The sequence below is a fragment of the Neorhizobium sp. R1-B genome (genome assembly GCF_004368875.1).
Taxonomy (GTDB): Bacteria; Pseudomonadota; Alphaproteobacteria; order Rhizobiales; family Rhizobiaceae; genus Neorhizobium; species Neorhizobium huautlense.
Genome location: NZ_SOEM01000006.1, coordinates 111,432 through 168,566, shown reverse-complemented (window position 1 = coordinate 168,566; position 57,135 = coordinate 111,432). Strand labels below are relative to the sequence as shown.

Genomic DNA, 57,135 nt, shown 5'->3' with positions numbered 1-57,135 from the left:
CGCTCATCTTGTTGCCATGCTGGCGACGAGATCGCTGAACCTTTCGCCCTGGATGCCGACATGCGCCCTGAGCAAGCTCCGGGCCTGCTCCACGTCTCCGGCGAAGATCGCCGCAACAATTGCGCTATGCTCTGAAAACGAGGTTGGCAGTCGGTTGCGCACCCGCAGCTGAAGCCGCCGGTAAGGGCGTAGCCGGCGGTGCAACTGCGTGCATTGCTCCTCCAGGAATTCGCTGCGGCTTGCCGCGTAGATCGCCTTGTGGAACTCCTCGTTGTCGTAATAATAGCCATCGCTGTCGCCGGCTCCGGCCGAAAGCTCGCAGCGCTTATGCGCAGCCGTGATTGCGGCACGGGACTCCTCGTTCAGCCGGCGGGCGGCCAGCGAGCCAGCCAGACCCTCCAGCTCCGCCATCACTTCGAACATTTCATAGATACGGTGAGGTCCTGGATCGATGACGACGGCGCCGCGTCTTGGACGGATATCCACGAGGCCAATTGCGTTGAGCTGCATCAGTGCCTCGCGCACTGGTGTCCGCGACACGCCAAACCGTTTGGCAAGCATCGTCTCGTCCAGCCGCTCTCCTGGCCCGAACTCATTGGAAAGGATAGCATTTTCGATTTCGTCCCGTAGCCAACGCCCAACATTTTCGGACATTCACTCCCCCTCCCATAATGCAAAATTCCATGCCTTGTATGCAAGATGCTTGACATTGCACACACATTACATCAATTTAAATACCACAACATCGATGAGACTGAAATTGGGAATGCTGACGGATGGACAGGCGTCCATTGCGGGCGGAGGAGCACAGCATGTCCGGGACCTCTCTCTTTAGTGATATGCTGCAGGGCATTACCGAGCGCGGCCGCAAACTTCTGTTTTCCGGACCGCGCGCGCCGGACGCGGTCGTCGAAGCCGATCTCGAGACCCTTTGCGAGATGCTGCTGTCCAGTCGTGGCGAAGCATCAGGCATGGCCATCGCCGCGGAGATTCTCGACCGCTGGAGCCGCTTCGACAGTATGGAAACTGAGCAGTTCCTGCAGATGCTTTCCGACAAGTTCGGGGCTGATACCGCTCAGCTCGACAAAGCCGTCGAGAGATATCGGAGCGACAAGAGCCCTTCGGCGATCTTTGCTCTCCACAATGCGGCCGAGCCGCGGCGGCAGGAGCTTCTGCGCCGTCTGAATCTGGCGCCGAACGGTACAGAGAAACTTGTCCGGATGCGTGAACAGCTCCTGAGGCTCAAAGACCGGCGGGAAGACCTGCGCGCCATCGATACGGATTTCGCTCATCTGTTCGGATCCTGGTTCAATCGCGGCTTCCTCACGCTAAACCCCATCGACTGGTCGACGCCGGCGCACATCCTGGAAAAAATCATCAAATACGAGGCAGTGCACGAGATCGGCAGCTGGGAAGAACTGCGACGCCGCCTTGCGCCCCCCGATCGGCGCTGCTTCGCTTTCTTCCATCCCCGGCTGGCGGATGAGCCGCTCGTCTTTGTTGAAGTCGCCCTTACCCGGTCCGTGCCGAGCACGATCGCAGACGTCTTGGACGAAGGACGGGAGCACATCCTTCCCAATGAAGCGACGACGGCTGTCTTTTATTCGATTTCCAACTGCCAGGACGGCCTTCGCGGAATATCGTTTGGCAACTTTCTCATCAAGCAGGTCGTCGAAGACCTGCGCAAAGACCTGCCCGGCCTCAAAAATTTCGTCACGCTGTCGCCCGTTCCCGGCCTCGCGTCGTGGATATCCAAAGCACGCAGCGACCAAGCCGATCCCTTGCTGACGGAAGAGGAGCGCAGGGTGCTGGCGCTGTTGGACGACCCGGCCTGGGCAAATGACGCCGGCACGGCAAGTGAGATCGAGCGCGTGCTGCTTCCGCTCGCCGCGCACTATTTTCTCGTCGAACGCACGCCGGAGGGCCGCCCGGTCGATCCGGTTGCCCGTTTCCACCTCGGCAACGGTGCTCGCCTTGAAAGGCTGAATTTCCTTGGCGATCGATCGGCGAAGGCGATGCGCCAGGCGCACGGACTGATGGTTAACTACCTCTACAAGCTCGAGGATATCGAGGCCAATCACGAAGCTCTTGCGCAACGCGGCGAAGTGACCGCATCACAAGCCGTCAAGAATATGCTCCGCCGGGAGCGGGAATACCGTCGCGGCGGCAGGAATGAGCAGACCCCGAGCGCCTTCGCACAAGGCGTGAATGCCAAGATCGGAGGAGGACGCATATGAGCAACCATCTATTCGACGCCATCCGGGCAGCCGCGCGGGGAGACTCGCCGTTTATCCTGACCAACGGTGGTCGGACCTGGACCTATGACGAGGCGCTCGCCCTTTCGGGCCGCATTGCCGGCGCAATCGATACGCTCGGCATTCGGCCGGGAGATCGGGTCGCCGTTCAGGTCGACAAAAGTACCGAAGCGCTGATCCTGTATCTCGCCTGCGTGCGCAGCGGCGCGATCTATCTGCCGCTCAACACAGCCTATACGCTGGCCGAACTCGACTATTTCTTCGGCGACGCCGAACCCAGGCTGGTTGTCGTTTCTTCGGTCATGCGCGAGAGCGTCGAGAAGATCGCCAAGCCTCACGGCGCGATCGTTGAAACCCTCAATGCCGACGGCACCGGCTCGCTTCTCGATCTTGCAAAGGAGGAACGCGACGACTTCGTCGACGCCTCGCGCACGGCCGACGATCTGGCGGCGATCCTCTATACCTCGGGAACGACAGGGCGGTCCAAGGGAGCAATGCTGACCCACGACAACCTGCTCTCAAATGCCCTCACCTTGCGCGATTGCTGGCGCGTCACCGCCGAAGACCGGTTGATCCATGCCTTGCCTATCTTCCATACGCATGGGCTGTTCGTCGCGACCAACGTCACGCTGCTCGCCGGCGCCTCAATGTTCCTGTTGCCGAAATTCGACCCGGACGAGATCCTCTCGCTGATGCCGAAAGCAACGATGATGATGGGCGTGCCGACATTTTACGTGCGCCTCCTACAGAACTCGCACCTCGACCGGGAGGCAGTCGCGAATATGCGGCTGTTCATTTCCGGCTCGGCTCCGCTGCTCGCCGAAACGCATATCGAGTTCAAGAACCGTACTGGTCATGCAATCCTTGAGCGCTATGGCATGACCGAAACCAACATGAACACTTCCAATCCCTATGATGGAAAACGGATTGCCGGAACCGTCGGCTTTCCCCTTCCCGGCGTGACGGTGCGGGTCACCGATCCGGCGACCGGTACCGTGCTTGCCCCGGAAGAAACCGGCATGATCGAAATCAAGGGGCCAAACGTTTTCAAAGGCTACTGGCGCATGCCCGAGAAAACCGCCGCGGAATTCACGTCCGACGGTTTCTTCATCAGCGGCGACCTCGGCAAGATCGACGGCCAAGGCTACGTCCACATCGTCGGCCGCAGCAAGGATCTGGTGATCTCAGGCGGATACAATATCTATCCCAAAGAGGTTGAAGGTGAGATCGACCAGCTCGAAGGAGTCGCCGAGAGTGCCGTGATCGGCGTTCCTCACCCTGATTTTGGTGAAGGCGTCACCGCCATCGTCGTCTGCAAGCCCAATGCGGCGCTGGATGAAAAGGCGATCCTCGGCGCGCTCCAGGACCGCCTCGCCCGATACAAGCAGCCGAAACGCATCATCTTCGCCGATGACCTGCCGCGCAACACGATGGGTAAGGTCCAGAAGAACGTCCTACGGCAGAAATACGCCGACCTTTACGCAACGACGTAATCCAACCCATGCGCTCTCCGGGAGGGAAGCGCCGGGTTTTGCAATCCTGAAAAGAACGTTAGCTGCCGACGCTGGAGGCGTCGCAGGGAGGGGAACTATGAGCATCGAAATCCTATCAATATTGCTCCTTGTGGCCATGTTTGTCATCGCGACGATCCAGCCGATCAACATGGGAGCGCTTGCGTTCGCCTGCACCTTTGTGCTTGGCTCCCTGATTATCGGCATGAAGACCAGCGACATTTTCGCGGGCTTTCCGAGCGATCTCTTCCTGACGCTGGTCGCCGTCACCTATCTCTTCGCCATCGCGCAGATCAACGGCACCATCGACTGGCTCGTCGAATGCGCCGTTCGCATGGTGCGCGGTCACGTCGCCTGGATTCCTTGGGTAATGTTCGTCGTTGCCGCCATCATCACCGGTTTCGGTGCGCTCGGGCCTGCGGCCGTGGCGATCCTCGCTCCCGTGGCGTTGAGCTTTGCCGTGCAGTACCGCATCCACCCGGTCATGATGGGGCTGATGGTCATCCATGGCGCCCAGGCCGGCGGCTTCTCGCCGATCAGTGTTTATGGCGGCATTACCAACCAGATCGTGGCCAAGGCCGGCCTGCCCTTTGCGCCGACGTCGCTGTTCCTCTCCAGCTTCTTTTTCAACCTTGCGATCGCGGTGCTCGTCTTCTTCGTCTTCGGCGGTGCGCGGATCATGAAACAGGCTGCGGGGCCTACCGGGCCTCTGCCTGAATTACACCCCGAAGGCGTATCGGCCGCCATCAGGGGTCATGGGGGCACGCCGGCAAAGCCGATCAGGGAGCATGCCTACGGGACGGCAGCCGACACCCTTCAGACATTGCGTCTAACTTCGGAAAAGGTCTTTACCCTGATCGGCCTGACGGCCCTCGGGATCGGTGCCCTGGTCTTCAAGTTCAATGTCGGACTGGTCGCAATCACGGTTGCCGTCGCGCTCGCTCTCATCTCGCCGAAAACCCAGAAGGCGGCGGTCGACAAGGTGAGCTGGTCGACCGTACTTCTGATCGCCGGCATCATCACTTACGTCGGCGTCCTGGAGAAAGCGGGAACCGTCAACTATGTCGCCAATGGCATATCCAGCCTCGGCATGCCGCTCCTGGTCGCGCTGCTGCTCTGCTTCACCGGAGCCATCGTCTCCGCCTTCGCCTCGTCGACTGCACTGCTCGGCGCCATCATCCCGCTTGCTGTTCCGTTCCTCCTGCAAGGCCATATCAGCGCCGTTGGCGTGGTCGCAGCGATCGCGATTTCGACGACTATCGTCGACACCAGTCCGTTTTCCACCAACGGCGCCCTTGTCGTTGCCAACGCACCGGACGAAACCCGCGAACAGGTATTGCGGCAATTGCTGATCTACAGCGCGCTGATCGCCATCATCGGGCCGGTGGTAGCGTGGCTGGTCTTCGTCGTGCCTGGCCTCGTCTGACGAAAGGCGGTTGCTCCACGCGGGACGGGTTTCTGCTTGGATTGTCTGCCAATTACCCGCAAGGGCCGCCGGAATTGCCGGCGGCTCGATCAATTGCATTCTTCCGTAACACGATGACCCGTCCAATGGGTCAAACAAACTTTTGGTGACCGGCGTTCCATGACGTGTCAGCCGTTGCAGATCGCATGGCTGTGCCGTATCGCCGCTTGCTTCTAGCCCTTAACGCCGGATGAGATCATGACCGCCTCGGTCACTCTTTTCTGGAATATCAGGTACGCGACTGCGACAGGCATGGCGCCCAGCAGCGCAACCGACATCAGGCGTGCATAGTACACACCGAATGCGTCGTTGACCTGCGTGATCCCGACAGGGATCGTCATCATGTTCTCCGTCGTTACCGCAAGGAACGGCCAGAGAAACTGGTTCCATGCCATGATGAAGGTGATGATTGCGAGCGCGGTCGTGATGCCCCAGTTGAGCGGCAGATAGATCTTGAAGAGGAGCGTGTAGTCTCCGCCTCCGTCGAGAACCACCGCCTCGCGCATTTCCTTCGGCACCGCATCGAAAAATTGCTTGTAGACGATGATCACCACCGGAACGATGAGTTGCGGCAGAATGATGCCGGCCCAGGTGTTGATAAGCCCCAGGTCGTTCATCAGGATAAATTGGGTCACCACCAGTGCTTGAGAAGGGACCATGAAACTCGCAAGCACAATACCGTAGAGGAGCCGGCGACCGGGGAAACGCAGTTGCGAGATCGCGTAGGCGCACATCATGCCCGTCACTATGACGGTCACGGTTATGATCATCGCCGTGGCGATGGAATTGAGGTACCAGTTGAGGATGTTCGAATTCCAGAGGATGTCGGCATAGGCGCCGAGATTGAACTCGTCCGGAATCACCCCCGCATCATTGGAAACCACCCGTTCCTCGGTGCGGATCGAGGTAATGAAGGCCCAGTAGAGCGGGAAGATCCAGAGGGCGGCGGCCAGGAAGGTACCCGTCGTAAGCACGGCGTTCTCGACCTTGCGAATGGTTTTCATCGGCGTCCTCCGGCCCGCAAAAGCTGAAACTGCAGCACGGAAAGAACTGCGATAACCACGAACAGAATAAGCGCGATAGCCGAGGCATAACCGCCATGATTGAGCTGGAAGGCCTCGCGATAGACCATCAGCAGCAGCACGTAAGAGGAATTGAACGGCCCGCCGCTGCTGAGAAGGTAGACCTGATCAAATATCTTGAGCTGCAGGATGAGTTGCAAAGTGAGGACCAGGGCGGTGACCGGCCAGAGCAGGGGCCATGTCACTCTGGCGAATAGCTGCCACCGCGTCGCGCCATCGAGTTGCGCCGCTTCATAATAATCCTTCGGGATATTTCGCAGGCCGGCAATGAACAGCAGGATGTTGAAGCCGTTCGTCCACCAGATCGTGACGAGCGCCACCATCGGCATGACCCAATAGGGATTTTTGAAGACGGGGACCGGCTTGCCGTAGAAGAACGATATCACAGGCTGCAGGACCCCGAACTGGAAATCAAGCATCCAGGTCCAGATCTGCGTCACGACAGAGACCGGAAGGATATAGGGCAGAAAGAAGACGGCAAGCGCGAGCGCCTGCAAGGGGCCGCGCAGGCGCGTGATCATGAGCGCGATGCTGAGCGCCAGTGCCGTCGTCGGAATGACTGTCAGCAGGATGAAGTAACCGTTGTTCCTCAGCGACGTGAAGAACAGCTTGTCGGTCAGCAGCCTTTTGAAATTATCGAGCCCGATCCATGTCCCGGATCCGATCAGCGGCGAATTGGTCAAGCTGAGCTCGACGAGGCGGATAGCAGGATAAAGAAACACCAGCACAAAGATAAACACAAAGGGTGCTACCAAAGAAGCTGCGACCGCCACCTCCCTGCGCCGGTTTGTGAGCATTGCCACGTCTGAACCCTCCTCAAAGAACAGAGGGCCGCGCCTCAAGGACGCAGCCGCTCTCATTCCCTTACTTCAGTGCATTTGCAAGGTCCGCCTTGACCTGCTCGGCGGCGGCCAGCGGTTCGGCATAACCGTGAATGGCCGGCGATATGACGTTAATCGCGGCGTCATAGGCTGGCGAAGCCACGCCCGCGATCGGTGAGCGCGGATCGTAAGATGCCGTGCCCGCCAGCGCCGAATAGGTGGCGTTCGGCTCCATCTTCTTGAACTGGTCGCTCTCTGCGACCGACTTGTAGGCCGGGATGTGACCTGCATCGGCCCAAGAGATGGCGTTCTTTTCCATCCAGCCAATGACGGTCATGACCGCCTTGCGCTTCTCAGGCGACATGCGGTTGTTCTTCGGAAGGGCAAAGGCGTGCGAGTCGGCCCAGGTCGTCTGGGTTCCCATCAGCTTCGGAACCTGCACCGCCCCCCATTCGAAGCCAAGCGTTCCCTTCTTTTTCAGGTCCACCATGGTCGGCACTTCCCACACGCCGTTCAGCATGAAGGCCGATTTGCCCGAGGTGAAAAGAGCAACCGAGGCCTCATAGGCAGCCTGTTCCGGTTGCCATCCGTTGCTACCCCATTTGGTCATTACTTCGATGGCTTTCGCTGCCTTTTGCAAGTTCTCGCCGGGCAAGACCTCGTTGCCAGCGATCAGCTCGCCTCCCTGCTGGCGCAGCAAGGTATAAAAGACGCGGTAGGTACCTCCGTCGTCACCGGTTGCGTAGGTGACCGGTGCCTCTGCCCCCTTTTCCTTGGCAGTGGCCAATGCTTCTTCGAAATCCTTGAGGCTCTCGATGCCCGTAAGCTTTCCGTTTGCATCGAGGAAGCGCGAACCTTCCAGATAGGTCTTATTGTAATAGAGAACGATCGAATGGATGTCGAAAGGCACCGCATAAAGCTTGCCGTCATCGCCGCTCGCTGCCTTTACCGACGCATCGAAAAAATCATCCTTGCTCAAGCCTGCGTTTTTGAGATCCTCGTCGGTGATCTCGTCCAACACGCTCTCCTCAAGACCCAATGGCATGCGCGACAGATGATATGTCATTATGTCGGGGCCTTGGTTTACGGCAACGGCTGTGCGGACCTTGGTGTAGTAGGGAATGCCCCACTCCAACGTGGTGCCGGTTATCTTGATATCAGGATGTTCTTGGTTGAAGCGGCTGATCAGCGCCTTCATCCGCACTCCGTCGCCGCCACTCAGGAAGTCCCACCAGGTGATGTTCTCCTGAGCGAAAGCCGGCATCGCCATCAACGCGATAGCGCCCGCCGCAAACAGTCTTCTGTATCGCATACCAGTCTCCTCCACCGTTCATGCCGCCCATCTCTTGATCGGCGGCGATTGAAACCAACTCAACGTCGACCCGTCAGCGCAGCCGAACTCCGTCATCCCCGAAAACAAGCACCTCCCCGGAATCAGCCGTCAGCGAGATGGTCTTGCCGTCCAGGCTTTCTCGCCGACCGCGGGTTTCCACGATGACCTCCTTGCCGCCAAGCACCCGTGCATGAAGATAAGACACACCCCCAAGGTCCTCCTCCATCTCGACTGTCGCCTTGAAGCCGTCGCTCGAAATACGAAGATGCTCCGGCCTAAGCCCGATTTTCACCTGAACCCCCTCGCCCACGTTGGCGCGCACGTTTGCCAACAATTCCGTGTCCAGGCCGGTCAAACCGATCCTCAGCATCTCACCCTGGCGCCCGGACACCCGACCATCGAGGAAGTTCATCGCCGGAGAGCCGATAAAGCCGCCGACGAACTGGTTGTCGGGATCGTCATAGAGATCGAGAGGCCTCCCGGCCTGCTGGAGCCTGCCGCCTTTTAATACGAAGATCCGGTCGGCCAGCGTCATCGCTTCCACCTGATCGTGAGTCACGTAGATCATGGTGGCGCCAATCTGCTTGTGCAGCCTGGCAAGTTCGATGCGCATCTGCACGCGCAGCTCCGCATCGAGGTTGGACAGCGGTTCGTCGAACAGGAAGACCTTCGGCTGGCGCACGATGGCGCGGCCAATGGCAACGCGCTGGCGCTGTCCTCCCGAGAGCTCCGATGGGCGTTTCTTAAGATGCTCATCAAGATGCAGGATGCGAGCGGCTTCGTGCACCATCTCTGCCACGCGAGCCTTCGGAGTCTTCTTGAGCCGCAATGAGAATGCCATATTCTCAAAGACTGTCAGATGGGGGTAAAGCGCGTAGGACTGAAAGACCATCGCGACCTCACGTCTGGCAGGCTCGACGTCGGTTACATCGCGCCCCTCGATCGAAATCGAGCCTCCGGACGTATCCTCCAGGCCCGCGATCATCCGAAGCAGAGTCGATTTTCCGCAGCCGGACGGGCCAACGAAAACCGCAAAATCTCCCGTCGGAATCTCCATGTTGACATCATGGACGACCCCGACAGTCCCGAAACTCTTGCTGACATTCCGTAAGGTAACTCCCATGGCTTCCCCCTCAGCCGACCTTCAGGCGCAGCACATGGTAGGAAAGCGCCGCAAGCGAGCCCTTCACCTTCCCATCCTCGATACCGACGCCTGAACCTTTTTTCGGCACGACGTGATCCGGCTTGTCGGGACCGTTGGTATCGTTGAGACCGTAACCCTCCATGACATGGTGTTCGACGAGCGTGAGGTTTCCAAATCCGGTGAGCCCGACATCGAGCTCGGCCTTCTCCGTGAGGTGACGGTTGACGATGAAAAGCGTAAGCAGGCCTTCGTCGCGATTATTTACGGCCGCGACGTCCAGATAGGCCACATCGTCCGCGACGCTGCAGTCGTAGGTCGGGCCATCGACCGCGACACGCAGTGCCTCGCCACGTCCGTAGATCGAAGCGAAGCGGTAGGGATGGTAGATCGTCTGGCGCCAGGCCGGCCCATTCTTTTCGGCACGGATGGGCGCGATAACATTGACGAGCTGGGCGATACAGGCAATGCGCACGCGGTCGGAGCGGCGGATGAACTCGTTCAACAGCCCGGCAACGAAGAGAGCGTCCTCGAAATTGTAGGTTTCTTCCAAGAGTGCCGGCGCTTCCGGCCAATCCCATGTCCGCCAACGATGGCTGTCCTCTTCGCGAATGTGATACCAGACGTTCCATTCGTCGAAGCAGATATGGACATCGTTCTTCGCGCGCTTCTTCGACTTCACATAATCGATCGTACCCGCGATCGTCTGGATGTAGCGGCCGGTCTCTTCGATCTTGCCGAAATAGTTAAGCGTATCCTTGCTGTTGTTGCCGAAATATTTGTGGAGCGAGATGTAGTCCACGTTCTCGTAGCATTCTTCGAGAACCTCGCGCTCCCATTCCGGATAGGTGGGCATGCCATCGTTCGAGCTGCCACACACGATTGCTTCGATCGAGCTGTCGAAGCTCTTGAAGGCTTTCGCCGTTTCATTGGCAAGCCGTCCGTATTCAACCGCCACCTTGTGGCCAACCTGCCAGGGACCATCCATCTCGTTTCCGAGGCACCACATTTTAACGTTGTGGCTATCGTTCTTGCCATGCGAACGACGCAGATCGCTCCAGGCTGTCCCGGAGGGGAAGTTGACGTATTCCAGGAAATTACGGGCATCGTCGAGGCCACGGGAACCAAGATTGACCGCCAGCATCATCTCGATGCCGGCCATCTGCGCCCAGTCGGCGAACTCGTTGATGCCGATCTGGTTTGTCTCTTTCGAGCGCCAGGCGAGGTCGAGCCGGACCGGGCGCTGCTCTCGCGGCCCGATGCCATCCTCCCATCGATAGGCCGACACGAAATTACCGCCGGGATAGCGTATTGCCGGGATATTTAGATCCCGTACGAACGCCAGTACGTCCTTGCGGAAGCCGCGCTCGTCCGCTTGGGGATGACCAGGCTCGTAGATACCACCGTAGATCGCACGACCCATATGCTCGATGAAAGCGGAGTAAAGCCGCTCATCGATGTCGCTGATCTTGAAATCCCGATGAACCGCTACCCGTACCTTCATGCCGACTGCTCCGTATCTGCAACCACGATATAGATCGTATTTTCAGATATAGTTTCGAGCCGGCACGGGAATGTCAATGGCAAGAATGTGCTGCACCGCAAAACGCAGCCGAGGAAGGCACTGCCTGGGTTACCCCGCGGTCTTCAAACGAAGAATGATGTCTTGATCGTAGTTCCCAAAACCCCGGCCAAAGATGTTGATTCCGCCGGGATGTTTCCCTTCCGCCTTAACCTCGACGCGCAGGCGAATGGACCGATGGTCGTCGAGGTCGAGGTCTTTGGCCTGCACATCGGAAATCTTGTGACCATCCACGAAAGTCCCACCCGGCCCGACGGTCCACGTCTTCAGCATCCCGTACTGCGACCCTTTCAGCTTCCACCAAGCCGGTGTATAGGTCCCGCGCCGGTCGCCGAAATCGCCAGGGGAGGTCCACACGCCAATCTCTCTGCCATTGATGGACAAGACGATGTCCGACGGCCAGTTTGCCAGCGTCCCAGGCACTTCGGAGCTCACCTCCATCACTATCTCGAGCCGCTCGATTCTGTCCCCGCGCAATTTGGCGTTGTTTGGAAACTGATATTCGACGAAGCCGCTGGTGAACCAGAGCAGGCTCGCCTTCATCCGCTCAGGATCCATAAAGGTTTCCGGCACGTCGAGAAGGCCCAGCACGCCTTCGACCGAGCAGATTCCGCATGGGCCGGTGACGTTGTTGTTGGTATAGAGACCGAGGGGCATCGACACCTCTATGACGTCTGAGGAGAGGGACTGCGTGGTCGGGTGAAAGGTGACGACGAGCTCGTCATAGACAGCGAAACAGATCTTCTGGTTCCCTTTGCGGGCTTTCTGCATTTCGGTCCGGATAAGCCCGGCTTTCTCCAGGACCTGAAGATGAGCGGAAACGGACGATTGCGGCAGGTCGGACACCTGCGCGAGATCGTTGACATTGATCCCCGGCCGTTTTGACAATTCCTTTAGAAGCTTCACTCGCGCCAGTGAGGAAATGCCTTTGATCGCGGCAAGATCTTTTTCAGGATCGATAACCAGAAAGTTGGAGCTCATTCGTCCGTCTCATCGTATTTGTCGGACTGTATCGGATTCCCCGATACTCTTCCAGAGCAAATACGGGTCTCGAACATGCGGAACGGTAGGCTCCAATGATCGCGGTCAAGACCAAAGATCGTACGGCCGTCTAATTCAACCGCACGGTTGCGGCGCTGCCGCTAAGGTGAAGGCCGAGGCGACCCGGGCGGCACAATTTCTTAGACAAATTTGGCTGAGCCCTTGGATTCGTTAAACTTAACGAAATGATATCATGTCAGGTTCCCTTCTCATCATTGTATTGGTGGGGGAAAATAACTGTCATGTTGCAGTCATCCAAGCTGGAAGGCGCCGGCCGGCGTTTGTCGATTAAGGCAAAGTTTGTCGGGCTGGTCGTTGGGGCAACGTTTGTTTCGTGCCTCGCGGTGGGTCTTCTGAGTTACCAGATCGGAAAGAGCGGCCTGATCGAAGCAAGCAAGATGAGGCTGGAGTCGGCAGCCGGGAACCAGTCCAAGCAACTGGCGGCCTACCAGGAACGAGTTTCGCAGTCGCTTGCAGACCTCGCCCAGAACACCGCTATCGGCCAGGCGGTCGAAACGATGTCGAACATCATCCCAAGCGAAGCCGACAGCATCCGCGCGGAGTTTCAGAAGCCCGGGATGTCCGTCAGTGACCGCGCTGGTTTCGATGGCGCCGCGCTGAAGCTGCTCTATGCCGTGCATCACAGCGCAATCCACGGCACCCTCGCCAGCGCCTGGAAGAATTCCCGGGTCAGCGATATCTACGTCATCGACAACAACGGCCAGGTCGTCTACTCGGTCACCAAAGGGTCTGAACTGCTTCAGCCGGCTTCGAACCTGCCGCAGATCAACGAGCTTCTGAAACAGATTCAAGCGGCATCTCCAGATGCTGTGCATGTTTCCGAATTCGTCCCTTACGAGCCTGATGGCAACAAGCCCTCCGTTCTCATCGGCAAGCAACTTGCCGTGGCGTCCTGGGGTAAGACAGTCACGAAGGGAAGCGTGATCTTCCGCATCTCCGCCGAACAGCTTACGGGTATCGTGACTCCCGACGATTTCGGAAAATCGATCGACGAGGCCGTCCTGCTTGACGGAAAAGGCGCCTTCCGCAGCGGTTCCTTCGCAAACGGGATCTCCCACGATACACCGGCTGAACTGGCAAAGGCGGCGGCGGGCCAGACAAGTGGCTCGGAGTTCGTTACCGCTGGGGATCGCCCGCTCTTCTTCGCCTATCAACCGGTGACGCTGTTCGGCAAGCCTCATCTGCTGGCAATAGGACAGGGAGAAGGTCAGGTGCTCGCCGCTGCAAGATCGCTTGCCATCTGGGCCGTTCTGGCAACCGTTGCCGTCCTCGTGGGGATGGGTGGCGCCGGCACCTACATTGCCGCGCGCCTGACACGACCGCTGACCGACCTCGCAAAGCTGATGAACCGTTTGAACGAGGGCGACAAAGCCATCGTCATTGCCTCCGCTAGCCGTGGCGACGAAATTGGTGTCATGGCCAGAGCGCTGGAATCCTTCCGTCAGGGAGCTCTCGACAAGGAGCGCATGGAGGAAGAAGCTCGTCGGAAGAATGAGGAGCTGAACGAAGAACGCCAGTATCGTGAGGCGGAAAAAGCCGCAAGCGCGCGTGAGATAGAAGAGGCTGTTTCGGCATTGGCAACCGGCCTTGCCGCACTCTCTCGCGGCAGGCTCGACCAGCGCATCGTCAAGCCTTTCGGTCAATCCCTCGACCATTTGCGGCACGACTTCAACAATTCCCTTGCCGGACTGGAAGCCACAATTGCCGCGATCGGCAATAGCGTCGATACTATTCGCACGGGATCGAGCGAGCTGAAGACGGCATCCGACGATTTGTCTCGGCGTACCGAAAGACAGGCCGCGGCCCTTGAGGAGGCGGCAGCGGCGCTTGGCGAGATGACCGGGGCGGTCAACGCTGCCCTCACTCGCTGCGAAACTGCAGTGGATGTAGCGGCCCACACCTTGCAGGGCGCCCAGACCTCAACCACCGTCGTCCGCAACGCCATTCAAGCCATGGAGCGCATCGAAAGCTCTTCGTCCAAGATCCGCCAGATCATCGACGTGATCGACCAGATTGCCTTTCAGACAAACCTTCTTGCCCTCAATGCAGGGGTCGAGGCCGCCCGCGCCGGCGAGGCGGGCAAAGGGTTTGCCGTTGTGGCACAGGAAGTCCGGGAACTTGCGCAGAAGTCGGCAACGGCGGCGCGCGACATCGGCGCATTGATCACTTCATCTGCCGCCGACGTGGAGAATGGGGTTGCCCTGGTGCTCAAGACCGGTGAGAGCCTGGAACTGATCCAGGACAACGTTCAATCGATCAACGAGCACATCGGAGCGATCGTCGGCTCTTCGCGCGATCAGTCCGCTCGCCTCGGCGAGATCAGTTCCGCAGTCAACGGATTGGATCAGGTGACGCAGCAGAATGCCGCCATGGTCGAAGAAACCTCCGCCTCGGCTCATTCGCTGGCCGCAGAAGCTGAAGTGCTGAACGAGCAAATCAGCCATTTCAGTGTCAGTAGCGAAACCGCCGGGTCCAGCCGGTACGCCGCCTGACGCTTTTGCGGTATGGACCAGGGAACCCGCCTTTCGATATCTTCGATAGGCGGGGGTTCGACGCCGCTTTGCATTTCGGCCTTCCCGCAGATTAAACCCGGGCAGATTGTTTCGGGGCCGGCGGAGACGCAGGCGCGGCGGGGGCTTATTGTCCGTTGCGGAGCGCGGGAGGCACCATGAACCCGCCCCTCGGCTTCGCCAAGGATATACGCACAGAACAAGCTCACCATTAAATATTGTGCACCGCAGCAACCATTCCCATATGGAAGGCGTTGTTGATTGTCGCTGCCGTCCCGGCACGGATTGTCAGGAGGCATTTATGCGATCGTTATCGGATACATTGGAACGGCTTGCGCGTTTTCGAGCACACAAAACCGAACCCCCGGGTCAACCGGGCCGGCTTCAGGACCTGCGGGATTTCGGATCGAATCCCGGGAGGCTTACAGGTAAAGTTCATGTGCCCTCCAATCGCGCCGAGCACCCTGCCCTCGTCGTCGTCCTGCACGGATGCACGCAAACCGCATCTGGCTACGATCATAGCGCCGGATGGTCGGCGCTTGCTGATCAGCATGGCTTCATCGTGCTTCTTCCAGAACAGACCCGTGAGAACAACGGCAACCTCTGCTTCAACTGGTTTGTGCCAGGCGACATCCGCCGCGATCAGGGAGAGGCCCGCTCGATCCGTCAAATGATCGATGCCGTGGTGTCGAAATACACGGTCGATCCGTCGCGGATCTTCATCACCGGTTTGTCCGCAGGCGGTGCAATGGCCAACGTCATGTTGTCCACGTATCCGGAGGTGTTCGCCGCCGGCGCGGTCATCGCGGGTTTGCCCTACGGTGTCGCATCAACGGTGCCGGCGGCCTTCGACCGAATGCGAGGGCACGGCCTCCCCGAAATTAAGACCTTGCAATCGAAATTGAAGGCAGCATCTCCGCATAATGGTCCCTGGCCCGTAGTGTCTGTTTGGCACGGCAGCCAGGACAATACCGTTGCGGAGATCAACGCCCGCGCGATCGTCGACCAATGGCGCGGCGTCCACGGTGTCGGCCCCCGGCCGGACTTTCATGAACCGATCGGTGCCCATTCTAAGGCAGTCTGGAAAAACCCGGAGGGACGCGAGGTCATCGAATATTTCAGCATTACCGGAATGGGTCACGGAACGCCTATCGACGCCTCCTCGGAGCTCGAAAACGCTGCGCCCTACATGTTGGATATCGGCATTTCCTCCACTTTTTGCTCGGCAAAGCGATGGGGACTGCTTCGCGACGATTTCGAACCCGCGCGGCGCGCAAGCGGCCCCGCGCCCAACCGCGAGGCTCCCTTCGCACAAGAAACGAGGGCAGCGGACGGCATCCAGCAAGTCATTGAGGATGCGCTTCGCAAGGCCGGGCTGATGCGCTAGAGGACCATATGTCCGGCGCCAGATATCGGCGCGCGTCCGCGTTCCTGGGCACCAGCCGCGTCGTCAGATATCGAAGTTGGTCGGCAACACGACAACATCGCGGATTGTCACATTTCGCGGCCGCGTCAACATAAAGATGATGGCGTCGGCCACCTCGGTGGGCTCGATCAGACTGCCAGATTCTTTAGCCTTCCTGAGATTTTCCTCCGGCCAGTCGGCAAGCAGCGCGCTGATCACGGGTCCGGGCGAGACCGAGCCGACGCGGATGCCTTTCTTGTTGACCTGACGCCGCACGGTCTGAACAAAGCAGGTCATGGCCCATTTCGAAGCCGAATAGACAGGCTCCCAAGGGACTGGGTAGTGACCGGCGACCGAACTCGTCACGATAATGTCGCCCGAGCCGCGGGCGATCATATGCGGCAGGACGTCATGGACATTCTTCATCACTGCATTGACGTTGAGGTTGAGCATACGGTCGATCGTCGTAGTGTCCGCCTCGATCAGATCGCCGCCGATATAGGTGCCGGCATTGGCATGGAAAATATCCAGTTGCCCGGTCAGCTTCTCGATGGAGGGCATAAGGGTCGCGCAACTGGCGGGATCGAGAAGGTCGATCTCCAGAGGTATCGCGGCGCTGCCGAGTTCAGCGCAGACTGCGTCCAAAGCCTTCCGGTCGCGATCAACGAGCACTACACGTGCCCCCTCCGCTATCATCGCCCGCGTGCTTGCCAGTCCTATGCCGGAAGCAGCGCCCGTAACCGCCGCGACCTTGCCGTCCAAATGCTTGCCCATATTCGTCTCCTCCTATCGATAAAAATCGAGATCTCGTAGCAACCTGGCCTCACCGCCGGCCCCATTGTTCCGCAACGTCCAGGCATTCCCGCCAGCCGACGACCCCGTCGGTTGTTCCAGCGCTTCTCAACGAACACGCGGCTGCGGCGTGACCGAGCTGCAGGCAGTCCTCGATCGCCCAATCCTCGTGCAGCCCGTACATAAAGCCAGCAGCAAAAGCATCCCCGGCCCCGTTGGGACCGACAATTGCGTCTTGCGGCACCTTTACAGAGGGAACGAATACCCTCTCTCCCGACCGCAGGACCGTAATCGCGCCGTCGGGGAAATGGATTGTAACCAGCCGCATCGCACCTTGTTGCAGCATGGCCGCCGATGCGGCGGCGCAAGCATTCACATCCGTCCTGCCGTCTCTACTCGTTGCCATCTGCGCCAGCGCCCCAATTTCACTGTCATTGACGATCAGCGTGTCGAGATGCGGCAGGCAGGGCAGGATCAGGCCGCGTAGCCGTTCCGGCGTGACCGTGCAGAGTTCGAGATTGGTTTCGAGGCCCGCGGTGCGGGCAGCTTTGAGCACGGTGACCCATCCGTTGGCGTCGTCCTGCCATATCGAATCCATCCGCGGGTGAATGCCGGGAAGGCCGAGATGCATGTAACGGGCCGAAGTCGTCGAGAAGTCGAAATGCTCAGGACTCAGGAGCGTAGAAACGCCGAGGTCGGAAATATGCGTGCGCAAGCCGCTTACCTGCGAAATGAAGGCCTCGGTTGTATGAGTGGGAGCTTGGTCGCTGACATGCATCTGTCGATGGTCGAGACCCGCTCGCTCGGCTTCAGCGATGAGCTTTCGCCCGGCTTCGTCGCTGCCCACCAGTCCGATGGTTTCGACCGGGATCGATGGGTCGAGCCTCTTGATGTCGATCGCAAGATTACAGGCCGGGCCGCCGCCGCGTTCCTCCAACCCCCAGGCGATACCAACGCTGTCCTCGCGGGGCCATGCGTCGATCCTGCGGTTTCGGTCCAGACACCAGGTACCGCCAGCGATGAAGCCACGCCTGCTCGTTCCGGCCATTGCTATCCTCCAGTGCCGGCGTCAATTCATAAGGACTTTTTCCGTGATGACCATGTCGTCGGAAAGCGTCCGCATCGGTGTCTGTCCGACGGCCTGCAAGGCCCCATGATAAGCCCTCACCGCCTCCTCTGGCCCAAGATCGCCATCAGCCACGGCGCGCATGAATTCCACCATGGCAAGTGGGTCTTCAGCGAGATTGATCTTGCGACCAAAGAGAGCCACGCGGGCACCATATTTCTCCGCCTGATGAATGAGTTCGAACGTGTCGCGCGCAGTTCCTGCGCCGCCGCCCAGCACGCCGACGATCAGGCTCGGGTCGTAGGACGCGAGTTCCTCCAGCGCCTTCGGCCCGTTGAACGGGATCTTCAGGAATTGCGGCCGCTGGGCCCGTGTTAGCCCGGCGAGCGCCCGGCAGATGCAGTCATTTACGAAATGGGGCTGGAGGTCAGGCGGAATACCGGTGTCGACATTCGGATTGAAGACTTCGAGGAAGTAATTGAAGCCGTTGTCGTCGGCGTCCTCCACAAAATCCAGGAAAGCAAGCAGGGAATTATAATCGGCATCGAGGTCGTTGTTGAAGGTGATCGAATAGAGGCCGAGATCGGTATGGCGCCGGTTGATCGACAGCGACGCAGTGCGATAGGGCCGTGACGGCTGAGCGGCATAGCTCGCGCCGCGCCCAACCCAGATATCCGTCGCATCGTTGGCGCGGATGGCCGGCTTGACGCTGCTTCCGGCGAATGCGCCGCTTTCCGTCAACAGTTCGAGATTGGAAGCGGAGGTCAACATGATATCAACGATGTCCTGGGCGATCACGGCCTTGATCTGCCCGAGGAATTCCGCCCGCGTCCGGAAGCGCGTGTAGGAGCAGTCCTTCTCGAGCTTGGGGCCGCACGAGGGGATGCTCGGCCCCATATCGCCATCCTTCGCATCCGCGATAATGAAATCCGTTCGCCTGTAGTTGCCGGCTCTTATTCTGGCAATTTTTGCATCAAACCGTGTCATGCGATGATCCTTGAGAAGATCCGAGGCCACCAGACTGGCGGCAGGAGAGTTTAAGAATAACCGTCACGCAATCATGTAACCGCCGTCCACCGGCATCGACAGGCCGTTGACCATTGCTGCCTCGTCGGAGAGCAGGAAAAGAATAACCTCGGCAATGTCGTCGGGATCTGCGAACCGGCCGACGGGAATGCGGTTGAGCATACCGGCTGCCTTTTCTGGATCGCTCCAGGCCTTCACGGCCATGGGCGTGAGGGTCACAGTCGGATGCACGCCGTTGACGCGAATGCCTTTTGGCGCAAGTTCCTTCGCCATCACCCTGGTCAGCCCGTCGAGGCCCGACTTGGACGCGCAATATGCGGCGTGGTCGGGAATACCGACGAAAGCCGCGACACTGGATACGTTGACGATCGCGCCCTTTCGACCGTTTCTCACCATGTCACGAGCATATTCCTGCGAAACGATCATCGGAGCACGCGTGTTCACCGCATGGAGCAGGTCGAAGTTTTCGACCGTGACGTCCAGGAAAGGTTGCAGCTCGGTCGTACCGGCACAGTTCACCAGGAGATCAGCCGGCAAAGATTGAAGGGCTGCAGCGCGCGTTGCGTCAGGATCGGCGAGATCGACGGCGATCGGAATACATCCGATTTCACTCTTCAGTTCCTCAAGGTCGGCCGCCGAGCGCGACAAAGCCGTCACCTTGGCACCGCGCCGCGCCAGCATCACGGCGGTCGCCCTTCCGATGCCCTTGCCGGCCCCGGTCACCACCACGTGTTTGCCTGAAAAATCCATGGAAAGAACCCTCCCTACCAGCAGGTGAAGCCTGCATCCGCCTTGACGGTCGCGCCTGTGATAAGGCTCGATGCGTCGCAGGCGAGAAAATGCACGACCGATGCGATTTCATGCGGCTGACCCAACCGGCCCATTGGTGTGTCGCGGATCCAGACATCCGTCCATGAACTGTCCACAGCGGTTTTCGTCATTTCCGTCTCGATATAGGTCGGTGCCACGGCGTTGACCCGCACGCCGCGTGAGGCCCATTCGGCCGCGAGCGAGGCCGTCAGATGATGCACGGCGGCCTTCGACGCGTTGTAGTAGGTCTGAAGCTGAGGCCGATTGACGATATACCCAGACATCGAACCGATATTGACGATCGAGCCGCGCCCGGCCTTGAGCATGTAGCGCCCGAAGGCGCGGTTGCACCAGAAGACGCCGTTGTAGTTGACGTCGTTGACATTGAGCCAAAGCTCATCCGACGTCTCTTCTGCGGCGGTACCCGTGCGGGCAATTCCCGCATTGGCGACCAGCGCGTCGATGCGGCCATGCTTTGCGAAGATATCGGCCGCGGCTTTATCGACTGCTGCGGAATCGGTGACATCAAGGACTAAAGCGTCAACCTCGATACCCTTGCTGCTCAAGGCTTGCCTGCCCGATTCCGCAACCGCAGGGTCACGATCAATGATGGTGACGCGGCTGCCCGCCTCGGCAAGCGCTTCGGCGCAGGCAAGGCCGATGCCGCGTCCGCCGCCGGTCACCACAGCGAGCTGGCCATCCATCCGGAATTTCTCGAGAAACATGTCTTGCTCCGTGGCCGTGCAGAACTAGAGGCGCCGACCGCTCTTGGCATCGAACAGATGGACGCGGCCCGGATCGATCCGAAGCGAGATCGCCTCGCCGGGCGCCACCGAGATCCGGTCGCGAACAGCCGCCATAATGGCGTCGCCACCCAGATGCGCGAAGATCTGGGTTTCCGAGCCTGTAGGTTCGAGAACCGAGATCGTTGCCGTCAACCCATCGGGCCGCACGTCGATATGTTCGGGACGGATGCCGTATATCACGGCGTCACCATGGTTCTGCGTACCGGCCGGTACGGGCAGCATGGTGCCCGTGTCGCTGACGAAATTCAGCTGGCCGGTTTCCATCGACAATCTGCCAGAGATGAAGTTCATCGACGGCGATCCGATAAATCCTGCCACGAAGACATTCGCAGGCCGATCGTAGAGATCGAGCGGCGCGCCGATCTGCTCCACCCGCCCGTCGCGCATCACGACGATCTTGTCGGCCATGGTCATGGCCTCGATCTGGTCATGCGTTACATAGATTGTGGTGGTCTTCAGCCGCTGGTGCAGTTCCTTGATTTCGACCCGCATGGTGACGCGCAACTTTGCGTCGAGATTGGAGAGCGGCTCGTCGAACAGGAAGACCTGCGGATCGCGGACGATCGCGCGGCCCATGGCGACCCGCTGACGCTGCCCGCCCGAAAGCTGCTTGGGATAGCGATCCAGCAGCTTGCCGAGATCGAGGATATCGGCCGCTTTGCGGACCTTCGCTTCGATCTCGCTCCTTGGCGCACCCTTGAGCTTGAGGGGGAAGCCCATATTGTCGGCAACCGTTTTATGCGGATAAAGCGCGTAGTTCTGAAATACCATGGCAATGTCGCGGTCCTTGGGCAGGACGTCGTTGACCACACGCCCGCCGATCGCAACCGTGCCGCCGGAGATGGTCTCGAGCCCGGCGATCATCCGCAGCAGGGTGGACTTGCCGCACCCGGACGGCCCTACCAACACGACGAACTCGCCGTCTGCGATGTCTATGCCGACGCCGTGGATGACCGGCAGCGCACCATATTTCTTTGTAACGTCCTTGACTGTGACGTGAGCCATTGGAATCCCCCTATTGCGGCAGCGCGATCTGCATCTTGACCTCACCCTTGGGGGCGGAAGCCGCGATCTCGAAAGCCCGGACGCTTTCGTCGAAATCGAACGTACGGGTGATGAGCGGCTTCACATCGATCGCACCGGAGGAGAGCATCGCGACACAGCGCGGAAAGACATGGGCGTAACGGAAGACATGCTCCACGCGTGCCTCGCGCACCATGGCCTTGCCGATATCGTAGTTGACCGGATGGACCTGGGAACCGATGAAGACCACCCGTCCGCCGGGAGCAAGCGGGTCGAACACACCTTCGGCGGCCTTGGGATGGCCGGAGCATTCGAACACGATCTCGACGCCCCAGCCGTCGGTGGCGGCAAGTATTTCCTTGGTTAGGTCCTGCTTAGCGACGCTGATTGGCGTGATCGGCCCAAGCTTTGCCGCGAGTTCCAGCTTGGCATCGTCAATGTCGCTCACGAACACCCGAGCGCAACCTGCGGCAACAGCCGACAAGGCGGTTACCAGGCCGATCGGGCCGGCACCGATCACCAGCGCTATGTCGCCGGGCTTGACTTGCGCCTTGGTGGCAGCATGCACCCCCACTGCCAGCGGCTCGACCATTGCTGCTTCGGCAAATGACACATTGTCGGGCAGCTTGAAGGTGAAGTCGGCTGGATGGACGACAGTCGGTCTGAGCACGCCGTGGATCGGCGGCGTGGCCCAGAAACGGACGGCCGGATCGATATTGTAGAGCCCCATGCGGGTTGCGCGGCTGTTGGGATCTGGGATCCCGGGCTCCATGCAGACCCGGTCGCCCACCTTTAGTGAGGTTACATCGGCACCGGCCTCGATCACGGTACCCGACGCCTCGTGGCCAAGGATCATCGGCGCTTTCACCTGGAACACGCCGGTACCGCCATGCGTATAATAATGCACGTCCGATCCGCAGATGCCTACGGTGTGGAGCTTTATCCGCACGTCGCGCGGGCCCAGTGTCTCGTCGCGCTCGATCGGGAAATCGCGCAGCGACAGCTTCATCTTCTCTTCTAATACCAGCGCTTTCATTGTCTCTGTCCTATTTCCAAACAAGCCTCAGCCGCGCCATACGATCAGGACCGCGAGCGCGATGGCGAGAACATGGCAGACCATCAAGGGAATCGATTGTTCGAGGAACCGCATCCAGAAAAGTTCGAGTGCGACGAACAGGTAGATCCCGACGAAGACACGGTCGAACCAGTTGGTGGTGATCGGCAGGAAGCCGGTTCGCGTGGGGGGCGCCGCCTCCGGTTCGGCATCGATCTGTCCAGGATCGAATGGCTCTTGCATGGCGTTACTCCTTGACCGCGCCGAAGGTGAGACCAGCCACGATATGACGCTGGACCACAGCGAAGATGATCAATGCGGGAATGAGAGTGATCACCGCGATCGCCGCCATCGCCCCCCATTCGGTCCCCGTTGTCGTCACGTATTCCGAAAGCCCTGTCGTGATCGTTCGCGCGTTGAAACTGGTCAGCGTCGCGGCGAGCAGGAACTCGTTCCAGGCAAAGACCCAGGTGAGGATCAGCGTCACCGCAAGACCCGGCCGGGCAAGCGGAAAGATCACCTCGTAGATCACCTGCCAGGTGGAGGCACCGTCGACGGTCGCTGCCTCGTCGAGTTCCTTGGGAATTCCGTCGATGGTCGGCCGCAAGGTCCAGATCGCAAACGGCAGGTTGAAAGTGCAATAAAGCAGGATCATGCCGATCTTGGTGTCATAAAGTTTCCAGTCGCCAAAGGTGAAGACCTGGGTGAACAGGAGATAGAACGGCAGCAGGAACACGGCGGCAGGAGCCATGCGGTTCGTGATCGTCCAGAAGAAGATATTTTCCTTGCCGGCAAGCTCGAAGCGGGACAGCGCATAGCAAGCCAGGAAAGCCAGCGCAGTGACCAGGAGCGCATTCGTGGTGGAGATGATCAGCGAGTTGATCATGTAGCCACGCAGCGTCTCATTGTTGATGACGTTGACGTAATTCTTCCAGTAGATCGCATCCAGGATCACGCTCGGTGTCGTGAAGAGATCCACGGCTGGCTTCACTGAAACGACGAAGAGCCAATAGATCGGGAAAAGCGTCAACAAGCTCAGGAAAAACCAGAGCGCCAGGTAGAGGAGCGGATTGCCGCTTCGCATCAGAATGTCCTCTTGCGTTCGCGTCGAGCCACAAGGGCGACATAGAGCAGCCAGCACATCACGAGGGTGAGGTAGAGTACGATTACCGAGATCGCGGCGCCATAGCCGTAGTCGGTCTTCGGAAAGACGATCTTCCAGATATGCAGCCCCACATAGCGGGTCGCAGCGCCTGGACCGCCCGAGGTCAGCATCCAGACTTCATCGACGGTGCGCAACGCATCCATCAGGCGAATGAAGACGGTTGCAAGAATTGCCGGACGGATCATCGGCAGCGTGACGTGCCAGAAGATCTGGCGGCGGTTGGCCCCGTCGATCTGCGCCTGTTCGAACGGCTCTTTTGGAAGGGCAAGAAGCGCTGCAAGCAAAGTCAGCGTCACCAGCGGAGTCCAGTGCCAGATGTCCATGATGACTGTCAGCGCGAAGGCGGCAGTGGCATCGCGGCCGATGTTGAGATCATAGCCGAACCAGCTTTTCAGAAGATAGGGAATGATACCGATGCTGGGGGTCGTCATCAGCCGCCAGACCGAGCCGACAACAATCGGCGCGACAATCAGCGGCAACGTGTGGATCGTTCGGAAAAAGCCGCGTCCAGGAAACTCCTTCATGAAGAGCTGCGCCAGCAGATAGCCCAGTGCGACTTCGCTGATTACCGCGAAGAAGGCGAACTTCATCGTGAAGGCGATGGAGGTCAGGAACTCGGCATCGAAGACGAGACGGCGGAAGTTATTGGCGCCGTTATAGATCATGTCAGGACTGGCGCCGAATGGGTTCCATTGATGGAACGACACGTAGAGCACATAGATGAACGGGATTATGCCGAAGATGCCGAGAATTGCGATCGTCGGGGCAAGCATCAGCCAGCCGACAGTATTTGAACGCATGAATTCGTGCTCCCGAAGATAGCCCTGCAGGTCAACGGCCTGCAATGTCAGACACTGCACCCGGATGGCGGTCTTGGGAGATGCCACCCGGGCGCAGGCTCTTGTCGGTCTTATTTGCGATAGCCGAGGTTCTTCAGCTCTGCTTCGGCCGCCGCCGCCATCTGGTCGAGGCCTTCGTCAGGACCCACTTCCCCGAGCAGGATTTTATAAAAGATCGGCGCCGTGGCCTCACGCACCTGCGCATGGAAGGGGAAGGGCGGAGCACCGGCGAACAGCTTCCCCTGATCCTTGAGCATGGTGTAGTAGCCGTTCAGCTTCTTATCCATGGCAACGACCTTGGGGTCGTCATAGGTTGCCGTATTGGTGATCCGAGGTGCTGCGACTGCCCAGTCTGGCTGGACCGAATCCTCGCCGATAAACTGCAGGAAGAGTAGTGCCGCCTGCTTGTTCTTGGAGGTGACCGGCAGGCCGAAGGCGCCGCCGTCATAATAGCCGAGATACCCTTTGCCAGCCTCGACCTCCTTAAGAACATCAGGCTCCGTGGGCGGCAGCGCAACACCGACTTTACCGACGACCTTGGACTTTTCGGCATCCGACGCGATCCAGGCGGCGTTCTCGCCATAAACGAGGCCCTGTGCGACGCGGCCAGCGGCAAATGTCGTACCGACCTCCGTCCAGGTCGAAGCGGCGGATTCAGGCGGAGCGATATCGCGCAGATGCAGCCAGTATTTCATGGCGGCCTTTGCCTTGTCGCTGTTCATCTGGCCGCCATTGGCAACTGACGCGGCGTAGTTGTTTTTAGCGTCGATACCCCAGTTGTAGAGGCCGTATGTGGGAGCGATCGACTCGAAGAATTCGTACCAGGATGCCGGATGACCGGTATGCGCCTGGGCCGTTGTCCCCCAGAGCTCCATCCCGTTGTCCTTGCCGTGTTTCGTGAAGAAATTAGCAATCTGCGTATATTCCTGATGAGTCTTGGCCGGAGCCAGTTCCTTGCCGGTTTCCTTCTTGAAGGCTTCCTTGATCTTCGGATCGCTGAAGAGATCCGTACGGTAGAGATAGACCTTGATGAAGGCTTCCATCGGAATGCCGAAAAGATCGCCTGAGGCGTTCTTGAAGTAATTGGCGAAGGTCGTGAAATGCGTTTCGTCGAATTCCGGCGCCTTCAGCGAAGGGTCGTCCTTCAGCGATTTCGAGATGTCAACGAGGAAGTTGCGAGCCAGGTAGGCATAGATAATGTCCTGCTCGATATAGACCATGTCATAGATGCCGGTCTTGGCTTCCATGTCCTTGATAGCCTTGTCATACATCTGGTCCCATGAGGTCGTCTCGATCTGGACCTTGATGCCGGTCTTCTTCTCGAATTCCGGCGCCAGCACGTCCTTGATATAGTTGGACGGCGGCGTGCTTTCGGTTACGCCGCGCAGGACGACGCCTTTGTATTTCGCACCAGCATCCGACCAAAAATCGGCTCGTGCGGGCATTACGCCGGCAAGAAGACTGAGCGTAAGCGCGGCAATTCCAATTCCACTCTTCTTGATCATAGTTCCTCCTCCTTGTGCCTTTGCACCGCTTGCGGCAGCTGACCGGCAAGCATGTTCCCACGCCCGACATGTGTCGGTTCCTCCCGAATTCCGGCAGCGCGGCTCCTCCCGGCTTCCGGATACGGTTCGCCTTTTTAGGATTGCGACCCTTGGATTGCTTCCAGGCCTCGCTCCAATTGGCGTGAGGGGAGCTTAGTGCTGGTTTTTTTGCCCCGCCACGCGTGGTTTGGCGGCGACCTATACTTTTTCGCCGACCGCCATGCCGGCGGAATATGCGCGGATATCACGAAAGGGGTCGCTTCTCGCCTTCGTGCCGATCTTGTGGGCATTGCGACGGTAATCGGTGGGCGTACGTCCACAGATCTTGAAAAACTGCCTGTTGAAATTCGCGATATTGTTGAACCCCACCTCGAAGCAAATTTCGGTGATGGGACGATAGGTCTGGGTGAGCAGTGAGCAGGCGGCATAGATGCGCGCAAGGATCACGTACCGCGCGAAGGTATGACCGGTGTGGCGCTTGAAAAAGCGCGAGAAGGCCTGCGGTTCCAGACCACAGATCTTCGCGACCGAAGCCAAATTTATATCGTCACTGTAATGCTCCAGCACATAACGCATGGCGACATCCAGCTCCTGCGGCAGTTCCATCTCGGACGAAGTTGGCGCAAGCCGGGACAACCTGCGACGCTCGGCTGGATCGCGCGAAAGTGCGATCATCAGCTGCAGGAAAAGCAATACACGCTCGGCACCGTGAGCAGAGCCCATCTGCGCCAGCAGCCTCTGGCCTGCGAGTGCCGTCGCCCCGAAAAACTGCACGCCATAGACGGCGTCCTCATAAAGCGGCTTTATCGTTCCAAGCTCGGGGCAAAATGTGGCGACGCGATCGGCCCATTCGGGGGTGAATTGGATCAGCATGTCTCGGTTGCGGATCAGTTTGCCGGGTTCGATATCGCTGACCCAGTTGTGCGGCACATTCGGTCCAGTCAGCACCAGGCAGCCTGGCTCGAACTCACCGATATAATCACCCACCATCATCATGCCGGACGTTGTGCGCGTAAGATGCAATTCGTATTCGGGATGATAGTGCCATTTCGCCCGGAAGAAGGGATAATCATGCATATTCCAGCGAAAGGATTCTGCCGGCGGGCAGATGATCATTTCGAAATCGGGTACGATCCGCAAATCGGCTTTCATGGAAAATAACCTCCTCCCGACCGACAGGCCTCGGCCATTATGCCGGCATGCGCACCAAAAGAGCTGGTTCGTCGTTCGGCTCTCTTAGCCAATCGCAACTGAAGCAAGTGAGCACCGAGATCACCTTGAGCATCCGCCTTTTGGGCGCCGTTCTCCGCCTTATATGTTGCCGGAAGGAACAAATTAGTTCATTTGGTAAAGCTGTCAATGCTAATCTCGTTTTCCAATGTTTTCCGTGGCTGTTGACTGAATAGCGGTGAATTTGCCTATCGAAAAAGGCATCTGCTCACTTCATCATCAAATACTCATCCTCAACATGACGGGAATCTGCTTGACAGGGTTAGAAGATGTCTTATTTGTTGTGTAATGCAACATAATACTTTCAGGGGGAAAGATGGGCCGGCTAGGTATTCATTCCTTCGTGTGGACGGGGGGACAAACCCAGTCCATGCTTGAGGACGCGATGGAGAAATCCGCCTCCTGCGGCTACAATCTCATTGAATTTGCCTATCTGCGACCGGAGAAATTCGATCTAGACGCCCTCGCCAAGCGAGCGGCTGCGCTGAAACTTGATATCGCTGTCACCATGGGTCTTCCGTTCAGCCACGACGTGTCGAGCGATGATGCCCAGGTGGTGCGGGCTGGCGAAGACATGCTAGCGGACGCGGTTCGCGCCGTGCGCGACATAGGCGGGAGCAAGCTCGGCGGCATCCTTTACTCCGCCCACGCAAAATACGCCCGGCTGCCAACAAAAAAGGGATGGGACAGCAGCGTCTCGGCCATTGCCAAGACGGCTGACCTTGCCCAATCCGCGGGGATTGAGCTTGTTCTCGAAGTCGTGAACCGTTTCGAGACCAATCTACTCAACACCACCGCCCAGGGCCTCGCCTTCATTGAGCAGGTAGGGTCCGAGCATGTGCGGCTACACCTCGACACGTTCCACATGAACATCGAAGAGGCCAACCCGGCAGCCGCTATTCGGCTCGCGGGCGACAAAATCGGCTATTTTCACATTGGCGAGAGCAATCGCGGTTATCTCGGCGACGGGGTCATCAATTTTGATCTGATCTTCGACGCGTTGCTCGACATCGACTACCAGCGCGACATCACGTTCGAATCCTTCTCAGGCGCTGTCGTCGATGAAGGTTTGTCGCTGGCCTGCGCGATTTGGCGCGACACCTGGACCGAAAACATGCCGCTCGCGCAGCATGCAAAACAATTCATCGACCTCAAGATGGACGAGGCGAGACGCAGGCGCGCCACCGTAGCGCGGCCGTGACGGCAAAGAGAGGCAAGGAGAACTGCCCGTGAATGAAGTGGGTCCAATCGCGCCTCCAAGCGGGATCCGCCAGCGCAATGAACTCGCGGCGATGCGGGCGCTTTATCGTCATGGCCGCCTGAGCCGGGCAGAACTTGCACGCATTTTGGGCCTCAATCGCTCCTCGTCCGGCCATATCGTCGCCGGGCTGACCGTTGAAGGCCTCGTTCGCGAAGTGGGAGCCGCTGAGCAGGCACCGACTTCTCACGCAGGCCGGCCAGGAATCATGCTCGAACTCACACCGGACGCTGCCTTTTTTCTCGGCATAGAGATAGGTGTTGAACACATCAGCGTAGTTGAAATCGATCTCGCCTGTCGCATCGTCAACAATCGCATGGAACTGTTCGACGGGCCCTCTGTGGATGTCGAAACTGCGGTATCGCGTGCGGTCTCGCTTGCCTTCGACACATTGCCGCCCAGCCACCGCAGCCGCTGCGAAGGGCTGGGGGTCGCCGTGCCGGCGCAAATGGATCGCAAAGGGCTGATCAACATAGCCCCCCTACTTGGATGGCGAAACATACAGCTCGCCGATCTCGCGCGTGCAGCCGTGCCGGCGCAAATGCCCGTCATGGTCGAGAATGACGCGAATGCCTTCGCAATCGGCGCTAGCTACGGTGCTCGGGAGGTCCATTCAGGGGTTACGCTCTATCTCGTCATGGAGAGCGGCGTGGGCGGCGGAATAGTCGTTGATGGGACCTTGTTTCGAGGCGCGCAGGGGCTTGCCGGCGAGATCGGGCATCTGCGCGTCAATGGTTCGGATGCCCCCGACCGCAGCCTTGAAAGCGTCCTCGGGCTGGAATGTATCCTTCGTGCCTATCGCGCTATCTCAACCCAACCGGACCCGAACCTTGCGACTTTTCTGGCGGATGTGCGCGACCGAGTTCCAGGCGCCGTCGCTATTGCAGAAGAGTGGGCCCGCGCTTTGGCTTACGGCCTGATCCAGGCCGGCAGGATCATCGATGCCGACAGGGTCGTGCTGGGCGGTTCGGTTGCCGCACTTTATCCGCTGATGGCCGCGCGTGTTCTGCATCACATTCGCTCCATGCAGGAGGAAAGCTTTCCGCTGCCCATGATCCAGACAAACAAGGATGAGACGGTCGGGCCTGCTTTCGGCGCTGCATGCATGCTTCACCAGCGCTATCTGTCAGCCGATGGCGCGCGCCTTGCCGAGGACGCTGCATGACAGGGATCGCGCTCGCCCCCGACGCACTCGGGCCAACGATTACGATCGGCGAAATCCTTGTCGAGATCATGGCTGTAGACCGTGGCACCGGCTTCCTCGAACCGACTGCGCTCGTTGGCCCCTATCCTAGCGGAGCGCCTGCGATTTTCATCGATCAGTGCGCCAGGATCGGAGGTTCGGCCGGAATCATTGCCTGCGTGGGCGACGACGATTTCGGCCGGGTTAATGTCACTCGGCTGCGCTCAGACGGGGCAGACATCTCGGCGATCTCAATCAATCCGGACTTTCCCACCGGTAGCGCCTTCGTGCGATATCGGAATGACGGCTCGCGCGATTTCGTCTTCAACATCGCAAAATCCGCCGCCGCCAAGATCGATCTTACGTCTGCGGCGCGCGCACTCATTGACCGGTCGGGCCACCTGCATGTCATGGGGACCGCTCTCGCGATACCTGGCGCCGCTGAGATCATCGAGCATGCGGTCACGGTGATCAAGGGGCGCGGCGGCAGTATCTCCTTCGATCCCAATGTCCGCAAGGAGTTGCTGGGCGACACCGAAACGCGCACGCGCTTCGCGGGGCTGGTGGATATCGCCGACCTGATCCTCCCGTCCGGAGAAGAGCTGTTCGTCGCGGCTGGTGGCGAGGATGAAGGCGAGGCGATCCGCGCGCTCTTCGGCCGCAATGCCGGCGAGGTGGCACTCAAGCGTGGCGCAGACGGCTCCACTGTCTTCACGCGGGAAGGCCAACGCATCGATTGCCCCGGTTTCGTTGTCGAGGAAATCGACCCCACCGGCGCCGGAGACTGCTTTGGCGGCGCCTATGTGGCGTGCCGCCGGCTCGGCATGCCGATCGAACAGGCACTCATCTATGCCAACGCTGCCGGCGCCCGCAATGTCACGGTCATGGGACCGATGGAAGGAGCCGGGACCCTTGCTGAGCTCGACGCCTTCATCGCCGTTACGCCGGGACGCAGATCATGATGTCCGTTCTTCACAACCTGGCGCGCAGCCGACGCGCTGGCGGGCCTGCGGGCATCACGTCCGTGTGCTCGGCCCATCCCATCGTAATCCGCGCTGCCCTTCGACATGCCATTCGACGTGAAGCTCCGGTCCTGATCGAGGCGACCTGCAACCAGGTGAACCAGTTCGGAGGATATACGGGCTTGAAGCCCCGTGACTTTGTCGCACTGGTGGAACAGATCGCCAGCGACGAGGGGCTGCCACGAGAAAAGGTCATCCTCGGAGGCGATCATCTCGGTCCGAATCCCTGGCGCGGAGAACCTGCCGAAGTTGCGATGGCGAAGGCGGAAGACATGATCGCCGCCTATGTCGAAGCCGGTTTCCGCAAGCTCCATCTCGACACGTCCATGGGTTGTGCGGGCGAACCGGCAGCGCTCGACGACGCCTTGACGGCCGAGCGTGCGGTAAGACTGGCGGCTGTGGCGGAACGGCGCGCGGTCTTTGCGGGCGGCACGGCGCCGGTCTATGTCATCGGCACCGAAGTGCCGCCACCGGGCGGAGCCCATCACCTGATCACGGCGCTCGAACCTACCGGCGTCGACGCCGCGCGAAGGACGATTGCATTGCATCGGCTGCAGTTTGAGGAAGCGGGCCTGGGCGAGGCTTTCCGCCGCGTGCTGGCGCTCGTGGTTCAGCCCGGGGTCGAATTCGGCAATGAAAATATCATTGTCTACGACCGGACGAAGGCGCGGCCGCTTTCCGAGCTGCTCGCCGAGGAACCTGCGCTTGTCTACGAGGCGCATTCGACTGACTACCAGGGCGCGGAGGCACTTCGCCAGCTCGTCGAGGACGGATTCGCCATCCTTAAAGTGGGGCCTGAATTGACCTTCGCACTGCGCGAGGCTCTCTACGGGCTCGACCTCATTGCCAGCGATTGCGTCCCCGGCTATCCGCACAGAAACCTCATGGCGGTCATTGAGGCCCTGATGAGGGAGGATCCCCGCCACTGGAGAGGTCATTATCACGGCTCGGAGGCCGAGCAGCACATCCTCCGTCACTACTCTTATTCCGATCGCATTCGCTACTACTGGAACCACGCTGCGGCGGAAGCAGCCGTCTCGCAGCTCACGGAAGCGCTGGACAAAAGGATCATCCCGGCCCCTCTTTTCCGACAGCATCTGCCTCATTTGGTGAGGTATGCCGGAGGCCCCCTCGACCCGCGGCAATTGCTGATTGACGCCGTGCAGGCCGTGCTCGACCAATATCAAAGCGCCCACGAGCGCAATCGATAGCTGCGCACGGCCAATGCGTGACAACCACTCGTCGCTCAATGGTAACTTTCAGGCCGGGAAGCTTCGACCTTTCCGAGCGTGGCCTCACGAAGGTGTGCAAACGCCATCACATTCCTGTACCTGGTCGTGGATATTGGGCGAAGATTGAAGCGGGACAACCAGCGACGAAGACACCGTTGTGGAAGATCGATCATCCTTCGCTGGAATCGGTTCACATCGGAAGCAAACACATTTCCGCCCCCAACTGCAGGGGACCTATCGCCGCCGTCCGAAACTGTCGAACTTATTTTCTTCGGACCGATCGCCATTCTCATTCGATAGACCGATGTCGAAGGCGTCACGAACCACCGCCTCCACTGACTTTACCTCCTCGTCGGTCATCTTTTCGAACTCACGGCCGCGCCGCTTCTTGGAAAGCGTACCATCGTTCTGACGGATAAAGTTAACGAGGCTAGAGATCATCGCGTCCGGCATCTCAAGGAAATCCTGAATGCGTCCCTTCGCCTCGTCGAAGCGCACGAGGTGATCGATCTCATTTGGCAGGTCGTGCCGGATCGTCTGTACGACGCAAGCATAGAGAAATTCCGTCAACTCCGTGAAGTCCCCGAACCTATAGAGATCGGCGGTTTCGTTGACTACACGCACGTTTTTCTCCGCTGTCGGCACCCATTCGATAAAGGGTAGTAACCGTCCAGTGTAGCCGCGCAGGCGCGCACCGTACTCCTCCTGGCGCTCGAGAAGCACGCTAGAAACTGGAAAGATCATGCCGGCAGGCGTGTATCCGCGCTCGGACAGAACAAGGTGTATGAGATATCTGTGCAGGCGACCGTTTCCGTCTTCGAAGGGATGGACGAATACGAAGGCGAAGGCCATAACCGAGGCTTGAAGTACGGCGTCAACCCCACTCTCCGCCATCCTGCTTCCTCCGGCTATGATCCCTCCGAGAAGATCGTTAATGTCTTCGTGCCGAGCTGAAACGAATTCTGGGAGGGGGTCGTCGTTCCAGTCGCGGTCGCCAATAAAGCCGCCGGCGTCTCGCAGCCCGCGCTTTATGAATCGGTTCTCCTCGATGACGAGGTGCTGGAGGCGCACGAGTTCGTCCACGGTGATTGGCCGCTTTCCAGCTTGGGCGACGGCCCTCATCCACCGCTCAAGGCGGCTTCGCGGCGGGCGCTCGCCTTCGATCTGATAGGATGCCTGGCTGTCCGATAGAAGGAGGAATCTTGCCGCACGGGCGATGATCCCTTTTCCGATCTTTCCGATGAGTTCTCTGGCTTCCGCATCCCAGCGGTGGGTGACCGTTTCGACAAGGTATTCGGTGCGCCTTAAAACGGGGCAGAATGCAGGGGTTCCGAGAAGATTGTCCCGCACGCGGTGACGGGGCGAATTCACAGGGGTCGATGTAAAGTAGCTGGCGGTGTCAAGCGCTTCAACATAGTTTCCCCGTTCCGCGTCCGGAATATCAAGGCGTGTACCGGTCAGCCATTCATAGAAGAACCAGATTCGGCGAGTCGCGCTGCTTGTCGGCTCGGCTTCGATCAGCGCCGCGATCTCATTTGCCGGGACGATGTGAAACAGCTTTTTCAGGACCAACAGGTCGATCGTCTCGTGCCTCAGTGCGAAAGACAGATGTCCAAACAAGCTGTCCTTTGGAGTGAAGCGCTTGTCGAAGATCGTCCAATCCTCATGTGCTCTCCTGGAGCCATATATGAAGCTCTTCGCGACGCATGAGGGAAGACGAACAGGGGCTGCGATCCCGTATTTCTGGACGAGAGCGGCATACCCAACAGGCGCCGTATCCGATGGCACGATTCGTTCCTGGAAAACCGCCGGATTTGCAGGATTGGCTGTCATGCCCTCTCCTTTGTTATCGAAAAGCGAACCGCGCCATCGAAAGATAGTTAAAGTGAAGAGTGCGATCGAAAAATGCTTACATCGAAGCGTCATCGAAAAACAATCAAATCTTGTCGAGAATATCGAAAATTCATTATATCCGCTATAAATTACATCGAAAACGAGTTTAGTCATCGAAAAACGATTAAAAAAATGAGGAAATATAGGAAATACGATTAGCATCCTTCAAGAAGCGGCGGCGCCCATTAAGGTTGTCGCTTGCATCCACTTATTTACTGGACTGCACTCACGAGATCGGACCGCGTCAGGAGCCCTTTTCCGCTACCTGGCACTTCCCACGCTTTTGAAGGGCGTGCTGCAAAAGTACACGCTCGGGACTCTTAGTTGCCCAAAGCCAGATTTCTTTCCCCCATTTCCGACTCGATCATCTCAGCAAAGAATTCCCAAACAACGACCTGATCGTCCCTACCCGGACGCCAAATCTTCTCGGTCTTTTCGAGCAAAGTGATCGGTGAAACATCCTCATATGCAGCCCACCGTGCAGCTAGGTAGCCACGCATCTCGTCATGTCGAAACTCATAGGTCTTACCCTCGGTGGTTCGTACAACACGGACATCCCTTTCGTGCAACCCATCGAGCAAATCCTCGTCGAGATCGACCCCCGGTATGAAGTGCCGTTTGCCTTCTACCACAAGCTCCCATGTCTTTCGGCAAAGCGCGTTGACAGGATATCCCACCAAGAATGCGCTGAGGGGCTGGTACCGCGAGTACTTGCAGCATCTCGACCTGCGTATTCAGCCGGTAGCGCGAGCGCCAAAATATTCCGAGGCTCAGAGGCAGGCGGCACTTGAGCACTTTCGCACCCATGATCGTTGCATCTCTGCGACGATGATGGCGCTTGGCTATCCCGGACGAGGGACCCTGACCGCATGGGTCCGCGAGGCCTTTCCGGAGACGCGAACATCGATGGTGGGGCGATCGTGGCATCCTGGAAATTCCGAGGCGGTGCGGCAAGCTGTGGGTCATCGGACTATGCAATGGAGATGACAGCGCTCAACAGGTCGCTGACCGGCTGGGCGTCTCAAGGCCGACATCATACAGCTGGAAGGACCAGCTTCTCGGTCATGAGGCCCCATCATCCATGAAACGCTGCAAAGCCAACTCCAAGATGCCTGAACGTGAGGAGCTCGAGCGACAGCTTGAAGCCCTCCAGCGCTGCACCACCGAAAACGGCAGTTCCGGCGGCCCGGTCTACTCCACCGAGGCGCGCCTGTTCGGCCTCCACCACCTGGGGGTCAGCCCCATGCGCCTTGAACCTGGCAATTTCGCTGTCGATATGAGTTCGATCCTGGACGAGATCAGATCCAAAGGCGACAGCCACGACAACGACCGCTACAAGGCCCCTACAACGAATTGGTCGGCGCGGGCCAGGAGCCTTAAAGAAGATGAACCTCGGACGGGCGGCCCTTATCAATAAGGCTTATCCCGTTCGCAAAGGGACACACCAGTAATAGCGTGAGTGGTCCAGCCCAATGTCCCGGCTAAAAGTGCTAATGCAACTACTAGGTAAGCACGGGAAATGACCGTTCTCAGATCATGGGAGATCGAGCGATTTGTCGCTCGCATATTCTGAGTCAGTTTTCAACGTCGCTGCTAACCGAAGAATTACCGCTCCGGGCCGCTTCCGGGCCGAGAGGCGTCTGCCGCTGAGCGCCAACAGCGGTCATTGATATTTGCGGTCGCATCGTACCCGAGCATGGAGAGCTTCCGCCGACGAGCTTTGAGTACCTACTGCGCGACCGAAACCGTCTCACGAACCTGCCTGACAGCATTGAAGACCTCTCCGGGCATGCCGAACCCTGGAGCGCCATAGAGTAAACACAGCTCTTCCCTGTGACGGTCGGGGTCGAGCAGGACCTCCGCCAAATGATCGAAGCGTCGCAGTTCCTCGGTGCTGATATCCGCGTCTGGGGATGGCATCGCCCCCCAGTCGTCCCACGGCAGCATCTCGACCTTGTTCAGGCTGGCGAGGTCACGGATCATATTTGAGGCGATGAACCAGAAGCCGCCTTCATCGAAGATGCCAAAGCGATTGGGGTCGTCCTCGCCACGCCGGCAGAGTTGCCAGGCCTGGGCGGCCAGCAGGAACTGACCCGACGGCAAGTCGAGAGTGTCGAAGACCAGCCCCAGTTCTGCACGCTGAAAGTCATCGATCTGAAAATCGACCATCCGCCAGCGATCACCATTCCAGACCTCCACCACCCAGTGGTCGATCGCCTTGTCGGGAGCGAAATAAGTGCCGAAACCGCACCGCGACCTGGCCGCACGGCCGTTCGCTCGCAAGGCCGACACCGCGAGCAGCGAGAAATGGCTGCAGACACCAACCGCGCGACCCGCAGCAGGACGTGGTGAATTGCCCCCCGCAAGGAGGCCGTCCAGCACGGCGTCCACCGATCTCCTTTGCGAGAGTTCACGGCGCTCCGGAGTCAGCTCTTCGCCATATCTCGACGCCCAGTGTTCGTGAAGCATTCTTCCCTGAATCCAGGCGGCTAGGTCGGCGATGTCCGTTGGAGCGCCTGCCAGCCCGACCTTATTCTTCTTTGCCGTGGAATGCGGGCCCGGCTCTCGGAAGTAGTCGAGCGTAACCATGTCCATGAGTATCCTCCAAGGCCGGATGATCCAGCGAGGGCGCATTGGTGTCAAGCGCACGGCGAACGCCCGCTTCGGGCCGAAGGGCTGTTGGTTTCCACGCAGAACTGAACCGGCTCAGTTCCGCGTGGAAACCAACAACACGCCACATGGCACGCCTATAGAGCGATGCGATAGGGGTGATGCCATGTCATGCTGTGTCCCCATCGATACATCCATTTCGCCGCATACCCAAGGCCCCGGCGCGCGGGACGAGGCATGGGCGGCTAGCCGCGATGCGGGCGGAGGATCAAGGGAGATCGTGCTGTCCGTGCCGGACATGGGCTGCGCGGCATGCATCGCTAAAATCGAAAAGGCTCTGCGCGCCCTACCTGGTGTCGAAGCCGCACGCGTCAACCTTACGGAGCGACGCGCGGTGGTGCGCTGGCGCGGCGAGAGGGAGGGAATGCCAGATTTCGTAGAGGAGCTCTCAGCGATCGGATATTCATCCCACCTCGCTTCATGGGAGGATGATCGGTCAGACGGACGGCTTTCGGAGCTAGTGCGCGCTCTCGCGGTGGCCGGATTCTCCGCGATGAACATCATGGTGCTGTCGGTCTCTGTCTGGTCCGGTGCCGATCCCGGTACGCGCCAGGCCTTCCACCTGCTCTCCGCTGCACTCGCCCTTCCGGTCATCATCTACTCCGGCCGCATATTCTACAGGTCGGCCTGGTCGGCGGTCATTCGCGGACGGACAAACATGGACCTGCCGATCAGCGTCGGCGTGCTGCTGTCTTTCGCGCTCAGCCTCTACGACACCTTCAATGCGGAAGAAGCCGTGTATTTTGAAGAGAGCACATCGCTGATCTTCTTTCTGCTGGCGGGCAGAGCCCTCGATCATCTCATGAGCCGGGCGCGTTCCGCGGTCGAAGTATTGGCGAAGCGCGCTCCGCGTCGCGCGTTTGTCCTTCTCCCGGACGGATCGTCGGAATATGTGCCGCTTTCCGAGATAGAACCCGGCATGCAGATGATCGTCGCGGCCGGAGACCGCGTACCAGTCGACGGGACCGTCATCAGCGGCACTTCCGCAATCGACTATTCCCTCCTGTCCGGTGAAAGCTGCTGGTTGGATGTAGCCGCTGGCGCACAATTGCGATCTGGCGTGATCAATCTTCAGAATCCCCTTGTCGTCGAGGCAACTGCCACATCCCACACCTCCTTTCTCTCGGTAATCTCTCGCATGATGGAGGCGGCCGAGGGCGGCAGGGCCGGATATCGACGGCAAGCGGATCGCGCGGCGCGCCTTTATGTGCCTGTAGTTCACGGGCTCGCGCTGCTGTCGTTGCTTGGATGGCTATATTTCGGCGGCGACCTCCATCGCTCCATCTCCGTAGCGGTGGCGGTGCTCATCATTACCTGCCCCTGCGGATTGGGTCTCGCGGTGCCGATCGTGCAGGTGATGGCCGCCCGCCGCCTCTTCGAGCGTGGTATCATTGTCCGTGACGGCTCCGCTCTCGAGCGGCTGAAGGAGGTAGACGTCATCGTCTTCGATAAGACAGGCACGTTGACAATCGGCGAGCCGCGCATCGTCAACGCCGCTGAGATCGCCTCGGATTATCTTGCGATAGCCAAGGATATGGCGCGACATTCCCGGCATCCCGCGTCGGTCGCGATCGCTCGTGTTCCGGGCGTGGCTGCCATTCAGCATCTGGGTGCGATCGAGGAAGTCCACGGCTTCGGCCTGGAGGCACGCGCCGGAGAAAATGTCTATCGGTTGGGACGCCCCCGTTGGGCAGTGGCATCCGATGAGGTGCAGGGTTCTTCGGGCACGGTGTTGGCACGGTACGGGGAATTGTTGGCAGACTTCTTCTTGAAGACCCGCTACGTCCAGACGCAAAGGAAGTGATTTCGGAGCTGAAACATCGCGGCTTCGACGTCCGGATTCTCTCTGGCGACAGCGCTGCCGCGACCGCCTTCGTGGCGAGACAATTGGAAATCTCGAAGTTCTCCGGCGACGTGCTTCCGGCGGAAAAGGTTGAAGCGATCGCCGCCATCAAGGCACAAGGCTGCAAAGTCCTGATGGTCGGGGACGGTTTGAACGATGCGCCGGCCTTCGCGGCAGGGCATGCATCGATGGCCCCGGCGACCGCATCCGATATCGGAAAGCGTGCCGCTGATTTCGTCTTCCTCGGTCACGGCCTCTCGGCGGTTCTTCAGGCTATCGACGTTTCGACGCGTGCTGACAGGCTCGTGCGTGAGAACTTTGCCATCGCTATCGCCTGCAACGCGGTCAGCATCCCGGTGGCTGTCCTCGGCCTCGCAACGCCACTTATCGCGGCTATCGCCATGTCGTTGTCGTCCGTTACCGTTGTGGCAAACGCGCTACGCCTAAGAGTGTTCGTCGACGGACAGACGCATGAACTCGGCACGTCCCTGGTAAAATCGGCAGCAGTAGGTTCGCGATGAGCTATCTGATTATCCTCGTCCCCGTGGCGCTGGCGATGGGCATCGTTGCCCTCGGCGCGTTCCTCTGGTCCCTTGGACGTGGCCAGTATGACGACCTTGAGGGCGCAGCCGCGAGAATACTGCTGGACGATGAAGACAATTGATCAGGAACAGCTCAAAAGCCGAAGCGTTGAGGTTTGGAGTGGGCTTCTGTTAAAAATGAGGAAAAACATGGAGAAGACAGATGGTTCTACGGATCACACTCCTGGCCTGAGCCCCGCGAATCGGGGTCTTAGACGCGCGCTTGTTCTCGACCCTTCCGAACTGGTTCATGCCCTCGGGTTCATCGGGGGAATGCTGGGGGCGGTGATCGGAATGGTGGCGGCTATCGTAGTGTCGTGGTCCGGCGGCCTCCTTTCCATAATACTCGGAGGCGTCATCGGATTGCTGGCTGGCGGCTCCATTGGCATTGTGGCCGGGGGAACAGTCGCTAGCGTGATAGGAGTACTTCGGGGAGTCACGCCGGAGAAGCTTAGACGCTGAACTCGCGCCCACTACCTCGATAACACGTCTGCCATGGTACTCATCTGCCTGTCGCGAATACCTCACTTAGCTGCCGAATTCGTCGGAAATCTCGCTATCAGAAGGCGCGTTGGTAATCGCATTTAAGCGAAGACGCAGGTTCGCGCGCCCGCTGACCTTCCTCCTCGAGGACTCCCGACTGCGAATATCACCGATGAATGACTGGAAACGACGAATCGGTCGATTCTGGATAAGCAATTCGACGACATGCCCACAAAGACGAGGAAGCCATTGACTGCGAACTCGGTCGAACTCGTTTCGATGTCATGATTGCGCGGACTACAGTTTGCTCTGGATCAAACGGCGGCAAAATAAAAGAGTCCTGGAACGGTGGATCAGCAGGTGTTGATAGCAGGGTCGAGACGGCCGAAGCAGGCAGGCGCTATCCCTTTCATGGCGCTCTCACCCGACAGGTGAAGTTCCAGTAAGATCGTGAGCGGCGAACGTTCCGCCGTGAAATTTCGCCGAGACTGGATCCTCGGTATCAGGAAGCCTCAGGACTTCTTCCGCATAACGCTCCGCGTTATCTTGGGGGCGATAGCCTAGTTCCAGCGCCCGTGCATTATCCCAGAGCGACCGATCGTTTGCTGAGACGCCATAGACAATTTCGTGGCCTCGGATGTCCGCTTCCAATGCAACTATGGACAGATGCTGCATGTCTCGATGGCTGATCCACGTCGACAGCGTGCGCCTATCATAGGGTCGCTCCGCACAGGTCCCGATCCTAACGCTGATGCATGTTAACCCGAACTTATCAGCGAACATCTGCGCGGCGGCTTCACCAAATGCCTTGCTGAGGCCATAACCGCAATCCGGCCGCACCGGAACCTGATGATTGATCTTCCGTTCGCGGAGATAGTAGCCCACCGCGTGATGACTACTGGCAAAGACGATGCGCTTAACAGCGTTGCGGCGCGCGGCATCGAACAGCGCATAGGTTGCGGCAATGTTGAGCGGCAGGATGTCATCCCAGTCGCCAATGCGGGAAATGCCGGCCAGATGCACCACCGCGTCAACGCCTTTCATAGCCTTTGCGATCGCATCCGCGTCGGTGAGGTCCGCCTGCACCGCTTCCTCGTTTGCGGCGAGGCCCGGCATCGGCAAGCGGTCCAGAAGCCTGACGTTGGGATAGCGGGAAGCCAGCGCTGGCCGCAACACCGTTCCGATCCGGCCCGCGGCGCCGGTCAGGAGCACATGATTGATGCTCATTTCAATCTCCGAGCCTGACATCCAGCGCGTCCCGCAGGGCGTCTCCGACGAAATTCAGCGCAAGCACGGTCAGGAAGATGGCAAGGCCGGGGAAAACCCCCATCCACCAGGCATCCCAGTATTGCATCGACGTGGAAAGCATCGATCCCCAGGTCGGTGCCGGCGGCTGCACGCCCAATCCCAGAAAGGACAAGGCGCTTTCGGTGATGAGCGCCGCCGAGGATTTGAGCGAGGCATAGACGAGAACATTGCCCCTGACGCTCGGCCAGACATGCCGGCGCAATATCCTCGCGTCTCCCATGCCGATCGCCCGGGCGGCCTGCACGAATTCGCTTTCGCGCACCGTCAGGACCTGGCCGCGCACCAGCCGCGCGAAACCAGGCGCATTGACGATCGCAATGGCGATAATGGCGTTGAACAGATCCGGACCGAGAACCGCGATGATGGCAAGCGCCAGAATGATCATCGGAAAGGCGAGCAGCCCGTCCATGACGCGCATCACCACATCGTCGTACCAGCCGCCGAAATATCCGGCGGAAAGGCCGATCACGATGCCGACCGCAAGAGACGCGGCAATAGACAGCACCATGACCTGGAGAGACGTCGTCGAGCCGTAGATGATCCGGGAAAGGATATCGCGGCCGAGTTCGTCCGTCCCGAACCAGTAGCTCGCATCGGGCGGCAAAAGGATGGCTTCGTAGTCGATAGCGGTCGGATCGAACGGGCTGATGACGGGCGCGGCCATGGCGCAGACCGCCAGCAGGCCGAGGACAAGCAGACCGAACCGGCCAAGCCTATGCCGCCAGACCTTTGCCAGCGTCTGGAGCGCGCCGCGTGTCCGCATAGCCGGAGCCGCGGGTTGGACGGTTATGGACGTGCTTGCCAAGGTCACAGGCTCACCCTTCTGTCGAGGAGGAAATACAGGATGTCGATCAGGATATTGACGAGCAATACGCCGACCACGACGGTCAGGATGGCGCCCTGGACGACCGTGAAGTCACGCTCGAAGATCGCATCGACGATCATGCGGCCGAGGCCCGGAAGCGAGAAGACGGTCTCGGTGACGACGGCGCCGCCGATCAGCGTGCCGAGCTGCAGGCCGACCACGGTCACCACCGGCACCATGGCGTTGCGCAGCGCGTGCCCGGCGATCACCCGGAATTCGCCGGCGCCCTTGGCGCGCGCCGTCCGGATGAAGTCCTGGGACAGGATGCCGAGCATGGCCGCGCGCGTCTGGCGCATGACCAGGGCCGCCTGCGCCGTGCCGATGGTGATCGTCGGCATGATCATCAGCTTGAGGCTGGTCAGCGGGTCGACCCAGATCGGCACGTAGCCGGACGGGGGCAGCCAGCGAAGCGTGATCGAAAAGAACATGATCAGCAGGATACCGATCCAGAAATAGGGAACGGCCATGCCCGACATGGCGACGACGCTGACGGTGGAATCGATCCATCTGCCGCGATACAGCGCTGCGATCGTCCCGAGCGGCACGCCGATGATCAGCGACAGGGCCATCGCTCCCAATGCCAGCTGCAGCGTGACCGGAACCCGATCCGCCAGCATTTCGACCACCGGCTGGCGCGTCTTGATCGAGCGCCCCAGATCTCCCGTGGCGGCGCGACCGAGCCAGTTCACGAACTGGACCGGGATCGGCTGATCGAGCCCCAGCCGTTCGCGCACCGCCTGGCGCTCCTCCACTGTCGCCCCTTCGCCAAGGATGCTGATCGCCGGATCGCCGGGGAGCATCAATGTCGTGGAAAACACCACGACGCTCATGACCAGCAGGACCGGAATTAGCTGCAGAAACCGGCGAATAAGAAAGCTTATCATCTCGCTTCACTCCTCCCGAATTGGCCGGGCCTCTTACCTGCCGTCCTTCGATTGCGCCGCGCCCTCCGCCTGCAGCGCCGCAATGATCGCCGGCTCCGTCGCGAAAAAATGCTGCTGCATCGCCTTCACCGCCCGCTCCGGATCGTGCGCCTCCATCGCTTCCAGAATTGCCACGTGCCGCCGGAAGGTTTCGTTCGGGTCACGCACATGACGCTGGGAATGAAGGGCTCGCATGCTGGCTTCGATCGGGCCGGACAGCGCCTCGAAAAGATTGACGATCAGGACGTTGCGGCTCGCGCGCACCAGGAGCATGTGGAATGCCGCGTTTGTCGGGATCCAGACTTCGGAATTGGTGCGGTTCTCGTCCAGGATGCGGACGATGCGGCGCAGCTCGTCCAGCTCCTCGTCGGTGATGAGGCTTGCGGCAAGGCCGGCCGTATGGGTCTCGATCGCGCGGCGCAGGTCAATGACATCGCGCAACCGGTCGGCCGAAACCCGCACGGCAAACTCGAAATATTGCGCCAGGGGCCGGGAGCTCTGGCTGCGCACCACCGTCGGCTTACCGTGACGAATCTCGACGACACCCATATCAGCAAGGCGCTGGAGCGCCTCGCGGAGCACCGGCTTGCTGACGGCAAACCGCCGCGCGAGCTCCACTTCGGACGGCAAGGCATCTCCGGGCTTCACGCTGCCGGAGGAAATAAGATCGGTCATCTGGTCGATGAGCACGTCCGCCAGGCGGGCGCGTCCCACCGTTTCGATACGCAGGTCCTGCATCAATGTCCTCTTCTCAACTACTCATCTGATGAGTTGACGTCATGTTAGTACTTGATGTAGGAGTCGAGGGCAAGAGGAAAGCGCCGGTCAAACGGTTTTCGGCGCCAAGGGGAGGAAATGATGAGAAAACAGCTTGTATTTTCAGCACTTGCGCTAATGGCGACGGTACCGATGGGAGTGGCTGCCACGGCGAAGGAGCCGCGCGTGGGCGGCACCATAACCCAGGCCGTCGACCTGGAACCGGTGACGCTGGATCCCGCCTTCGGCAATGCGCCCGGCAAGGACCGCGCCTTTTTTACCATGATACTCGAGAACCTCTTCGTTCAGGATCCAAAGGGCAATCTCGTCCCGCAGCTCGCGAAATCCTGGGAAATCGCGCCTGACGAGAAGTCCATCACTTTCAAACTGCGTGAAGACGTGACCTTCCACGACGGCACGCCCTTCAACGCGGAGGCGGTGAAGTTCAATTTCGACCGTCTGGTCGATCCGGTCGTCAAACCGCGCGCCAGGCAGTTCGTGACTGATCTCAAATCGACCGACGTCATCGATGCGCTGACTGTCAGGGTCAACTTCACCAACCCCTCCGGTGCGGTCATTTCCGGTCTTGCCAACGATGCCGGCATGATCTCCTCGCCGACCGCGGTGAAGAAGCTCGGAGAGGACTATGGACGCAATCCGGTCGGCACCGGGCCGTTCCGCTTCACGGGCTGGACCGGCGGCAACCGCATCGAGGTCGCCAAATTCGAAAAATACTGGGGCAAGGACGAAGCGGGACGGCAATTGCCATATATCGACGGCGTCATCACCCGTTTCATTCCGAATACAACGGTCAAGATCGTCGAGGTGCGCTCTGGCAATGTCCAGGTCGGCGACCTGGTGCAGGTCAAGGATTATGCCCAGATCGAGAGCGATCCTGCGACACAGCTGGTCGAAAACCCCGTCGGCACGGCGCAGTACATGTCGTTCAACCTGACGCGTCCGCCGTTCAACAATATCGAGTTCCGCAAGGCGGTCGCGATGGCGATCGACCGCAACGTGATCTCGAAGGTCGTCGCCAAGGGCGAAGGCATTGTTTCGCCCTTCTTCGAGCCACCCAGCTCCTGGGCCTATTCGGACAAGGTCGTCGGCCATAAGTTCGATCTTGAGGAAGCCAGGAAGCACCTGAAGGCATCCGGCTTTACGGGCGGCATTTCGCTGGCGATCATCCAGCGCGATCCAGACACGCAGATCGCCCAGATCCTGCAGTCGCAGCTGAAGCAGATCGGCATCGACGTGAAGATCGAATCCTTCGAACGCCAGGCCTGGCTCGATCGCATTCTGAAATACGACTACGATTTCGCGCTCCAGCGCGCCAATACCCCGCGTGTCGATCCCGACATGAGCTTTTCGGTCTATTACAGCCGCAAGGCCCCGTCGAACTATGCCGGCATCAAGGACGACAAGATCTTCGACGGCGTCGATGCCGCCCGCGGCACCACCAACCAGGCCGAGCGCGCCAAGATCTACGCGAACATCCAGCAGACCATCCTCGACAACTATTATCAGACCTTCCTGTTCTGGCGCGCCAACAAGGACATCAAGCGCGCCGAAGTCATGGGCATGCGCCGGGAACTCAGCGGCAACTGGCTCTTCGACCGCGCCTGGATCGCTGCGAAATAATGCTGATGGCATCTTCGCACTCGCTGCTCGAGATCACCGATCTCGCCGTCAGCTTCGCAACGCCGGCCGGTCAGGTTCGCCCGGTTGACGGCATCTCGCTGCGGATCGGCAGCGGCGAGACGCTCGCGCTCGTCGGCGAGTCGGGTTGCGGCAAGTCCGTCACCAGCCTGGCGATCCTGAGATTGCTTGCCGAGAACGCAACGGCGGAAGGCAGCATCCTTTTGAGGACGAAAGGCCAGCCGCCCGTCGATCTCGTAAACCTGTCCATTGGCGAGATGCGCCGCATCCGCGGCAACCGTATCGCGATGATCTTTCAGGAACCAATGACCTCTCTCAATCCGCTCCAGCGGATCGGAAAGCAGATCATCGAAAGCATCAACCTGCACCATGCCATGCCGACGAAAAAGGCGCGGGAACTGGCTGAAGAAACGCTGCGGCTCGTCGGTTTTGCCGAGCCGGCCAGGCGGATGCGCAACTTCCCGCACGAGCTTTCCGGCGGCATGCGGCAACGGGTGATGATCGCCATGGGGCTGGTATGCCGGCCGGCCTTGCTGATCGCCGACGAGCCGACCACCGCGCTGGACGTGACCATCCAGGCGCAGATCCTCGACCTCATGCGCAAGCTGCAATCGGAAATCTCGATGTCGATGCTCTTCATCACCCATGACCTGGGTGTCGTTGCGGAAATCGCCGATCGCGTGGCGGTCATGTATGCCGGACAGATCGTCGAGTCCGGCCCTGTTCGTGACATCCTGGATGCGCCCCGCCACCCTTACACGCACGGTTTGCTGAATTCGGTGCCGGAACTGGACGGCCCTCGCCGGCGTCTCCAGCCGATCCCGGGAATGGTGCCCGACCGGAACAGCCTGCCCGGCGGCTGTCGTTTCGCGCCGCGATGCCGGCATGCGGTGACCGGGCTCTGCGACGCCCAGGTCCCGCCTCTCGAAACCATGGAAAACGGCAATCAGGTCCGCTGCTTGCGCTGGCGCGAACTCGTGGAGGTGCTGGATGTCGTACATGCCTGATGCACCGCTTGTCGAAGTCACCAAACTGCGGAAATGGTTTCCGGTCCGCTCGCCCCTGTTCAGCCGCGGCAGGCAGCAGCTCCGGGCCGTCGACGACATCTCGCTAACGATCGCAGCCGGCGAGGTCCTGTCTGTGGTCGGGGAAAGCGGCTCGGGGAAATCGACCCTCGGCCGCGCGGTCCTGCGCCTGCAGCGGCCGACATCCGGCTCCGTGCGGCTGGCCGGGCTGGATCTCGGCACGCTCGGCAGATCGGCGCTCAGGACCGAGCGGCGGAAGATGCAGATGATTTTCCAGGACCCGTTCTCCTCGCTCAATCCGCATATGAGCATCGGCGATGCGCTGGCCGAGGTCTTCGAGGTCCACAGGATAGGGTCCAAGGCAGACCGGAGCGAGCGGGTGAGCCGCCTGCTCGAACGCGTCGGCCTGCCCCGCTCGGCCGCATCCCGCTTTCCACACGAATTTTCGGGCGGCCAGCGCCAGCGCATCGGCATTGCCAGGGCGCTCGCCTCCGAACCTCGGTTCATCGTCGCCGACGAGCCGGTATCGGCGCTCGACGTCTCCATCCAGGCGCAGGTCATCAACCTGCTTCAGGACCTCAAGGACGAGCTTGGACTGGCGATGATGTTCATTTCCCATGACATGGCCGTCGTGCGGCAAATCTCGGACCGCGTCGCCGTCATGTATCTGGGGCGCATCGTCGAGATCGGACCGACGGACCAGGTCTTCGCCAATCCGGCCCATCCCTATACGGCGGCGCTGCTGTCTGCCGTGCCCGTCGCACGCGCCGGAACGAGACCTAGCCGCATCCTGCTCAAGGGCGATATCCCCTCGCCCATTTCTCCGCCTTCCGGCTGCGCGTTCCGGACGCGCTGCCCTTACTCTTTGCCCGCCTGCGGCGACGATCGCCCGGCAATGCGCCGGGTCGGCGAAAACCACGACAACGCCTGCATTCGCGACGATATCGACGCGTTGAAATCAAAAGGAGCTGAAAGCCGTGCTTGAAAATCGACCGGCCCCACTCGACGACGACACAAGGGAAAAGCTGCGGACGGTGACGACCGCGACGCTGACCACGCTGCTCCTCAAAAGAGGTTTCGACAACACGTTCATGATCGGCGTTAAACCCGTCATGACCGGCAAGCGCCGCATGGTAGGCCAGGCGTTTACGATGCGTTACATCCCTTACCGGCCGGATCTCGGCAACGTGTTCCAGCGGGACAATCGCAAGGATCTGCAGCGCATCGCCGTCGAGACCGTGCCGCCGGGGGATGTTCTCGTCATCGATTCCCGCGGCAATGCCGAAGCCGCCTCCTGTGGTGAGATCCTCATGATGCGCATGATGGTGCGCGGCGTCGAAGGCGTCGTCACCGACGGGGGGTATCGCGATTCCCCCTCGATCGGCGAGCTCGACATCCCGACCTTCCACCAGACGCCATCGGCGCCGCCGATCATGGTCAAGCATCATCCGGCCGATATCGGCTGCCCGATCGCCTGCGGCGGCATCGCGGTCTTCCCGGGCGACATCATCGTCGGCGACGACGAGGGTGTGGTCGCCATACCGGCGGGGGTGGCGGCCGAGATCGCCGAGGAAGCGGTCGCCAAGGAGGCGGTCGAGGAATATATCGCCCAATGCGTTCTCGCAGGCGAGCCGATCGTCGATATCTATCCGCCGACGCCTCTCGTCCATACCCGGTTTACGGCCTGGATTGCCGCCGGCAAACCCGCCCTCCCTCCATTTTCAATCGAGAACTGACCTCATGAAGATCGTCGATCTGAAGGCGCGCTGCGTCGCCATTCCGCTCAACGCGCAGCTGCGCAGCAATACCGGTGTCCATCCGGGTTATTTCATGCGCACCATCATCGAACTGGTGACCGACGAGGGCATCGTGGGCCTCGGCGAGGTGGGCGGCGGCGACCAGCGCGGCGCCATTCTCAAGCTCAAATCGCGGCTTGTCGGCCTCGATCCGTTCCATACGGAAACCATCAAGGCGAAGATCCTCCGCAACACCTATTTCCAGTCCAACGCGCGCATCTATGCGGCGATCGAAATCGCCTGCATGGATATCCAGGGCAAGGCGATGAACCGCCCGATGCACGATCTCATGGGCGGCAAGGTCCGCGATCGCGTCTCCTTCATCGGTTATCTCTTCTGGCGTTACGATCGGCCCGACGGCAAGGACGATCTCGGCGCCGAAGACGTCGCGGATCATTGCGCCGAACTCGCCGAGACCCTCGGCGTCAAGTCGATGAAGCTGAAGGCCGGCGTGATGCCACCCGCCGAGGAGGCGCGCGTCCTGGAACTCTGCCGGGACCGCCTCGGTAACGACTTCGGGCTGCGCATCGACCCGAACGGCACCTGGTCGGTCGGGACCGCCGTCAAGATAGGCAAGCGCCTCGAAGACCTCGACATCGAATATTTCGAAGACCCCTCCTGGGGTCTTGAGGGAAATGCGGCCGTGCGAAGCAAGATCCGCGTGCCGATCGCCACCAACATGTATCCGGCCCGTTTCGACGACCTCGGACCCGGCATTCGGATGAATGCCGCCGACGTCATCCTGACCGACCTACATTACTGGGAGGGTCCGCGCGGCGTGAAGGATCTCTGCGCGGTCTGCCGGACCTTCCAGATCGGCGTCGCCATGCATAGCGGATCCGAATTCGGCATCGAGCTTGCCGCAATGCTGCATACGGCTGCAACCGTTCCGGACATGATCTATGCAGGTGATGCGCACTATCACTACCTTATGGACGATATCATTGTCGGGGGTCCGATGCGCTACGAAAACGGCCAGATCCAGGTCCCAACCGGCCCGGGGCTCGGTGTCGAACTGGACCCTGACAAAATGGAGAAATACGAGCGCTACTACGAGGAGAAGGGAGACTACTACGCGCGCTTCCGGGCCGATCCTCGACGCCCCGATTGGCATCCGGTGATCGGGGGCTGGTGAGACCGAAAGGCATCACAGTCCTTAACCGGTTTGGACTGCCAACGCTGAAGCTTGGCACGTCTCCTCCGTTGGCCGTCAGCTACAGCGATGCACCACCCACACCTGAGTGAACGTTTGAAGCCGAACCCATGAGTTCATTCGTTCGACGATCGGCCATAAAATTGCGCGGAATTGTAAACACGCGAGACGCTGCGGCGTGCGCGGATAAGAGTTGCTAGAATGGGGTCAGAACAAGATGGGGTAGTTGCCGTCTCCCCTCAAGGCATTGCAAAATGCCAAGATGATGTGGTTGTAGCCCACAGGACGGAGAAGACCGCAAAATGGAAGACACGATGATTAATGGCGGAGACGGGGCGCGAAGCTGCCGCTCAATGGACGGATCTCCTATTTCCTCGGCAGGCGCATATTGCGAAAGTCAACGATGCCTTGAATGGATACGAAACCTGAGCCCTGTTCCTGAGAGCCTCTAAGTAGCTGAAACTCCAAGTACTGGCGTACAAATCGGTGGTTCGGCGTAAAATCGAATCATGGCCAGAGAAGCCAATTTGTTCCACAAGCTATTCTGCAAATTGGCTGGCTACACACTGTTTCGTATCCGGAGTGAGCCGGGCCGGCGCATCGCTCCGTCATCAAAAACCTAGAGGTCAGTTACCTCGCCTCTGGCATAGGAGCCAACGACGGCTGCCCTCAGCACGCTCAAGAAATCTTGAGATTGTGCGAAGCGTCTCACTTTTGGCACTCAGACCTCCCCGTTAGGCTTGGGACGACTATCGAAAATCCAACGGAGGATCCCGACAACAGCGCGGCGCCGGACAAGCATCTGGATTTGCCGAGTATGTGGCGCCGAAAGCCCTTCCCTAGGCTCTGTTTCCTCTCAGAGCATCCTTGAAGAGTTCAGACGCCTTCGTGCCGCCCCGATCGGGATAATAACTCTCAGCATTCCAGATGGCCCTACAGTAACGGTTCCTAACTCAGAGGCGGCATTGTTTTCGCTCGAGCTATGGCCCTCGTCCGATATCCACACCGTGACCACCGTCAGAAACACTCTCGTCGACGTTCTTCGCGGTGCGAGGACGATCCGGGAGGGACGAAAAGCATTTATTGATGCTGCTCTCCAACTCGGTATCAAGGTGGACGCTGAGTAGCCGCGGTGTTGTTACCCTAATGGCCTGTCCAGATTGATCTGCTTCTCCACGGTATTGTTGATGAAGTCCCAGCGCATGCCGATCGGCTGCCTCTCCAGGTCGTAATGACCGTTGAAGTACTGGATCAAGGCTGCCTCGCCTCCCATGTCTTGCCAGTCGTTGTCGCGCCAGCCCCGATAAACTCGGGCGTATGACCGGAAATCGACCAACTCGCAAGAACGGTAAAAGTCCTCCCGCATCGCTTCGACGAACTGACCAGCCGCATCGATCAGTTTCTTCCCTGCTGACCTTCGCCATCGATATATCCTCGATATAGACCGAAATATCAGGTCATAGGATCTTGATCGATGAGCAACCGCGCGCAAACACCGGCCTTTGTATTTGGGGCGATGGCTTATGCAGGAACGCACCCAGCGCCGCGAAGTCGCGGAGCGATCCGGAACTTTTCCTTCCATCAAAGGTTTGGTCTCATCACGATCCGTGAGGAGGAAACAGCCATGATGGATTGGAACAGAGTCGAAGGTAACTGGAAACAGATGAAGGGCAAAATCAAGGAACAGTGGGGGAAACTCACTGACGACGACCTTGATATGATCGCTGGAAAACGCGACCAGCTCGAAGGCAAGATTCAAGAACGGTATGGCTATGAAAAGGATCGTACGCGTAAAGATATAGACGATTGGTACGGTCGCCAGAATTTCCACTGATTACTGACCCCGGTCCGTGAACTGACCCCATAAAGTTGGACGGTTCAATGGCTGGGATGATTTAAGGGCTGGGACCTGTATTGCACAGGGCTCAGCCCTTTGAGTTTCATCCGGATACGATCGTTGTTGTAGTATTGAATGTAGTCCTCTGCAGGATCGGCCTGTCCTCGTCATTGAGGCGGCTCACTGCCTTGCCGAGCTCCGCGTTCGTTAGGTGGTATGGTGACAGCGATCGATGAACGCAGGGACCATCCCGGCCGTTGCCATCTTTCACGAGGGTCGAATGGCCGCCCTTTCACCGAGATATGCTGTTCGCGAAGAACGCGATCGCAGCTGGACAGTGTATGACACCTTTACCGACCGCTATCCGTCGACATGGTGTTTAGTCGATCTGTCAGAAAGCCAAGCCAACATCTACTGCGCGATCATCAATGCCAAGGACACCGACCGTATTCGCGGTGACCTTAGTTAAGGCAATTGTGGCGCGGGGGCGAGAAACCTCCGGAACGAACCATCAACTGGAGGATTGTGTGTCCGTGGCGATCCGCGACAAGGAGCGAGCAAATGCCGAACGAGAAAAAGCCGGACGAACAGCAGAAGAAGCCCGAACAACAGCCCTATCAAAACCCGGGCAAAGACAAGAATCACCCGGGAGACGACGCGGCCGTTGACGCCTCGACCGAGCCTCGAACAGGGGAGCCGGCAAAGCGCTGAATAAAGTTCCGGCTGGGTAAGGCCCGGGCCATAAGGACTTTCCAAGGAATGAGAAACGGCATCATCGGCCGTCCGCCCGTGGTTAGGGCGATGGGTGGAACAGAGGCATCCCCTTAAAAGTTCTGCCGCATGCCACTGACGCACCACGAGAGACAAGAGATCTTCGAGGAAGGGAAGCATGCCGCCTCCCTCGAGCAAAGCTCTATCGTTTGCCCCTATCTGGATGACGTGACCACAGAGCGCTGCGCCATCTGGATGGCCGGTTACCGGTCCTTCAAGGCCGACGATGCGAACTACGCGGAGAGCCTACTCCTTTAAGTCGGTTGCTTCCCCCAGTGGGACGTGACCCTATGAAGTTCTCGACAGACTGCTTGAGGGCTCGAACGGGAAAAACGGTCGAGTCCTCTCTTGTGTGGAAAGTTTGGGCTGCCGAGGAAAAGCGCAAGCGACGTCAGCTCGGACCCGCCGTCTTCTGGTCATGCGCCAGGCATTCCGCCTGCGTCCAGACTTGCGCGCTGCAGACACCGGCCACGGTATCGGCAATGCCTTCCTGGGCGCCCTCGGTGGTTCCAACTAGCAGCCCCTGGTCGCTATTGGTGAAGGTTCGTTCCAGCAAAGAGCTTTTGTAGCGGGTCTCCTCTTTGCCGATTTTGTTGAAAAACTCCGGGGTTGCCTGCACTGCAAATCACTGATTCCACTTCCAATATCTAACGTGGAGCGAAGCAGATACTGGGACCCAGGCAAGTCGATCAGGCCGTGTTGTTTTACGAGTTCTCAATCGAAGGCCACATCCCCGCTGATCACATGCTTCGCGCGATCGACCGCTTTATCGATCTGTCGGCAGTTCGAAGAGAGCTGGCCAGTTTTTACAGTCACACGGGCCGGCCATCGATTGATCCTGAACTGATGATCCGCATGCTGCTTGTCGGCTATTGCTTTGGCATCCGTTCGGAACGCCGACTGTGCGGCGAGGTCCATCTGAACTTGGCGTATCGCTGGTTCTGTCGGCTCGGTCTTGATGGCCGCGTACCGGATCATTCCACTTTTTCGAAGAACCGTCATGGGCGCTTCCGCGAGAGTGATCTCTTTCGGCGCGTGTTCGAGATGGTGGTGTCGCGCTGCATCGAGGAAGGGTTTGTTGGTGGTGAGGGCTTTGCCGTGGACGGCAGCCTTATCAAGGCAGATGCCAATAGCCAAAGCGGTATCGAAGGAGCCACTTGGAGCGCACCGGAAAAGGCCAATCGTGCGGTCAAGGAATACGTCGCAGCCTTGGATGACGCGGCGTTTGGGTCAGCGACCGCGGTCACACCGAAGCATCTCACCTACCGATCCGGCAGCTCGTTGGACCGCCGCCAAGGGGGGCGCGGCCTTCTTTGCCTATACCGCCAACTATATGATCGATCTCGACCACGCGATCATCGTCGACGTCGAGGCGACAACCGCCATTCGCCAGGGAGAAGTGACAGCCGCCAAGCGTATGATAGAGCGCACCAGAGAGGAGCTCGGCCTTTATCCGGCTCGGCTGGCCGCTGATAGCGGATACGGATCGGCGGAGATGCTCGGTTGGCTTGTGCACCAACAAGGCATCGAGCCGCATATTCCGGTCTTCGATAAGTCCGCAAGGACGGACGGCACATTCTCCCGCGGGGACTTCACCTGGGATCGGCCGAATGACATCTACCGCTGCCCGGCAGCAAGGTGCTGACCACCAGCGGTACGATCGTCAACGACAACCAGCTTCTCTACCGCGCCAGCAAATACGACTGCGAGGTCTGCGAACTCAAAGCGAGATGTTGCCCGAAGGAACCGGCACGCAAGGTCCCACGATCAATTCATGAGGGCGCGCGGGATATGGCTCGCGATATCGCCAAGACGGAAGCCTAAGTCACATCGAGACGGCAGAGGAAGAAGATCGAGATGCTGTTTGCCCATCTCAAACGCATTCTCAAGCTGGATCGCTTGCGATTGCTAGGACCGAATGGCGCAAGGGATGAATTCCATCTCGCAGCCACCGCCCAAAAACTCAGAAAGCTCGCCAAATTGATCCCGGTGCCTGCACCCAAGCCGGCATAACGGCCACGACCCATCACAAAATCCGCAGGACCTGCCATCGCATCAAGGCATCGACGGAGAACACGCCGACTTTTTCAACGAAATCTGCCCGAAGCGGACTTCAGACAAATACAATAGCATTTCATTTGTATGGAAATTGAGAGGTTGCCAGAACAAGCTCCGCTATCCTTCGCGAACGAATTTGGCGGAGAATGTAATGAGCCGATTTGCTTCTACTCTGCTTGTTGCTCTGGCGGTGGGGTGGATGCTGTTTAGCGGCTATTGCGCCGAACCAGCAGAAGCCAGTCTCAAGTTGGTGTCGAGTTCTCGAAAGAGTTGGCCAAGCCGAGTAGTGCCATGAGGCTGAGGTGGAAAATGGCGCAAAAGAATACCGACTTCTTCCGGCGCAGTGTCGGCCGCAGTCTGCAAAACGGTATAGGCAACCCCTGCGGGGTCTTCAGAGGCTACCTCGCAGGCCAAAGCCGCATAAACAGCTGGCCCCAATAGATGCCTAGCTTGGCTGATACCTCGGCTTCCCACATTCAGGTCTGTGTGAGTGTACGCCACCGCCGCTGCCAGCATCGCTGAGCGGGCTGCATACTTTGCAGATTGCTGATCACTCCTTTTGGCTGCAGCATGAGCTGCCCAAGCCAGTGTCCGCAGCGCTTTGTCTCTTCCGCCTGCATGCCCGAACGCACGCGCACCCATAATGGCCTGCCGTGGTCGATTGTCATGAGGCTCTCTATCTTCGAACACTGCCAGCGCTACGGCGGCGCAGTCGGCCGCCCATAGCGCTGCCGGGCGCAGAAACCGTTCAGTCTTCGATGAATTTCCTAAGGTAGGGTTGTTTTGGCTCATGAGATGATCGGCCAAGTTCCAGCAGTTTCTGACCATGGCATTCGGTGGTTTCTCTCAGCAACTCGCTCCTGGCAACGGACGTCTGAATTTTGGGTCTGGAGGAGCCCTCGATAGACGCTTCAAGGGATGGCCGCATTCGGCGCAAAGTTGCAGTCAAGACACCCCAAAGTCCTGGTGTTTAGGGAGCTCCGCTCAAACGTTATCGCGAGGTATTGGAGCAAGGTTAGACTGGGGATCGGATGGCCGCAACTGGGCAAGCCTGCCATCAACCCGACCGCCTCGCCTTAGGGCGCCAAGGGAGAGGGAGAGAGAAAGGGAGCGCGACATCAGGGATTCCATTTATCGATTACCACTGGCGAGAACTCAGCGTTGCCGCGAGGGCAACTATCGCGGTACAAACAATGCGGCGGCGGAACAGTGAGAGGGTTGGGCGGAGACCTCCTGACCCTTTTGCTTTTTCAGCGTCCAGCCATCATCATTTCCAGCATCCTTGAGACGACCCGAACCTATTGTGGCTCGCGACCTGGTCCGCAAACGGCCGGTCCTTGCGCAGGATCGCTATCGTTGTCTCCAGCGATGGCGTCAGCTTCTTGAACCCGTCGCACACACTCTGCTTGCTCGTCGTCTGACAGGCCGTAAGAGCCGCACAAAGCGGCAGCATCAGAAGCAGTGACCTCTTCATCGATCGTATTCCTTTCGCGGAGAATCTGGACTGAATTGGCAAGCGAGGCAGTCGCAGCCATCTGCTTGCCTTCGGACTGGCCTATCCATCTGGCAGGAAAGAACATCAGAGCAGCGCCAAGGATTGCGGCCGCCGGCAGCTTGATCACGTCGGGGATTAGAGCGAGGATCATCACAAGCCCTCGAACCGGCTGATGAAGATGCGATCGCGGAAGATGTAGACTAGCAGCCCGAGGACGGCGACGAAGTGCACCAGCGTGATCAAGGAACGCCGAACGCGTCGGAAATGTCCCTCCCGCTGCTCACAAGGCTCGATACCTCGTAGGCCTGAGACCCGATGCCGGCGAGCGAAGCCCTACCGATATTCGAAGTAGCCGGTCCCTTGGCGCCGATCTCGGATACCTGTTCGCTGCCCCAGATATCGACCGCCTTGCGAAACGCAGCACGCCGATCGGCAAGGCCGTTATATCCGCCATTCACTGCCTTGGTGACGGCGCGAATGTCGTTCTTGTCGGCGTGCCTGTTGCAGCCGGCTTGATCCCAATACCACATCGCAGCGTTGGCGCCGATAGCAGGGTCAAAGAGCACATCCGGATTTCTCACCAGATCGAGCCCTAGCGCACGGCCGCGGGCCCGATAATTGTCTTTGTCCGTGATCTGCTTGATCCCCCTGCCGCGGTAGAGCCAGCCATCATCGGGCTCTGTATTCCCCATCCTGCCGCCATAGACTTGTTGGCGAGAGCTTTGGGATTGTTGGCATAAGGCGTTGCGGCCTGGATCGTCGGAAACCGCTTCGGCCATACCTGCACGAGACGCTTGGCGGTATAGTTCAGGGCTTCCTCAGCCACGCGGAACCCGCCGCTCTCGACGAAGCATTGGGCCATGAAATGGCAGATCCTGTTCGGCGTGGTGATGCCCCTTGCTTCAGCGAAGGACCAAGCCGCCAGCAGGCCTTCCAGAAGAACAGGCTTCGCCGCCGGCGCGAACTCCTTGAGTTCTGCGAGGTTCATTAGGTGTCCTTTCGGGAAAAGAAAAAGGCCCCCGTGAGGGAGCCTTGCGGTTATTCGGATTGTCGGGGGCGGGCAACCCTACTGTTTTACGATTAGGCCCTGCCCCGTGGGGAGTGTGAGGACGACCTGACCGTGATCGGCAGCAGCGTCCCACATGCTGTTTTGCTCTTCATGTCCCTGGAACGCATAGTCGTCCAAGACAATAGCGGCGCCCGGCACGACCCGGTCCCAGATCTTCTCAATGCTCGCCTTCTCAAAGCTCGCGGCGTTCAAGTCGACCGACAAATAAGAAATCTTGCCGATCGTTACGTTGTCGAGGGTTCCAGGCAGTTCTCCGCGAACAAGAACAGCATTCGGAAATGGCGCAGAGTTCCGTTTCGCGATCTCAAAGACATCGAAGTAGATGCCCTTGTTTCGCTGCTTGCGCCTATAGCCCGCCGGTCTGACCGCTGTGTGCACCAGCGCGGCCATATGCTTGACCGGCCCGAAAGCTACCGTTCGTCAGGAAGGAACGGCCAGGAACGAACCCCAACCTTCACGACTTGCGTCGCCCTCCCGATTAGCCTTGGATTAACCGGCAGTTGGTTATCCTGAGGGCATGGTCAACAACGTCTACAAGTTCCGGCAGGTAAAATGGGGGAACCCGCGGGAAAAGCTGAAGGTGCTTGCCGAGGATATCCAGCGCACCTTCTGGCTGGACAGGCTGACTCCAATCCAGTTCGGCGTTCTCGTCGCTGTCGTCATTGTCTTTGTGTTCACTGCTATTGCCGCTGCCGCATTCTATCTTCACTAAGCGCTGCCCGATTCCGCAAAT

Annotated in this window: 51 protein-coding genes and 4 pseudogenes; 24 read left to right on the top strand and 31 right to left on the bottom strand. The window is 59.3% G+C overall.

Features of this window, described 5'->3' with window-relative positions; translation table 11 throughout:
* Window positions 1–3: 3 nt before the first annotated feature.
* The gene (locus EDE05_RS11385; protein WP_105370920.1) at window positions 4–654 is read right to left on the bottom strand and encodes a GntR family transcriptional regulator; all 651 of its coding nucleotides are present in this window, start codon (window positions 652–654) and stop codon (window positions 4–6) included.
* A gap of 158 nt (window positions 655–812) precedes the next feature.
* On the opposite strand from EDE05_RS11385, the gene EDE05_RS11380 reads away from it, so the two are divergent.
* From EDE05_RS11380 to EDE05_RS11370, 3 genes are all read left to right on the top strand, one after another.
* Entirely contained in the window at window positions 813–2,237 is a 1,425-nt protein-coding gene (locus EDE05_RS11380) for a malonyl-CoA decarboxylase (RefSeq protein ID WP_112797031.1), read from the top strand.
* Window positions 2,234–3,748, top strand: coding sequence for a malonyl-CoA synthase (locus EDE05_RS11375; RefSeq protein ID WP_112797029.1), 1,515 nt, complete (start codon window positions 2,234–2,236; stop codon window positions 3,746–3,748). The genes EDE05_RS11380 and EDE05_RS11375 overlap by 4 nt, the downstream gene beginning before the upstream one ends.
* A gap of 97 nt (window positions 3,749–3,845) precedes the next feature.
* Window positions 3,846–5,192 carry an SLC13 family permease gene (locus tag EDE05_RS11370; RefSeq protein WP_112797027.1) on the top strand — a complete coding sequence of 449 codons (1,347 nt, stop codon included), beginning with the start codon at window positions 3,846–3,848 and terminating at the stop codon, window positions 5,190–5,192.
* A 212-nt stretch (window positions 5,193–5,404) separates the two neighbouring features.
* Here EDE05_RS11370 and EDE05_RS11365 read toward each other — a convergent pair whose 3' ends face one another.
* From EDE05_RS11365 to EDE05_RS11340, 6 genes are all read right to left on the bottom strand, one after another.
* Window positions 5,405–6,235: a carbohydrate ABC transporter permease gene (locus EDE05_RS11365; RefSeq protein WP_105370916.1), complete on the bottom strand. Its 831-nt coding sequence runs from the start codon at window positions 6,233–6,235 to the stop codon at window positions 5,405–5,407.
* Entirely contained in the window at window positions 6,232–7,110 is an 879-nt protein-coding gene (locus tag EDE05_RS11360; protein ID WP_112797025.1) for a sugar ABC transporter permease, read from the bottom strand. The genes EDE05_RS11365 and EDE05_RS11360 overlap by 4 nt, the downstream gene beginning before the upstream one ends.
* Before the next feature lie 67 nt (window positions 7,111–7,177).
* The gene (locus tag EDE05_RS11355; protein WP_134101084.1) at window positions 7,178–8,446 is read right to left on the bottom strand and encodes an extracellular solute-binding protein; all 1,269 of its coding nucleotides are present in this window, start codon (window positions 8,444–8,446) and stop codon (window positions 7,178–7,180) included.
* 73 nt (window positions 8,447–8,519) lie between these two features.
* The gene (locus tag EDE05_RS11350) at window positions 8,520–9,590 is read right to left on the bottom strand and encodes an ABC transporter ATP-binding protein (RefSeq protein ID WP_134101081.1); all 1,071 of its coding nucleotides are present in this window, start codon (window positions 9,588–9,590) and stop codon (window positions 8,520–8,522) included.
* 10 nt (window positions 9,591–9,600) lie between these two features.
* On the bottom strand, window positions 9,601–11,112 hold the full coding sequence (locus tag EDE05_RS11345; protein WP_134101078.1) for an alpha-N-arabinofuranosidase: 1,512 nt from the start codon (window positions 11,110–11,112) through the stop codon (window positions 9,601–9,603).
* Window positions 11,113–11,241: 129 nt separating this feature from the next.
* Window positions 11,242–12,171, bottom strand: coding sequence for a winged helix-turn-helix transcriptional regulator (locus EDE05_RS11340; RefSeq protein ID WP_134101075.1), 930 nt, complete (start codon window positions 12,169–12,171; stop codon window positions 11,242–11,244).
* 302 nt (window positions 12,172–12,473) lie between these two features.
* Here EDE05_RS11340 and EDE05_RS11335 point away from each other — a divergent pair, with 302 nt between their 5' ends.
* The gene (locus tag EDE05_RS11335) at window positions 12,474–14,744 is read left to right on the top strand and encodes a methyl-accepting chemotaxis protein (RefSeq protein WP_105370910.1); all 2,271 of its coding nucleotides are present in this window, start codon (window positions 12,474–12,476) and stop codon (window positions 14,742–14,744) included.
* Between the two features lie 319 nt (window positions 14,745–15,063).
* Window positions 15,064–16,149, top strand: a complete 1,086-nt coding sequence (locus EDE05_RS11330; RefSeq protein WP_132413342.1) for a PHB depolymerase family esterase — start codon at window positions 15,064–15,066, stop codon at window positions 16,147–16,149.
* Window positions 16,150–16,212: 63 nt separating this feature from the next.
* Here the strand turns inward: EDE05_RS11330 and EDE05_RS11325 are convergent, their stop codons facing one another.
* From EDE05_RS11325 to EDE05_RS11270, 12 genes are all read right to left on the bottom strand, one after another.
* Entirely contained in the window at window positions 16,213–16,941 is a 729-nt protein-coding gene (locus EDE05_RS11325) for an SDR family oxidoreductase (protein WP_134101072.1), read from the bottom strand.
* Window positions 16,942–16,990: 49 nt separating this feature from the next.
* Complete coding sequence (locus EDE05_RS11320) at window positions 16,991–18,007, bottom strand: carbohydrate kinase family protein (protein WP_134101069.1); 1,017 nt, start codon at window positions 18,005–18,007, stop codon at window positions 16,991–16,993.
* A gap of 21 nt (window positions 18,008–18,028) precedes the next feature.
* The gene (locus EDE05_RS11315) at window positions 18,029–19,012 is read right to left on the bottom strand and encodes a hypothetical protein (protein ID WP_134101067.1); all 984 of its coding nucleotides are present in this window, start codon (window positions 19,010–19,012) and stop codon (window positions 18,029–18,031) included.
* A 63-nt stretch (window positions 19,013–19,075) separates the two neighbouring features.
* On the bottom strand, window positions 19,076–19,801 hold the full coding sequence (locus EDE05_RS11310; RefSeq protein WP_112796999.1) for an SDR family oxidoreductase: 726 nt from the start codon (window positions 19,799–19,801) through the stop codon (window positions 19,076–19,078).
* A 14-nt stretch (window positions 19,802–19,815) separates the two neighbouring features.
* The gene (locus EDE05_RS11305; protein ID WP_134101064.1) at window positions 19,816–20,586 is read right to left on the bottom strand and encodes an SDR family oxidoreductase; all 771 of its coding nucleotides are present in this window, start codon (window positions 20,584–20,586) and stop codon (window positions 19,816–19,818) included.
* A gap of 24 nt (window positions 20,587–20,610) precedes the next feature.
* Complete coding sequence (gene ugpC, locus EDE05_RS11300; protein WP_105370904.1) at window positions 20,611–21,672, bottom strand: sn-glycerol-3-phosphate ABC transporter ATP-binding protein UgpC; 1,062 nt, start codon at window positions 21,670–21,672, stop codon at window positions 20,611–20,613.
* Between the two features lie 10 nt (window positions 21,673–21,682).
* Window positions 21,683–22,726, bottom strand: coding sequence for an NAD(P)-dependent alcohol dehydrogenase (locus tag EDE05_RS11295; RefSeq protein ID WP_134101061.1), 1,044 nt, complete (start codon window positions 22,724–22,726; stop codon window positions 21,683–21,685).
* A 27-nt stretch (window positions 22,727–22,753) separates the two neighbouring features.
* Entirely contained in the window at window positions 22,754–22,987 is a 234-nt protein-coding gene (locus EDE05_RS11290; protein WP_105370902.1) for a DUF2160 family membrane protein, read from the bottom strand.
* A 4-nt stretch (window positions 22,988–22,991) separates the two neighbouring features.
* The gene (locus EDE05_RS11285) at window positions 22,992–23,828 is read right to left on the bottom strand and encodes a carbohydrate ABC transporter permease (RefSeq protein WP_105370901.1); all 837 of its coding nucleotides are present in this window, start codon (window positions 23,826–23,828) and stop codon (window positions 22,992–22,994) included.
* Window positions 23,828–24,709, bottom strand: coding sequence for a sugar ABC transporter permease (locus EDE05_RS11280; protein ID WP_105370900.1), 882 nt, complete (start codon window positions 24,707–24,709; stop codon window positions 23,828–23,830). The genes EDE05_RS11285 and EDE05_RS11280 overlap by 1 nt, the downstream gene beginning before the upstream one ends.
* A 110-nt stretch (window positions 24,710–24,819) precedes the next feature.
* Entirely contained in the window at window positions 24,820–26,193 is a 1,374-nt protein-coding gene (locus tag EDE05_RS11275; RefSeq protein WP_245519902.1) for an extracellular solute-binding protein, read from the bottom strand.
* Between the two features lie 297 nt (window positions 26,194–26,490).
* Window positions 26,491–27,444, bottom strand: a complete 954-nt coding sequence (locus EDE05_RS11270; protein ID WP_112796991.1) for an AraC family transcriptional regulator — start codon at window positions 27,442–27,444, stop codon at window positions 26,491–26,493.
* Between the two features lie 394 nt (window positions 27,445–27,838).
* Between EDE05_RS11270 and EDE05_RS11265 the strand changes: the two genes are divergently transcribed.
* The 4 genes from EDE05_RS11265 to EDE05_RS11250 are packed head-to-tail and all read left to right on the top strand — an operon-like array spanning window position 27,839 to window position 32,196.
* Window positions 27,839–28,723: a sugar phosphate isomerase/epimerase gene (locus EDE05_RS11265; protein WP_132413324.1), complete on the top strand. Its 885-nt coding sequence runs from the start codon at window positions 27,839–27,841 to the stop codon at window positions 28,721–28,723.
* A 28-nt stretch (window positions 28,724–28,751) separates the two neighbouring features.
* Window positions 28,752–29,945, top strand: a complete 1,194-nt coding sequence (locus EDE05_RS11260; protein WP_245519893.1) for an ROK family transcriptional regulator — start codon at window positions 28,752–28,754, stop codon at window positions 29,943–29,945.
* The gene (locus EDE05_RS11255; protein WP_134101053.1) at window positions 29,942–30,925 is read left to right on the top strand and encodes a sugar kinase; all 984 of its coding nucleotides are present in this window, start codon (window positions 29,942–29,944) and stop codon (window positions 30,923–30,925) included. Before EDE05_RS11260 ends, EDE05_RS11255 begins: the two co-directional genes overlap by 4 nt.
* Window positions 30,922–32,196, top strand: a complete 1,275-nt coding sequence (locus EDE05_RS11250; RefSeq protein WP_134101049.1) for a D-tagatose-bisphosphate aldolase, class II, non-catalytic subunit — start codon at window positions 30,922–30,924, stop codon at window positions 32,194–32,196. The genes EDE05_RS11255 and EDE05_RS11250 overlap by 4 nt, the downstream gene beginning before the upstream one ends.
* A 255-nt stretch (window positions 32,197–32,451) precedes the next feature.
* Here the strand turns inward: EDE05_RS11250 and EDE05_RS11245 are convergent, their stop codons facing one another.
* Window positions 32,452–34,050, bottom strand: a complete 1,599-nt coding sequence (locus EDE05_RS11245; protein ID WP_112796983.1) for a Fic family protein — start codon at window positions 34,048–34,050, stop codon at window positions 32,452–32,454.
* Between the two features lie 380 nt (window positions 34,051–34,430).
* Entirely contained in the window at window positions 34,431–34,742 is a 312-nt protein-coding gene (locus tag EDE05_RS11240; RefSeq protein WP_112796981.1) for a hypothetical protein, read from the bottom strand.
* Window positions 34,743–34,776: 34 nt separating this feature from the next.
* Between EDE05_RS11240 and EDE05_RS11235 the strand changes: the two are divergent.
* Window positions 34,777–35,266, top strand: a pseudogene (locus EDE05_RS11235) (IS3 family transposase); the annotation flags it as partial.
* Window positions 35,267–35,838: 572 nt separating this feature from the next.
* Here the strand turns inward: EDE05_RS11235 and EDE05_RS11230 are convergent.
* A complete protein-coding gene (locus EDE05_RS11230; RefSeq protein WP_162712246.1) occupies window positions 35,839–36,705 on the bottom strand; it encodes a transglutaminase-like domain-containing protein in 867 nt (288 codons plus the stop codon).
* Window positions 36,706–36,964: 259 nt separating this feature from the next.
* On the opposite strand from EDE05_RS11230, the pseudogene EDE05_RS11225 reads away from it, so the two are divergent.
* The 3 genes and pseudogenes from EDE05_RS11225 to EDE05_RS11215 form a co-directional block, all read left to right on the top strand.
* Window positions 36,965–39,144: pseudogene (locus tag EDE05_RS11225) on the top strand (heavy metal translocating P-type ATPase); the annotation flags it as partial.
* Window positions 39,141–39,287, top strand: coding sequence for a cbb3-type cytochrome oxidase assembly protein CcoS (ccoS, locus tag EDE05_RS11220; RefSeq protein WP_134101045.1), 147 nt, complete (start codon window positions 39,141–39,143; stop codon window positions 39,285–39,287). The pseudogene EDE05_RS11225 and the gene ccoS, both read left to right, overlap by 4 nt.
* Entirely contained in the window at window positions 39,274–39,666 is a 393-nt protein-coding gene (locus EDE05_RS11215) for a hypothetical protein (protein ID WP_134101042.1), read from the top strand. The genes ccoS and EDE05_RS11215 overlap by 14 nt, the downstream gene beginning before the upstream one ends.
* Window positions 39,667–40,107: 441 nt before the next feature.
* Here the strand turns inward: EDE05_RS11215 and EDE05_RS11210 are convergent, their stop codons facing one another.
* The 4 genes from EDE05_RS11210 to EDE05_RS11195 are packed head-to-tail and all read right to left on the bottom strand — an operon-like array spanning window position 40,108 to window position 43,521.
* The gene (locus tag EDE05_RS11210; RefSeq protein WP_162712244.1) at window positions 40,108–40,914 is read right to left on the bottom strand and encodes an NAD(P)-dependent oxidoreductase; all 807 of its coding nucleotides are present in this window, start codon (window positions 40,912–40,914) and stop codon (window positions 40,108–40,110) included.
* 1 nt (window position 40,915) lies between these two features.
* The gene (locus EDE05_RS11205) at window positions 40,916–41,758 is read right to left on the bottom strand and encodes an ABC transporter permease (RefSeq protein WP_112796970.1); all 843 of its coding nucleotides are present in this window, start codon (window positions 41,756–41,758) and stop codon (window positions 40,916–40,918) included.
* Between the two features lie 44 nt (window positions 41,759–41,802).
* A complete protein-coding gene (locus EDE05_RS11200; RefSeq protein WP_134101039.1) occupies window positions 41,803–42,744 on the bottom strand; it encodes an ABC transporter permease in 942 nt (313 codons plus the stop codon).
* Between the two features lie 33 nt (window positions 42,745–42,777).
* Window positions 42,778–43,521 (bottom strand): FadR/GntR family transcriptional regulator, encoded by a 744-nt coding sequence (locus EDE05_RS11195; RefSeq protein WP_112796965.1) that lies wholly within the window; start codon window positions 43,519–43,521, stop codon window positions 42,778–42,780.
* 120 nt (window positions 43,522–43,641) lie between these two features.
* Here EDE05_RS11195 and EDE05_RS11190 point away from each other — a divergent pair, with 120 nt between their 5' ends.
* The 6 genes from EDE05_RS11190 (at window position 43,642) to EDE05_RS11160 (ending at window position 51,006) form a co-directional block, all read left to right on the top strand.
* Entirely contained in the window at window positions 43,642–45,180 is a 1,539-nt protein-coding gene (locus EDE05_RS11190) for an ABC transporter substrate-binding protein (protein ID WP_162712242.1), read from the top strand.
* 5 nt (window positions 45,181–45,185) lie between these two features.
* Window positions 45,186–46,205 carry an ABC transporter ATP-binding protein gene (locus EDE05_RS11185; RefSeq protein WP_112797124.1) on the top strand — a complete coding sequence of 340 codons (1,020 nt, stop codon included), beginning with the start codon at window positions 45,186–45,188 and terminating at the stop codon, window positions 46,203–46,205.
* A complete protein-coding gene (locus EDE05_RS11180; protein WP_245519892.1) occupies window positions 46,198–47,208 on the top strand; it encodes an oligopeptide/dipeptide ABC transporter ATP-binding protein in 1,011 nt (336 codons plus the stop codon). Before EDE05_RS11185 ends, EDE05_RS11180 begins: the two co-directional genes overlap by 8 nt.
* Complete coding sequence (locus EDE05_RS11175) at window positions 47,201–47,959, top strand: ribonuclease activity regulator RraA (RefSeq protein WP_112796956.1); 759 nt, start codon at window positions 47,201–47,203, stop codon at window positions 47,957–47,959. Before EDE05_RS11180 ends, EDE05_RS11175 begins: the two co-directional genes overlap by 8 nt.
* A gap of 4 nt (window positions 47,960–47,963) precedes the next feature.
* Window positions 47,964–49,154, top strand: coding sequence for an enolase C-terminal domain-like protein (locus EDE05_RS11170; RefSeq protein WP_112796954.1), 1,191 nt, complete (start codon window positions 47,964–47,966; stop codon window positions 49,152–49,154).
* A gap of 1,645 nt (window positions 49,155–50,799) precedes the next feature.
* Window positions 50,800–51,006, top strand: coding sequence for a CsbD family protein (locus EDE05_RS11160; protein WP_112797122.1), 207 nt, complete (start codon window positions 50,800–50,802; stop codon window positions 51,004–51,006).
* 44 nt (window positions 51,007–51,050) lie between these two features.
* Here EDE05_RS11160 and EDE05_RS11155 read toward each other — a convergent pair.
* Window positions 51,051–51,152, bottom strand: a pseudogene (locus EDE05_RS11155) (IS3 family transposase); the annotation flags it as partial.
* A 137-nt stretch (window positions 51,153–51,289) separates the two neighbouring features.
* Between EDE05_RS11155 and EDE05_RS11150 the strand changes: the two are divergent.
* The 3 genes from EDE05_RS11150 to EDE05_RS11145 all read left to right on the top strand — a co-directional run bounded on the left by EDE05_RS11150 (window position 51,290) and on the right by EDE05_RS11145 (window position 52,038).
* Entirely contained in the window at window positions 51,290–51,478 is a 189-nt protein-coding gene (locus tag EDE05_RS11150) for a hypothetical protein (protein ID WP_112823755.1), read from the top strand.
* 92 nt (window positions 51,479–51,570) lie between these two features.
* Window positions 51,571–51,720 (top strand): hypothetical protein, encoded by a 150-nt coding sequence (locus EDE05_RS26795; RefSeq protein WP_162712240.1) that lies wholly within the window; start codon window positions 51,571–51,573, stop codon window positions 51,718–51,720.
* 129 nt (window positions 51,721–51,849) lie between these two features.
* A complete protein-coding gene (locus tag EDE05_RS11145) occupies window positions 51,850–52,038 on the top strand; it encodes a hypothetical protein (protein WP_112796944.1) in 189 nt (62 codons plus the stop codon).
* Window positions 52,039–52,171: 133 nt separating this feature from the next.
* Here EDE05_RS11145 and EDE05_RS11140 read toward each other — a convergent pair whose 3' ends face one another.
* Window positions 52,172–52,399: a hypothetical protein gene (locus EDE05_RS11140; protein ID WP_134101036.1), complete on the bottom strand. Its 228-nt coding sequence runs from the start codon at window positions 52,397–52,399 to the stop codon at window positions 52,172–52,174.
* A gap of 47 nt (window positions 52,400–52,446) precedes the next feature.
* On the opposite strand from EDE05_RS11140, the pseudogene EDE05_RS11135 reads away from it, so the two are divergent.
* Window positions 52,447–53,793: pseudogene (locus EDE05_RS11135) on the top strand (IS1182 family transposase).
* Window positions 53,794–55,105: 1,312 nt separating this feature from the next.
* Here the strand turns inward: EDE05_RS11135 and EDE05_RS11130 are convergent.
* From EDE05_RS11130 to EDE05_RS11120, 3 genes are all read right to left on the bottom strand, one after another.
* Window positions 55,106–55,312 (bottom strand): hypothetical protein, encoded by a 207-nt coding sequence (locus tag EDE05_RS11130; RefSeq protein WP_166675446.1) that lies wholly within the window; start codon window positions 55,310–55,312, stop codon window positions 55,106–55,108.
* Window positions 55,313–55,572: 260 nt separating this feature from the next.
* Window positions 55,573–56,112, bottom strand: a complete 540-nt coding sequence (locus EDE05_RS11125; RefSeq protein WP_112803674.1) for a glycoside hydrolase family 19 protein — start codon at window positions 56,110–56,112, stop codon at window positions 55,573–55,575.
* Between the two features lie 287 nt (window positions 56,113–56,399).
* Window positions 56,400–56,792, bottom strand: coding sequence for a hypothetical protein (locus tag EDE05_RS11120; RefSeq protein ID WP_112803672.1), 393 nt, complete (start codon window positions 56,790–56,792; stop codon window positions 56,400–56,402).
* Window positions 56,793–56,919: 127 nt separating this feature from the next.
* Between EDE05_RS11120 and EDE05_RS11115 the strand changes: the two genes are divergently transcribed.
* Window positions 56,920–57,114, top strand: coding sequence for a hypothetical protein (locus EDE05_RS11115; protein WP_112803670.1), 195 nt, complete (start codon window positions 56,920–56,922; stop codon window positions 57,112–57,114).
* Window positions 57,115–57,135 lie beyond the last annotated feature (21 nt).

Bases quoted from the DNA above. Each gene is read 5' to 3' on its own strand.
- EDE05_RS11385 (WP_105370920.1), bottom strand. From the start codon at position 654: ATGTCCGAAAATGTTGGGCGTTGGCTACGGGACGAAATCGAAAATGCT.
- EDE05_RS11380 (WP_112797031.1), top strand. From the start codon at position 813: ATGTCCGGGACCTCTCTCTTTAGTGATATGCTGCAGGGCATTACCGAG.
- EDE05_RS11375 (WP_112797029.1), top strand. From the start codon at position 2,234: ATGAGCAACCATCTATTCGACGCCATCCGGGCAGCCGCGCGGGGAGAC.
- EDE05_RS11370 (WP_112797027.1), top strand. From the start codon at position 3,846: ATGAGCATCGAAATCCTATCAATATTGCTCCTTGTGGCCATGTTTGTC.
- EDE05_RS11365 (WP_105370916.1), bottom strand. From the start codon at position 6,235: ATGAAAACCATTCGCAAGGTCGAGAACGCCGTGCTTACGACGGGTACC.
- EDE05_RS11360 (WP_112797025.1), bottom strand. From the start codon at position 7,110: ATGCTCACAAACCGGCGCAGGGAGGTGGCGGTCGCAGCTTCTTTGGTA.
- EDE05_RS11355 (WP_134101084.1), bottom strand. From the start codon at position 8,446: ATGCGATACAGAAGACTGTTTGCGGCGGGCGCTATCGCGTTGATGGCG.
- EDE05_RS11350 (WP_134101081.1), bottom strand. From the start codon at position 9,590: ATGGGAGTTACCTTACGGAATGTCAGCAAGAGTTTCGGGACTGTCGGG.
- EDE05_RS11345 (WP_134101078.1), bottom strand. From the start codon at position 11,112: ATGAAGGTACGGGTAGCGGTTCATCGGGATTTCAAGATCAGCGACATC.
- EDE05_RS11340 (WP_134101075.1), bottom strand. From the start codon at position 12,171: ATGAGCTCCAACTTTCTGGTTATCGATCCTGAAAAAGATCTTGCCGCG.
- EDE05_RS11335 (WP_105370910.1), top strand. From the start codon at position 12,474: ATGTTGCAGTCATCCAAGCTGGAAGGCGCCGGCCGGCGTTTGTCGATT.
- EDE05_RS11330 (WP_132413342.1), top strand. From the start codon at position 15,064: ATGCGATCGTTATCGGATACATTGGAACGGCTTGCGCGTTTTCGAGCA.
- EDE05_RS11325 (WP_134101072.1), bottom strand. From the start codon at position 16,941: ATGGGCAAGCATTTGGACGGCAAGGTCGCGGCGGTTACGGGCGCTGCT.
- EDE05_RS11320 (WP_134101069.1), bottom strand. From the start codon at position 18,007: ATGGCCGGAACGAGCAGGCGTGGCTTCATCGCTGGCGGTACCTGGTGT.
- EDE05_RS11315 (WP_134101067.1), bottom strand. From the start codon at position 19,012: ATGACACGGTTTGATGCAAAAATTGCCAGAATAAGAGCCGGCAACTAC.
- EDE05_RS11310 (WP_112796999.1), bottom strand. From the start codon at position 19,801: ATGGATTTTTCAGGCAAACACGTGGTGGTGACCGGGGCCGGCAAGGGC.
- EDE05_RS11305 (WP_134101064.1), bottom strand. From the start codon at position 20,586: ATGTTTCTCGAGAAATTCCGGATGGATGGCCAGCTCGCTGTGGTGACC.
- ugpC (WP_105370904.1), bottom strand. From the start codon at position 21,672: ATGGCTCACGTCACAGTCAAGGACGTTACAAAGAAATATGGTGCGCTG.
- EDE05_RS11295 (WP_134101061.1), bottom strand. From the start codon at position 22,726: ATGAAAGCGCTGGTATTAGAAGAGAAGATGAAGCTGTCGCTGCGCGAT.
- EDE05_RS11290 (WP_105370902.1), bottom strand. From the start codon at position 22,987: ATGCAAGAGCCATTCGATCCTGGACAGATCGATGCCGAACCGGAGGCG.
- EDE05_RS11285 (WP_105370901.1), bottom strand. From the start codon at position 23,828: ATGCGAAGCGGCAATCCGCTCCTCTACCTGGCGCTCTGGTTTTTCCTG.
- EDE05_RS11280 (WP_105370900.1), bottom strand. From the start codon at position 24,709: ATGCGTTCAAATACTGTCGGCTGGCTGATGCTTGCCCCGACGATCGCA.
- EDE05_RS11275 (WP_245519902.1), bottom strand. From the start codon at position 26,193: ATGCCCGCACGAGCCGATTTTTGGTCGGATGCTGGTGCGAAATACAAA.
- EDE05_RS11270 (WP_112796991.1), bottom strand. From the start codon at position 27,444: ATGAAAGCCGATTTGCGGATCGTACCCGATTTCGAAATGATCATCTGC.
- EDE05_RS11265 (WP_132413324.1), top strand. From the start codon at position 27,839: ATGGGCCGGCTAGGTATTCATTCCTTCGTGTGGACGGGGGGACAAACC.
- EDE05_RS11255 (WP_134101053.1), top strand. From the start codon at position 29,942: ATGACAGGGATCGCGCTCGCCCCCGACGCACTCGGGCCAACGATTACG.
- EDE05_RS11250 (WP_134101049.1), top strand. From the start codon at position 30,922: ATGATGTCCGTTCTTCACAACCTGGCGCGCAGCCGACGCGCTGGCGGG.
- EDE05_RS11245 (WP_112796983.1), bottom strand. From the start codon at position 34,050: ATGACAGCCAATCCTGCAAATCCGGCGGTTTTCCAGGAACGAATCGTG.
- EDE05_RS11230 (WP_162712246.1), bottom strand. From the start codon at position 36,705: ATGGACATGGTTACGCTCGACTACTTCCGAGAGCCGGGCCCGCATTCC.
- ccoS (WP_134101045.1), top strand. From the start codon at position 39,141: ATGAGCTATCTGATTATCCTCGTCCCCGTGGCGCTGGCGATGGGCATC.
- EDE05_RS11215 (WP_134101042.1), top strand. From the start codon at position 39,274: ATGAAGACAATTGATCAGGAACAGCTCAAAAGCCGAAGCGTTGAGGTT.
- EDE05_RS11210 (WP_162712244.1), bottom strand. From the start codon at position 40,914: ATGAGCATCAATCATGTGCTCCTGACCGGCGCCGCGGGCCGGATCGGA.
- EDE05_RS11205 (WP_112796970.1), bottom strand. From the start codon at position 41,758: ATGCGGACACGCGGCGCGCTCCAGACGCTGGCAAAGGTCTGGCGGCAT.
- EDE05_RS11200 (WP_134101039.1), bottom strand. From the start codon at position 42,744: ATGATAAGCTTTCTTATTCGCCGGTTTCTGCAGCTAATTCCGGTCCTG.
- EDE05_RS11195 (WP_112796965.1), bottom strand. From the start codon at position 43,521: ATGCAGGACCTGCGTATCGAAACGGTGGGACGCGCCCGCCTGGCGGAC.
- EDE05_RS11190 (WP_162712242.1), top strand. From the start codon at position 43,642: ATGAGAAAACAGCTTGTATTTTCAGCACTTGCGCTAATGGCGACGGTA.
- EDE05_RS11185 (WP_112797124.1), top strand. From the start codon at position 45,186: ATGGCATCTTCGCACTCGCTGCTCGAGATCACCGATCTCGCCGTCAGC.
- EDE05_RS11180 (WP_245519892.1), top strand. From the start codon at position 46,198: ATGCCTGATGCACCGCTTGTCGAAGTCACCAAACTGCGGAAATGGTTT.
- EDE05_RS11170 (WP_112796954.1), top strand. From the start codon at position 47,964: ATGAAGATCGTCGATCTGAAGGCGCGCTGCGTCGCCATTCCGCTCAAC.
- EDE05_RS11160 (WP_112797122.1), top strand. From the start codon at position 50,800: ATGGATTGGAACAGAGTCGAAGGTAACTGGAAACAGATGAAGGGCAAA.
- EDE05_RS11150 (WP_112823755.1), top strand. From the start codon at position 51,290: ATGGCCGCCCTTTCACCGAGATATGCTGTTCGCGAAGAACGCGATCGC.
- EDE05_RS26795 (WP_162712240.1), top strand. From the start codon at position 51,571: ATGCCGAACGAGAAAAAGCCGGACGAACAGCAGAAGAAGCCCGAACAA.
- EDE05_RS11145 (WP_112796944.1), top strand. From the start codon at position 51,850: ATGCCACTGACGCACCACGAGAGACAAGAGATCTTCGAGGAAGGGAAG.
- EDE05_RS11130 (WP_166675446.1), bottom strand. From the start codon at position 55,312: ATGAAGAGGTCACTGCTTCTGATGCTGCCGCTTTGTGCGGCTCTTACG.
- EDE05_RS11125 (WP_112803674.1), bottom strand. From the start codon at position 56,112: ATGGCCGAAGCGGTTTCCGACGATCCAGGCCGCAACGCCTTATGCCAA.
- EDE05_RS11120 (WP_112803672.1), bottom strand. From the start codon at position 56,792: ATGGCCGCGCTGGTGCACACAGCGGTCAGACCGGCGGGCTATAGGCGC.
- EDE05_RS11115 (WP_112803670.1), top strand. From the start codon at position 56,920: ATGGTCAACAACGTCTACAAGTTCCGGCAGGTAAAATGGGGGAACCCG.